We start from the raw sequence: 41,702 nt of genomic DNA, 5'->3' as shown, positions 1-41,702 counted from the left end.
GTTGATCGGTCTTACCGTGGGCGTAGCGGCGCGGCAGATCGGGGGTGTTGACCTCGATCACTCGCACCCCTTCGGCGGTGAGCATCCGGGTCAACCCGGCCCCGTAGGAGGCGCTCGATTCCACTGCGGCATCCTCGACGCGGCCGAAGCCACACGCCCACTGCCACAACTGGGTGTAGCCGGCGGTGGTGGTCGGGAACTCGCGATCGGCCAGCGGGCGGCCGTCGGTGGCGGCGATCGCGGCGTGGTGGGTCTGTTGATGGGTGTCGACTCCGAGTACGACCACTTGCGTGGTCACTGCTGTCTCCGACATTCTGGCGGGGTCTCCTTCGCTGCGGTGTGGGATGACCTCACCGGGGCGGGTGGACAGGACAGTGAAGAGTCACGGCCTACCAGCCAGACAGGGTCCTAATCAGGTCACACCCGCCCCGGTCCTCACAGGTCACTTGGTGCAGGTGATCGACCGGAGTTCCGGGCCGACACATCTCGCCCATGACAGCACCGTCAGCCACGAAGTAAGTCAGACCCAAACCCGGTCAACCACCCACACCCATTCTCACTGCCACGAAGGGCCTGGTGAGACACGTTGCGAAGCCCTTCGTGGCTCGCTTCGCTCGCACCTCAGGGAGCAGTGGCTCAGCACGTCTCTCGGGTTCTGCAGTTCTTTCGGATCAGGGAGCGGGGTCCGGCGTGCTTGCCGGTCATCAGATAGTCAGCCGTGCAACAGAATCCGCATCGCCAGTGCGTCGATCCGGTCGGGGGAGGGCGGTAGGGACTGACGCGACAGGTCGGTGACCACGTTCAGGGAAGCGTGTACGAGGAAGCGCGCCTGCGAGAGCGACAGCTCGTCGCGGACGCGGGTGAGCCMGGTGGCGAACTCGTCCACGGTGATCCGCTGCTGGTTGCGTAGTTCCTCGCGTGCCTGTGGAGTCGTGTGCCCGATCTCGGTTTCGTAGATCGCGATGAGATCGGTTGCGCTGGATGATAACCGGATGTACGAGGCGACCATCGCGGCGATCGCCTCGCGGGGCGTGGTCGACGCCGCCAGCGCGTCGGAGATGGCCGACGTGACCCGGTCGGTCGCGCGCCAGAACGAGGCCTCGAGAATGGCGACCTTGCTGGGGAAGTGGCGGTACACGCCTGATGCCGGCAGGTCGGCCGCGTGTGCGATGTCCTCGATCGTCACGTCCCGGAACCCGCGGGCGGCGAACAGCTCGATCGCCTCGGTCAGGATGACCTCGCGCTTGGCGGCCGGGGCGAGTCCGGTCACCGACGGCGGCTCGGGGTCGGTCGGCTCTGGCAGCTCGACTTCGAGCAGGCCGATCGCGGCGGCCGACATCAACGCTGTCGCCTCGCGGGCCGGCAACGAGGCGCGATGCGTCGTCGGACTCGCCGCGACGCTGATCATCGCCGCGGCAACGAGATTGGCGTCGAGATCGGTCAGCGACGGGCGCAGCCGGCGGGCGGCGGCACGCACACGACGATGCTGGTGGACGACGACATCGCGGACGATCGCGGCGTCGGCGGGCTCGAGGTAGCGCGACTCCCACCGGTACAGCCCACCGCGGCGACGATTGTCGAACGAGGTGGCGGTGATCGCCTCGAGGAGTGCGGGCAACTCCTCGGGCGACCCCTCCGGGACGGTGTCGAGAACGTCGCGCAGGCCGGTCGCGAGGTCGGCGGTGGTCTCGGCGAACAATGCGTACTTGTTCGGGAAATGCCGGTACAGCGCCGGGGTGGAGATGCCGACGGCGTCGGCAATGTCGTCGAGCCGCACCGCGTGGTACCCGCCGTCGCTGAAGGCCTTCGCCGCGGCGTCGACGATCATGCGTCGCCGGTCGGCGGGACGACGACGCCGGGCGCCGGTGTCCGGGCGCGACGTCTGCGGGCGGGCGGTCATGACGACAGAGCCTATCCGGAGACCACGTTCTCGTGACAAATTTCGGCATCGACCGGAAAAACTGCAGCAGAGACCGGCTTGCAGGTCTGATAAGTTAACCGAGATTCTCGTGATCTGCGTCGCATTGTGGTAATAATCTAGGCGATGGCACAGATGCGGGGGGCTGTGTCTACGAGAAGCCGGCCTGGAGTGGGGAGAGCAGTGAGCGAAGAGATCACGCGCGGCGGAGTCATCACATCGGTGGACGACTCCGGGATCGGGCGCCTGACGATTTCTCGTCCGGAACGGATGAACGCCCTCGACGGCGGGGCCCATCAGGCGATCGAGGACACGTTGGCGGAGTGGTCGACTCGCGACGACGTCCGCGTGATCGTGATCGACGGCGCGGGCGGCAGTTTCAGTGCGGGCGCCGATGTCCGGGGCTTCGCCGAACAGTCGACCGCGGGCGGCGCCTCCGGGTTCACTCCGACGCAGGCGCGTCAGATCATCTCCGGAGGTTCTGATCTCATCCGGGCCGTGCGTTCGGTCCCGGTCCCGGTGATCGCCTCCGTCGACGGTGCAGCCGCGGGGATCGGTGCGTCGCTCGCACTCGGTGCCGACCTCATCTATACGACGGCCAGGTCGTATTTCCTGCTCGCGTTCGTCAACATCGGTCTCATGCCCGACGGCGCCGCCTCGATGTCGTTCGCGACGGCCGTCGGTCGCGTGCGTGCCAACGAGCTGGCGCTGCTCGGTGAGAAGCTGCGTGCCGCAGAGGCTCTCGACGCCGGACTCGTCAACGGCGTCGTCGAGGATCGTGCCGCGCTCGACGAGGTGGTCGGCAAGGTCGCCGGCAAGCTCGCGGGTAAGAGCGCTGCCGCGCTCCGGCTCACGAAGGCCGCGCTCGACGCGCACACGATGTCCGGTTTCGAGGCCGCGATCGAACGAGAACTCGACGGCCAGACCGAACTGCTCCAGTCCCCGGAGTTCCAGGCGGCCATCACCGCGTTCGCCGGCGCCTCCAAGTGAGCGCCGCGACACGTCGGAATCGCTGTACCACAACCGTTCCCGACCCCATCACTACCAGAGAGACAACGAGGAGACCGATCGTATGACCGCGACCGTCGACACCTTCAGCGACCTGGCCACCGAGCCGCTGCGTTCGCGCCGCAACCACTGGAACAACCAGATCCGCCGCCACGCCTTCATGACCCCGGACAAGCCGGCGCTGAAGTTCCTGGGCAACATCACCACCTGGAAGGAACTCGACGAGCGCAGCCGCGCCTTCGCGGCCGCACTGAGCCGCCGCGGCGTGCAGTTCGGCGATCGTGTGCTGATCGTCCTGCTCAACCGCTCGGAGTACGTCGAAGCGGTTCTGGGTGCGAACCTGATCGGTGCCATCCCCGTGCCGGTGAACATCCGGATGAGCCCGGCCGAGGTCGCGTTTCTCGTCAACGACAGCGGCGCGAAGGTGATCGTCACCGAGACCCTGCTCGCCCCGCTGGCCGACGCCGCGGGCGCCTCCACCGGAGCGATCGAGCACACCATCGTGGTCGGCGGTTCGGACAAGGACAATCACCTCGACTACGAGGCGCTCGTCGCCGAGGATTCGTCGGATCTCGAGGAGATAGACGTTCCCGAGGAGACCGTCGCGCTGATCATGTACACCTCGGGCACGACCGGAAAGCCCAGGGGCGCCATGCTCACCCACACGAACATGCAGGCGCAGGCGGTCACCTGTCTGCAGGCCCTGCAGACCCGTTCCGACGACATCGGCTCGTGTGTTGCCCCGATGTTCCACATCGCCGGCCTCGGCGCCATGGCGCCGCTGTTCTACATGGGCGCTCTCTCGGTGATCCATCCGCTCGGCGCGTTCGACCCCGACGACATGCTGGACACCATCGAGCGCGAGGGCACCACCTCGATCTTCCTGGTGCCCGCACAGTGGCAGGCCGTCTGTGCCGCGCAGCAGGCCAAGCCGCGTGATCTCAAGCTGCGCGTGATCAGCTGGGGTGCGGCCCCGGCGTCGGACACCGTCCTGAACGCGATGAACGAGACTTTCCCGGAGGCGCTCAACGTCGCCGTTTTCGGACAGAGCGAGATGTCGCCGATCACCTGCGTACTCGAGGGCAAGGATGCCCTGCGCAAGATCGGCTCCATCGGAAAGGTCGTCCCGGCCGTGACCGCGCGCATCGTCGACCCCGAGGGCAACGACGTCGCGCAGGGTGAGGTCGGCGAGATCGTCTACCGCGGTCCGAACATGATGAAGGGGTACTGGCAGAACGAGCAGGGCACCGCCGACGCCTTCGCCGGCGGCTGGTTCCACTCCGGTGACTTGGTCCGGGCCGATGAGGAGGGCTTCCTCTACGTCGTCGACCGCGCCAAGGACATGATCATCTCCGGTGGCGAGAACATCTACTGCGCCGAGGTCGAGAACGTCCTCTTCGGTCATCCGAGCATCACCGAGGCGGCGATCATCGGTCGCGCACACGAGAAGTGGGGTGAGGTGCCGGTCGCGGTGATCGTGCTCGCCGAAGGCGTCGAGGACCTGACGCTCGCCGACCTCGAGCCGTACCTCAACGAGAACCTCGCGCGGTTCAAGCATCCGAAGGACATCGTCATCGTCGACGAGTTGCCGCGCAACGCCGGTGGCAAGGTCGTCAAGCCGACCCTGCGCCAGAGCTACGGCAGCAAGGACGCCGGCCTGGCCGACTGACGCCGTCGTATCCACCGTCGTCGGACACCTCGGCGACGTCGACACCCTCCGACCTGGGCGCGAGCACTCGCGCCCAGGTCGTCGTGGTCTCGTCCGTCCCGACCACCGCCGGCATCGACGCGCCAAGAAACACGCACTAGAACACGTTCCAATTTTGTGGTTGAGTGACTACTGTCACGTCATGGCGGCAACCGTCGGAGTGAGTAGATCCTCCCGGTGCGAGACGTCGCCGGGTTCGAACGGAGGAGTTCAGTGAAGACAAAGGGTGCATTGCTGCGGGAGCACAACAAGCCGTGGGCGATCGAGGACATCGAGATCGGCGATCCCAAGGCCCACGAGATCAAGATCAAGATGGAAGCCGCCGGCATGTGCCACTCCGATCATCACCTGATGACCGGTGGCATCCCGATGGCCGGGTTCCCGATCCTCGGTGGTCACGAGGGTGCGGGCGTCGTGGCCGAGGTCGGTGAGGGAGTCACCGACTTCGAGGTCGGCGACCACGTCGTGCTGTCGTTCATCCCGTCGTGCGGCAAGTGTCCGTCGTGTCAGTCGGGAATGGCCAACCTGTGCGACTTCGGCGCCATGCTGCTGCAGGGCGAGGCGGTGTCGGACAACACCTTCCGGATCCAGACCGCCGCCGGCGAGAACGTCTACCCGATGACGCTGCTGGGCACCTTCGCGCCGTACATGGTCGTGCACGAGGCCTCGGCGGTGAAGATCGACAAGGACATCCCGTTCGAGGTCGCGGCGCTCTGCGGCTGTGGCATCCCCACCGGTTACGGCTCGTCGACCCGCAGCGGCGACGTACGACCGGGGGAGGACGTCGCGATCGTGGGTGTCGGCGGCGTGGGTACCGCGGCCCTGCAGGGCGCGGTCATCTCCGGCGCCCGCAACCTGTTCGCCATCGACCCGGTGGAGTGGAAGCGGGAGCAGGCGCTCAAGTTCGGTGCCACCGCGGCCTTCGCCACGGTCGAAGAGGCGGCCATGGCGATCGCGGAGACCACTCACGGCGGCATGTGCCAGAAGGTGATCGTCACGGTCGGCGAGGTCCACGGCAAGGACGTCGACCTGTGGATGGGTATCACCGCCAAGGGTGGCACCTGCGTCCTGACCGGTATGGGCAACATGCTCGAGAGCGATGTCAACCTCAATCTCGCCATGCTGACCCTGCTCCAGAAGAATCTGCAGGGTTCGATCTTCGGCGGTGCCAACCCGAAGCTCGACATCCCACAGCTGCTGTCGATGTACAAGATCGGCAAGCTCAACATCGCCGACATGATCACCCGGCAGTACCGTCTGGACCAGATCAATGAGGGCTACCAGGACATGTTGGACGGCAAGAACATCCGCGGAGTCATCCGCTACACCGAAGAGGACTGGTGAGCACCCGGGTAACGTGACCCGATGTGTCTGTCCTTGATTCTCTGACGGAATGGCCCGTCGACCACGTGTCGGCGGCGATCATCACCCGCGACGGGGTCGCCGACCAGTTCGGCGACCCCGCTCGCGTCTACGAGCTCGCCTCGGTCACGAAGCCGCTGGTGGCCTACGCGGTGCTCGTCGCCGTCGAGGAGGGAGCCGTCGAGCTGGACGACCCGGCCGGGCCGTCGGGGTCGACCCTTGCCCACCTGCTTTCGCACGCGTCCGGCCTGGCCTACGACACCCGCGAGGTCGAGGCCCCGCCGGGGGAGCAGCGGATCTACTCGAGCGCGGGCTTCGAGGTGGCCTCGGAGGTCGTGGCCGAGGCGACCGGTATCGAGTTCGGCCGCTATCTCTCCGAAGCCGTGTGCGCGCCGCTGGAGATGTCGTCGACGACGCTCTACGGGCCGGCCGGGCATGCCGCCCGCTCGAGCGTGGCGGATTTGGCGGCCTTTGCCCGCGAGTTGCTGGATCCGCGCCTGCTGGCGCCGGAGACCTTCGGGACGCTGACGTCGGTGCGGTTCCCCGGACTCGACGGATTCGTCCCCGGGTACGGCAAGCACCGTCCCAACGACTGGGGGATCGGCTTCGAGATCAGGTCCGAGAAGTCGCCGCACTGGACCGGGACGAGGAACTCCCCGCGGACGTTCGGGCACTTCGGTCAGGCCGGCACGTTCCTCTGGGTGGATCCGGCGCTCGACGCGGCCTGCGTCGTGCTGACGGATCGGCTCTTCGGACCATGGGCGAAGCCGCTGTGGAGCGAGTTCAACGATCGTGTCGTTGATGAACTCTCGTCACAGAACTGAATTTTTCTCGCAGGAGAAACTAGCGCAACACGTGCATCATGGGGCACAATTGACCCTACGAATGTGATATTCGCTGTCGCGAGGTGTGTTGGGGAAGACGTTCCTCGTCGACAACGGAGGTGAACAAGGTGCGCAATCTGAATCAGTTTGCGGACATGACAACAGGAGTGGTCTACATCCACTCGGCGCCGGTGGCGCTGTGCCCGCATGTGGAGTGGGCTCTGTCGTCGACCCTGAATGCGCGCGCCAACCTGAAATGGTCGGCACAGGATGCCGAACCCGGCATGCAGCGTGCCACTGTCGACTGGGCGGGTCCGGTCGGTACCGCGGCTCGTCTGGTGACGGCGCTGCGGGAGTGGTCGGCGCTGCGTTTCGAGGTGACCGAGAACCCCAGCGAGGGTGTCGACGGTGAACGGTTCTGCTACGTCCCGGGACTCGGCCTCTGGCGCGGCTCCACGAGCGCCAACGGCGACGTCATCATCGGCGAGAACCAGTTGCGTTCGATGATCGAATCGCAGCCCGACAGCGCCGGTCTCGCCGGTGAACTCGAAGGCGCGCTCGGAACCGCGTGGGACAACGCGCTCGAGCAGTACCGCATGGGCGGTGCCGGCGCCGAGGTCACCTGGTTGCAGCAGCGGGTGGGTTAGCAGGGGGACGAACTACAACGAGACGTGCCCCGGTCCTCGTGGACCGGGGCACTTTCGTCGTCTGTGCGACGCGTCAGAGCGGGATGTTCTTGTGGCGACCGCGGCGCGCGGGTGCCGCGGCGAGCGCCTCGGCGATGATGCTGCGAGTGTGCGCCGGGTCGATGATCTCGTCGACCACGCCAATGGACTGTGCGCGGCCGACACCGCCGGCGATCGCCTCGTGCTCGGCGGCGAGACGGTCGTGCAGGGCCTCACGCTCGTCGTCGGGCGCTGCGGCGAGAGCTTTCTTGTGCAGGATGCCCACCGCGGCCTTCGCGCCCATCACGGCGACCTCGGAGCCCGGCCAGGCGAACACCGCGGTGGCGCCGAGCGCACGCGAGTTCATCGCGATGTAGGCGCCGCCGTAGATCTTCCGGGTCACCAGCGTGACCCGGGGGACCGAGGCCTCGGCGAACGCGTGCAAGAGCTTCGCGCCGCGGCGGACGACGCCGTTCCACTCCTGGCCGACGCCGGGCAAGTAACCCGGCACATCGGTGATGACGATGAGCGGGATGCCGAAGGCATCGCAGAGGCGGACGAAACGCGATGCCTTCTCCGCGCTCTCGGAGTTGAGGCAGCCGCCCATCCGCAGCGGGTTGTTCGCGATGATCCCCACGCTGCGTCCGGACAACCGGCCGAAGCCGACGACGATGTTCGGTGCCCATTTGGCTTGCAGCTCCTCGAAACTCGAGATCTGGGTCTCGCCGTCGGCCGCGACACCAGAGTCGAGCAACTGCTCGACGACCGGGTGGACGTCGTAGGCGCGCCGATTCGACTCCGGCAGCAGGGCCTTGAGGTCGGTGTCGCCGGCCCGCGCGTGTTCGCGGTCGAAATGTCCCTGCTGGGTGAACGTCGACACCAGACGCCGTGCACGCCACAGCGCGTCGGGCTCGGAGTCGGCGACGATGTGACAGACACCGGACTTCTTGCCGTGGGTGGTCGGGCCGCCCAGCGACTCCATGTCCACTTCTTCGCCGGTGACGCTCTTGACGACGTCCGGGCCGGTCACGAAGACCCGGCCGGCCGGCGCCATGATCACGACGTCGGTGAGCGCCGGGCCGTAGGCGGCGCCGCCGGCGGCGAAGCCGACGACCACCGAGATCTGCGGGATGTAGCCCGAGGCGCGCACCATCGCCTCGAAGACCTGTCCCACCGCGTGCAACGCCTCGACACCCTCGGCGAGGCGGGCGCCACCCGAGTGCCAGATGCCGATGACCGGCGCCTGTTCGGTGATGGCGGTGTCGATGGCGTTGACGATGTGCGCACACCCCACGACACCCATGGCGCCGCCCATGACGGTGCCGTCGGTGCAGTAGGAGACCGTACGGACCCCGTGCACCAGTCCGACGGCGGCCTGGACGCCCGACTTGTCGCGCGGATGGAGCAGCGACATCGTGCCTTCGTCGAAGAAGTTGGTGAGCCGCAACAGCGGGTCGCGGGGATCGGCGGCTTCTTCGCGGCCGGCAACGGGAGCCAAGGTCGTCATCGATGTCTCCTGGGTGTCGGGGGTGTGGCGGTGATGCTCAGTAGCGACCGAAGGCGAGCGCCACGTTGTGCCCACCGAAACCGAACGAGTTGTTGATCGCGTAATCGATCTGCCCGTACCGGGGTTCACCGTGCACGACGTCGATGTCGCATTCCGGGTCCAGGTTCTCGAGGTTGAGGGTCGGCGGGATGACGCCTTCCTCGACGCTCTTGATCGTCAGAACCGACTCGAGCGCCCCGACCGCACCGATGGAGTGTCCGAGCGCGGACTTCGGCGCGTACACCGCCGCGTGCTGTCCGATGGCGGCGAGGATGCCCGCGGCCTCGGCGGTGTCGCCGATGGGGGTCGACGTCGCGTGCGCGTTGATGTGGGTGATGTCGGAGCGCTGCAGACCAGCGGTCTGAAGTGCTCGGGTCATGGCCCGCGCGTTGCCCTGACCACTCGGGTCGGGGGCGACGAGGTGGAATCCGTCGGAGGTGATGCCGGTACCGAGCAGGCGGGCGTGGATATGTGCACCGCGTGCGCGGGCGTGTTCCTCGCGTTCGAGGATCAGCATCGCCGAACCCTCGCCGAACACGAAACCGTCGCGATCCTTGTCGAACGGTCGCGACGCCGCTGCGGGGTCCTCGTTACGGGTGCTCATCGCCCGCATCATCGAGAACGCGGCGATCGGCACCGCGTCGATGTGACCCTCGACGCCGCCGGTGACGACCATGTCGGCGTCACCCATGACGATGTGCCGCCAGGCGTGCGCGATGGCCTCGGCGCCCGACGAACAGGCCGAGACGGGAGTGATCACGCCGGCGCGTGCGCCGACGTTGAGTCCCGCGACGGCCGCCGGTCCGTTCGGCATCGCCATCGAGACGGCGAGCGGGGACACCTTGCGGTAGTTGCCGGTGCCCTCCATGGCCTGGACTGCGTCGACCATCGCGTCGGCGCCACCCTGACCGGTGCCGATGACGACCGCGAGGCGGTCCTTGTCGACGTCGGGTTCGCCGGCCTGCGCCCAGAGGCGCTTGCTCATCACGTGGGAGATGCGCTCGACGTAGGCCATCCGCCGGGATTCGATGCGCGTGACCTCCTCGGCGGGATCCTGGAGGAGACGACCACCGATGCGCACCGGGAGGTTGTACTTGGTGATGAAGTCGTCGGTCAGCTCACGGATGCCCGATTCGCCGGCCAGCAGGTTCTTCCAGGTCGAGTCGAGATCCCCACCCAACGAGGTGGTGGCCACCATGGAGGTGACCACCACACTCGGGAAGTTCCCACCCAGCGTGGAGTACTCGCGGAGGGAAGAGGGGGTCATCAGGCCTCGTCTGCCTCGACCTGCGCCTTGATGGCAGCTGCGGCCTCGGGGTTCTCGCTCTCGAGCTTCTGGATGTAGGCGACCGCGTCGCCGACAGTGCGCAGGCCGGCCAGATCCTCGTCGGGGATCTTGACGCCGTACTTGTCCTCGGTCTGGACCGCGATCTCGACCATGGACAGCGAGTCGATGTCGAGGTCGTCGACGAACGACTTCTCGAGGGTCACCTCGGACGGCTCGATGCCGGTGACTTCCTCGATGATCTCGGCGATGCCGGCAATGAGTTGTTCCTGGGTGGCAGCCACTGTGTGGTTCCCTTTCGTCTTCCTACGTGGATGTGAGATTTCCGGAGCGCAGCACGGACGGAGAAGTCCGCGCGCTTGGACACGCCGACATTGAGGCCGACGTTCCGGGGATCGCGGACTACCCGCGACCGCTATCCAAGTTCGGTGATCTTCGCGATGTCGCCGGGCTCCTTGAGCGCCAGCGCGGGGGTGCCCTTGAGCTCGCGCTTCGCGATGCCCACCAGCGTCCCCGCCGGGGGAAGTTCTACCAGGGCGTGGGCCGAGTGGTCGCGCAGGTACGCCGAGCACAGATCCCAGCGGACCGGCCTGGTCACCTGCCCCACCAGCTTGGCCAGCGCGTCGGCTCCGTTCGTCACCGGCTGTCCGTCGGAGTTCGACAGCAGGGTCCGGGTGGGATCGGCGGGCGTGATGCGGGCGGCGGCTGCGGCGACGGCGTCCTGCGCCGGGGCCATGAAGTGCGTGTGGAACGCGCCGGCGACCGCGAGCTCGCGGATCCGGGCCTTCTCCGGCGGCGAGGCGATGAGCTCGTCGATCTGCGCGACCGCGCCGGCGGCGACGATCTGCCCGGCGGCGTTGCGGTTGGCGGGGACGAGATCGAGTTCGTCGAGGCGTGCGAGGACGGCCGCCTCGTCGCCCCCGAGGACCGCGGCCATGGTCGTGGGCTGCAGGGCACACGCCTTCGCCATCTCCGAGCCGCGCAGCGCGGCCAGCGTGACGGCCTCGTCGGCCGAGATGACACCGGTGATCGCGGCGGCGGCGAGTTCGCCGACCGAGTGGCCGGCGACCACGGCGTCGGCGGGCAGTTCACCGTGCTTGCGCACCTCGTCGTAGGCCAGCAGTGCGGCGACGACGACGAGCGGCTGGGTCACGGCGGTGTCGGTGATCTCATCCGCCGTGGCGGTGGTGCCGAGGCGTTCGAGGTCCAGACGGGTCTGTTTGGACCAGGTGGCGATCTGGTCACGCGCGCCCGGCAATTCGAGCCATGGCGTGAGCATGCCGGGTGTCTGAGATCCCTGTCCGGGAGCAAGCATCGAAAGCACGTGACCAGAGAACACCCTTTACCCGGGGGATGTGGGTGTGGAGAAGCATGAAGCTTGTCGCGGGCTTTTGTGGGGTTCCCACAAAGGAGACCTAGAGGTCACCTGGTTCGTCATCAGTCTGAGATTTGTTACCGAACCGTGTTCTTAAGGCTCCTATCAGCACAAACGGTGAATCGGACATGAAACCCGTGTGACTCATGTGGCAGATGTTGGCGATTTGTGCCGGAAGTGTGTCAGTCGACCCACCGTCGACGCGACCCTCAGAACGTAGGCATCGCGCGGGTTAGTTGGGTCACGTCCTGTGATTTCCGAAATTTTCTTCAGTCGGTAGCGAACCGTATTTGGATGGATGTACAGAATTCGGGCGCAGGACTCGACCGAGCCGCCGGAGTCGAGGTAGGCCTCGAGAGTGGTGCTCAGCGTCGCACCGCCCTCGGCGAGCGGCTGGACGAGGGATTCGATCAAAGCGGTCATCGCTGACTCGTCGCCGTTGAGCGCGCGCTCGGGTAGCAGTTCGAGACTGTGGACCGGCCGCGGTGCGCTCGGCCAGCCGGCCACCGCCTCGATCCCGGCCATGGCCTCGGTGGCACTCGAGTGCGCGCTGCCGAGGTTCGGCATGGTCGGACCGATCACCACCGGACCGTCGGCGAAGTGGGAGAGCAGTGCGCCGACGAACTTCTCGGTCGGACGGGCGGGACCGCTCACGATGGCCACCAGCACCGAACCCTGCACCACCGACAGGGCCGACCGGTCGAAGGACTTGGCCGTGTTGTGGATCGCCAGTGGCACCGACACGTTCTGTTCCGGGGGCGGCGTCCCGACTATCACGGTGGCCGGCGCATCCGAGTCCCAGTTGAGCGCCGCTGCGCGAGAGAGCAATTGTGGCCCGGTGTCGCCGCGGACCACCGCGTCGACGACGAGGGCCTCGAGCCGGGAGTCCCACGCCCCGCGTGACTCCGCGGCCGACGCGTAGATCGCTGCCGCGGCGAAACCGATCTCGCGTCCGTAGCGCAGCACCGACTCGGTCAGCGCACGGAGCTGGGCATCGTTGCGGGCGAGGAGCGGCAGCCACTTCTCGAAGAACTCCATGGCCACGCGGACCATCTCGACGGTCTGCAACAGCGTGATGCGGCGGGCGAGATCCTGCGGGACCACCTGGAAGGCCTGGACCGTGAACTTCACATTGCCCTCGGGGTCCTGGATCCACTCGACGAAGTTGACCACCGCGGTCTGCACGACGAGTTGCACACTCGCGCGCTGCGCGGCGTCGAGGTCGGAGAAATAGGGTAGCTGGTCCTGCATCGAATGGACCGCCTCGGTGGCGAGTCGGCCGCTGTACTGCTTGACCCGCCGGAGAAGCGTGTCCGGCAGCGCGTCGTGCACGGTGGCGGGTGCCGGTACGTGCGCGCCCCGCTCACCGAACACGTCAGCCGGTGGCTGCTTCCTGTTCACGCGCGCATCGGACACGACCTCAATCTAGCCCCTCGGCCGGAGTGGGTTCCCCGACCGAGGACGAGTGGAGGCCGTGTCCGTCGGCGCGACCGGTCAGGCGACTCCCGGATCGCTGGTCTGCTCGGGTGCGGCCGAGACGTCGTCGATCCGGTACTTGTCGGCGGCCTGCTTGGCCACCGACATCTCGATGTTGCCGTCACGGGCGAGCGCGACGAGCACCGCGACGACGATGGACTCGGCATCGACGTTGAAGAACCGTCGCGCCGCCGGACGCGTGTCGGAGAACCCGAACCCGTCCGTCCCCAGCGTGAGGTAGGTGCCCGGGAGGTATGCCCGGATCTGCTCCTGCACTCCGCGCATGTAGTCGCTGACACCGACGAACGGGCCGGCGGCGTCGACGAGCAGCTCGGTCAGGTACGCCGGCGCCGGCTCGGCGGCCGGATCACGCAGTACCTCGCGGTCGGCGCGGATCCCGTCCCGGGCGAGCTCGCTCCACGACGTGACCGAGTAGACGTCGGCGCCTACGTTCCATTCCTCCGCGAGCATGTCGGCGGCGCGCAGTGCGTCGGGCATGGTCACACCGGACACGAGGATGTTGGCCGGGTGTTCGGTGCCCTCCGGCGCCCTCTGGAACCGGTACGCGCCCTTGACGATGCCGGTCGGGTCGAGTCCCTCGGGCTTCGCCGGCTGACTGATCGGCTCGTTGTAGACGGTCAGGTAGTAGAAGACGTTCTCCGGGTCCTCGCCGAACATGCGCTCCATACCGCTCTCGACGATGTGGCCGAGTTCATAGGCGAAGGCCGGATCGTAGGAGACGACGGCGGGGTTGGTCGCGGCCAGCAGCGGCGAATGCCCGTCGGCGTGCTGCAGGCCCTCACCGGTCAGCGTGGTGCGGCCCGCGGTCGCGCCGATGATGAAACCGCGCGCCATCTGGTCGGCGGCGGCCCAGAAGCTGTCACCGGTGCGCTGGAAGCCGAACATCGAATAGAAGATGTACAGCGGGATCATCGGCTCGTCGTGGGTCGAGTACGACGTGCCGACCGCGGCGAAGCTGGCTGCCGACCCGGCCTCGTTGATGCCCTCGTGCAGGATCTGACCCTCCGGGCTCTCCTTGTAGGCGAGCATCAGTTCGGCGTCGACCGAGGTGTAGAGCTGTCCGTTGCGGTTGTAGATCTTGAGGGTCGGGAACCAGGAGTCCATACCGAAGGTCCGCGCCTCGTCCGGGATGATCGGCACGATCCGCTTGCCGACCTCCTTGTCGCGCAACAGATCCTTGAAGACGCGCACGAGCGCCATGGTGGTCGCGACCTGCTGCTTGCCCGAGCCCTTCGCGGTGGCCTTCAGTGCCGAACTCATGTCGGCCTTCAGCACCTTCGCCTTGGTGCGCCGGCTCGGCAGGAAGCCGCCGAGGGTCTTGCGCCGGTCGAGCATGTACTGCAGCTCCGGCGAGTCCTTGCCGGGGTGGTAGTACGGCGGCAGGTACGGGTCCTTCTCGAGCTGCTCGTCGGAGATCGGGATGCGAGTGCTGTCGCGGAAGGCCTTCAGATCGTCGAGCGTCAGCTTCTTCATCTGGTGCGTCGCGTTGCGGCCCTCGAAGTGCTTGCCCAGCGTGTAGCCCTTGATGGTGTGGGCCAGGATCACCGTCGGCTGGCCCTTGTGGGTCATCGCCGACGCGTAGGCGGCGTGGATCTTGCGGTAGTCGTGACCGCCGCGCTTGAGGTTCCAGATGTCGGCGTCGGAGAGGTCCTTGACGAGTTCCTTCGTGCGCGGGTCGCGGTTGAAGAAGTGCTCGCGGACGAACGCGCCGTCGTTGGCCTTGTAGGTCTGGAAGTCGCCGTCGGGGGCGGTGTTCATCAGGTTGACCAGCGCGCCGTCACGGTCGGCGTGCAGCAACGAGTCCCACTCGCGGCCCCAGATGACCTTGATGACGTTCCAGCCCGCACCGCGGAAGAACGACTCGAGCTCCTGGATGATCTTGCCGTTGCCGCGCACGGGGCCGTCGAGACGCTGCAGGTTGCAGTTGATGACGAAGGTCAGGTTGTCGAGGCCCTCGGTGGCCGCGAAGCTGGCGAAGCCGCGCGATTCCGGCTCGTCCATCTCGCCGTCGCCGAGGAAGGCCCACACGTGCTGGTCGGAGGTGTCCTTGATGCCGCGGTCGTGCAGGTAGTGGTTGAACCGCGCCTGGTAGACGGCATTCATGGGGCCGATGCCCATCGACACCGTCGGGAACTCCCAGAAGTCCGGCATCAGTCGCGGGTGCGGGTACGACGGCAGACCGCCGCCCTCGCCGGCGTGGCTGTGCTCCTGCCGGAACCCGTCCATGCGGGCCTCGTCGATGCGGCCCTCGAGGTAGGCGCGGGCATAGATGCCCGGGGAGGCGTGGCCCTGGATGAAGATGTGGTCGCCGCCGCCGGAATGGTCCTTGCCGCGGAAGAAGTGGTTGAAGCCGACCTCGTACAGCGACGCCGACGAGGCGTAGGTGGAGATGTGGCCGCCCACGCCGACGCCCGGGCGCTGTGCGCGGTGCACCATGATCGCGGCGTTCCACCGGATCATCTGGCGGAATCGGCGTTCGACGTCCTCGTCACCGGGGAACCAGGGTTCGGCCTCGGTGGGGATGGTGTTGACGTAGTCGGTGGAGGTGAGCGCGGGAATCGACACCCGCTTCTCGCCGGCGCGTTCGAGCAGACGCAACATCAGGTACCGGGCGCGACCAGGGCCCGCGGCGTCGAGGAGGGCGTCGAACGAGTCGAGCCACTCGTCGGTCTCGTCGGGGTCGATGTCGGGCAGATAGGACGCGACTCCTTCACGGATGACCCGGACTCGTTGTCCGGCGGCACGTCCGTTCGAGCTGGGGCCGGTGTTCCCGGCGGCGCTCGGCGAGACGTCCTGTGTCGCTTGGTCCATCTGGTTGGTCACGGTGATGCCTACTCCCTCTGACAGGCCGAACTCGGGGTGGTGGTCCGACCGCATGGCGTCGGCACCGCACTCCGATGTGGTGCGGCGCCTACCCTCATCGTGCCCCATGTGGGGTGGCTTGGCACCGGGTGGATCCGTGTCGCGTGTCCCGATCGGCGTGATGCGGTAGCGTCCAGAAACGGTTACTGACCAGTAGGGGGAGTGGATGCCGGATCGAGGAGGCGCGGCCGACGGGCGGCGCCGGGGTCGTGCCGTCCGGTCGGCGACCGCGGCCACGATCGCACTCGGCGCGGCCCTGTCGGGGGCGTGCGCGTCGACCGTCGATGGCGCGGGGGCGCCGGCGCCCGGCGAGGTGGCGGTGTACCGCTCCGAACTGTCCGCCTCGGCGGCCGCGGAGGTGCGTGCCGAGGGTGTCGAGCTCTGCCGCGAGTCGATGGCGTCGATGGTCGTGATGGTCCGCGGGTTCAACGCCTTCGTCGCCCGGCTGAACGCGGCGCAGACCTACGCCGGGGTCGGGGATCTCGACGAGAAGGCACGTGCCAGTCTCATCGCCGGTGCCGACGGGATCCGCCCCAAGATCACCGAGACGTCGCCAGCGGCCGTCTCCACGCCGGCGCGGGCGTTCCTCGCGTCGACCGCGCGCCTCGAGAACGCGATCAGTCGCGAACTGCGTGCCGGCCTGAACCCGGTGTCGAGCGAGTGGTCTCGCACCAAACAGCGCCTGCTCGATGTGTGCGGTACCTACACGCCGCTCCCGGCCACGTCCTCGGCCACACCTCGACCGTCGGTTCCCGCCACGACGTCGGCCGAGCGACCCGGGGGTTGACGCCGCCGTCCGCCTCGCGCCGCTGGGTACGGTTTGTTCCGCCCCGCTGTGGGTAACGATCGGGCGGGTCGGTCACGGAACCGGTGCGAAACGCCCGAAATCCCTGACGGCGTTCGGCTTGCAATGTGAGGCTCTAGGCTGTTGCCTATGCTGACAGGCGAACGGCGTGCGGGAGCGCACGCGGATTCGCCACAGACGACGCACAGAACGATCCACGAATCTTCAGGAGGTCACGCGCGGTGGTAGCCGCCACAGACGGTAGCAACGCCCAGAAACTGGGCTTGACCGCAGGCTTGGTCGTGCAGGAACTCGGCTGGGACGAGGACACCGACGACGAACTGCGCGCTGACATCGAGGACGCGATCGACGCCGAGATGGTCGACGAGGATGCCGATGACGTCGTCGACGTCGTGGTCCTCTGGTGGCGCGACGGCGACGGCGACCTCGTCGACGCCCTCATGGATGCGATCGGCCCGCTCGCCGAAGACGGTTTCGTGTGGGTGTTGTCGCCGAAGACCGGCAAGTCCGGCTACGTCGATCCGAGTGAGATCGCCGAGGCGGCCCCGACCGCGGGACTCACCCAGACGTCGGCCATCAGCCTCGGTGACTGGTCGGCGGCCCGACTGGTCCAGCCCAAGGCCCGCGCGGGCAAGAAAGCATGAGCGGTGCTCTGCCTTCTGCGCCCCTGACCGTCGGTGACCGGGCCCCGGATTTCGCCCTGCGCGACCAGAACAACCAGCTCGTGTCGCTGTCGACCCTGCGAGCCGACCGCAACGTGCTCGTCGTGTTCTTCCCGCTCGCGTTCACCGGTACCTGCCAGGGCGAGCTCGGTTACATCCGTGACCAGCAGCCCCGCTTCGACAACGACGACGTGACCACGGTGACCATCTCGGTCGGACCCTCTCCCACGCACAAGGTGTGGTCCGCCGCGCAGGGTTTCCTGTTCCCGCTGCTGTCCGACTTCTGGCCGCACGGCGACACCGCGCGCGCCTACGGGGTGTTCAACGAGGACCGCGGCTACGCGAACCGCGGGACCTTTCTCGTCGATCGCGACGGCGCGATCGTCTTCGCCGACATGGTCGGTCCCGGCGAGGTGCGCGAGAACGCCGTCTGGGACAAGGCACTCGGCGTCATCGGCTGACCATCTGCTGTCGACTCGGGTCGGTACATGACGGGTCGCCTGGTGTGTCTCGTGTCGCCCGTGAGTCAGTGCTGCGCGCCGTCGTGTCGCCGCGACGGGTGGCGGCGGGAGTTCCGGGTGGCATCGGGAAGAAGAAATACGGTTGCCGCACCGGGGATTCGACGGTGTGATGTGTGGGCCCGCTGACCCGGGCGCACACGAGAGGAAGAACTCCATGCCGACCAAGGTGTCGCCCAAGGTGCTGAACTATGCATCGCACGTGGACGACAACACCCTGACCCAAGCGGCCGAGACCGCCCGGTTGCCGTTCGTGCACCCGCACATCGCCCTCATGCCCGACGCACACTTCGGAAAGGGCTCCGCGGTGGGCACCGTCATCCCGACGACCGGCGCGGTGATTCCCGCGGCCGTCGGCGTCGACATCGGCTGCGGCATGATCGCGGTGCAGACGCGCCTGCGCGCCGCGGACATCGACGGAATGGACCTCGGGCGACTGCGGAGGACGATCGAGGACGCGATCCCGCTGTCGCCCGGCAACTACAACCGCGGTCTGGACCGGTTCGAGTTCACCCGGCCACGCATTGATGCCCTCGCCGAACAGGCGACGAAAGATGGTGTCGACCTGTCACATTCGCCGAAGTGGCGGGAGCAGCTGGGCTCGCTCGGCGGTGGCAACCACTTCATCGAGCTGTGCCTCGACGAGGGCGACGTGGTGTGGCTGTTCCTGCACTCGGGTTCGCGGGGCGTCGGCAACAAGATCGCGCAGAAGCACATCAAGATCGCTCAGCGGTTGTGCCGCCAGTGGTGGATCAAGCTGCCGAACGCCGATCTCGCGTACCTGCCGCAGGGGACCCCGGAGCTGACCGCCTATCTGCGRGATCTGTCTTGGGCGCAGAAGTTCGCGTTCGAGAACCGCGCGGAGATGATGGACCGTTTCGTCGAGGTGTTCGGGAAGTGGTTCGCAGACAACGCCTCCGGCGTCGTCGAGGAAACGGAATCCCTGGAGGTGGACCGGATCAACTGCCACCACAACTACACCGTGCGGGAGACGCACGCGGGCCAGGACGTCTGGCTCACCCGGAAGGGTGCGATCGACGCCCATGAGGGCGTACGGGGCGTCATCCCGGGTTCGATGGGTACACGGTCGTATGTGGTGCGTGGCAAGGGGAATCCCGCGGGCCTGTGCTCGGCGCCGCACGGTGCCGGCCGGCGGTTCTCGCGGAGCGAGGCGCGGAGGCGGTTCACCGCCGACGATCTCGCCGCCCGGATGGCGGGGATCGAGTACCGTCACGGCGAGCAGTGGGTCGATGAGATCCCGGACGCGTACAAGGACATCGATCAGGTCATGGCCGACGCCGTCGATTTGGTGGACATCGAGTACACCCTGCGACAGATCCTCAACGTCAAGGGGACGTGACGGGCCGTTCCTGGCCCCCAACAGGACGAATCCCGAAGGTGCTGAGCACCTTCGGGGTTCGCCCTGTCATCGCCGGCGGGGAGGTTCGGCTGCCGGCGACGATGATCACTTGCCGGTCAGCTTGTCCTTGATGTTCGACGCGGCGTCCTTCACGTTCTCCACGCCGTCTTTGACGGCGGCGGAGAGCTGATCGCCCTTGCCCTCGCTCTTGAGCTGGTCGTCACCGGTCACATCGCCGGCGGCCTCCTTGGCCTTACCCGAGAGGTCCTCGGCCTTGTTGCCGACCTTGTCGCTGAATCCCATCGTGTCTTTCCTTTCATTCTTCATCGGACGACTGCCCCGGACGAGGCGGTCTGTCGGTCTGTGTCGAGCCACCGGTCGAGGTCACCGGTCGAGGTGGATCAGAGCCTGGACGTGGACTCCGGACTCTCCGAGCGCGGTACGGATGGCGGCGACGGTCTCCGCGACGGGCGCGGTGACCTCGTCGAAGCTCCGATTCGGCGTCGCCGACACCTCGAGTCGGATGATGCTGCGCGACCGGTCGTCGATCGCCTTCGCGGTCACCTTCTGGAACAGCGGGTTCCCGGCCAGTTCCGTCGCTGCCGCGTTCGCGATCAGTTTCGGTGCGACGGTGAGCGCTCCGGTTTGATCGGAACCGTCGAGCAGGGCGTCGTCCACTGCGCGGGGCCGTACGTTGGTGGCCAGCAACAACAGGCCCCAGCCGATCGCGATCACGGTGACGCCGGCCAATACCCAGACCCACCAGGACGCCTGGGCGGCGTCGAGTGCGGCACGCTCGTCGAGACGGTCGACCCACCCGGCCACCGGCTGGGCGTCGACCCGCGAGGCCACGGCCGCGGCGCCGACCGGGATGAGCAGCAGTGCCACGAGTCCGACCGACAGCCGATGTGCGGTTGCGGGGAGACGATTCATCGGACGCTCCTCGGTCCTCGATCGCGCACGCGCACCACAACCCGCGGAGATGAGGCGAGATCGGCCGCCACGGCGGCGACCGTGCTGTCGATGAGGGCGCGGTCGGCGACCTGTCTCCGCACCCCGACGGTGCATGTGACCTTCCGTCGCGTCACCACGGTGTCGGCGTCGAGTACGCCGGGCAGGTCGGACACGGCGGCGCTGCAGCGTCGGGCGACGTCTCCGGGGCGGGTCCACATCCCCTCGCCAGCGGCGAGTTCGAGGTGGGTCCGGCGACGGGGCTTGATCGCGATCCACAGCAGGACGAGGCCTACGAAGATCAACCCGATCGCGGCGGGCCACATCCAGTTCTGCCACTGCAGTTCTGCGACCCACTCGGCGGCGGTGACCGACCACGGACGACCATCCAGCCAGCTCGCGTCAACGGCGATGTCGCGTACGGCTGCCGCGCCGAGCGCGAGGAGGATGAGCCCCAACGCTGCGCCGGCGATCGCGGCGCCCGGGAGGGCTGCGGGTGGGAAGACGTTCTGGGCGTCGGTGTTCCGTAGGGTCGCGGCAGGAGCGGTACCCGATTCGGGTGCGGTCTGCGTCATCGTCGTACCCCCGTGTCGATGCTGATGGTCGGAGTGAATGCGTCGGTGTTGTCCGAGTCCGAGGCCGAGTCCGGGTCGTCGGGGAGCGAATCGTTGTCGCGAACGTCGTCGTATTCGGGCTCGTCGGAGACCGGCGGCAGGTCCACGTAACCCTTCTGCAGGCGCCGGATCGCCTGTCGTGGCTCGAACTTGGACACCGTCACGTCGACGCGAAGCGGAACGATCCCGGCGAGTCGCTCGACCTCGGCGGCGACGTGATCGCGTGTGGTGCGGGACACCTCGGCGACCGCGCACGGCCATTCGAGGGCGAGGGACAGGGTGATCCTGGCGCCGCCCGCATGAACGGCCGCGTCGGGAAAGTTCCGCTCACCGACTCCCAGTACCGACCCGACGCCACCGCGATGGCGGACGACCCCCGGGATGTCGAGAGCCGCTCGGGCCGCGATCTTCTCGATCACGCGATCGGCGACGGTGAGCGTGCCGGGCGGCGAGTCACCCGCGGTCGGGTGAGCATCCCGGGCGGGCCCGCCGGATTCGTGCTCAGCCACGACCCCGGCTCCGCAGGAGTGCGCCCAGATCGATGGTGCCGTCCCGGTTGAGTCCCAACACGAGTCCCGCGGCGCCGAGCACGATGGCCAGCAGGAAACCGGCCAGCCCGCCGGCGACGGCGGCCAGAGCGAGGAGCAGGCCGGCGAACAGGCCCACGATCGCGTTGTTCATTGCGCTTCACCTTCTTTCGGAGTCGGCTTCGAGCTGACGCTGATGTCTGCCACGGTCACCGTGACGGGTCTCGCGGCGAGCTCCTCGGTGACATCGCGTACCCGCGCGGCAGTGCCGTGGAGGTCGTACGCGGCGTCGACGACGATGTGGACCTCGCCGTGGTCGTCGGCGAGGGACACGCCCGGGACCCGACGCCCGGGGAGGTACGTGGCGATCTCCCCGAACAGGCCGCTGTGCAGGTCACGGACGCCCGGTACGGCGAGGACGGCGGTGGCGAGGCGTTCCGCCAGTGGGCCCCCGTCGTCGGTCCGCGCCGCCGGGAGGTCCGACGTCATCACTGGACCCGCGGGGTGGTGTTCGACTCCTGCTCGTCGTCGCCGAACGCGATGTCGTGCACGGTGATGTTGACCTCAGTGACCTCGAGACCCGTCATCTGCTCGATCGCCGAGACCACATTCCGTCGAATGGCCGCTGCGAGTTGATGAATCGCGACGCCGTACTCGGCCACGATCGAGACGTCCACGGCGGCCTGACGCTCGCCGACCTCGACCTCGATGCCCTGGGTGGTGCTCACCGTCGTGCCCGGCAGGACGTCGCGGACCCGGCCGACCACGCGCTCGGTGGTGCCGCCCAGGTCGTGGACACCGTCGATCTCGCGCGCGGCGATCCCGGCGACCTTGGCGACCACGATGTCGGCGATGGAGGTGCGTCCCCGGTCGCCCGACGGATCACGGCGGGCGAGGGCACGGCCCGCGGCGCCGTCGGTGCGCGTCGCGTCGACGGTGGTGGCGTCGTCCTTGGTGGCGTCCTTGGTGGTGGTGGCGCTTGCGGACATGTCGAACTCCTTCGGTCGTCGTGTCTTCTTCGTAGACGGACCGCGTTCGGATGATGCGCGATCGCAAAGGCTGTTCACGATCCGTCTGTAAGGTCAGTCGGGACGGACGGGGGGAGTTGCACGCATGAATATCGGTGATTCAGCTCACAGGGAGCCGCTCGACCTGTCTGCGCTGGACCTTTCGGGGCTCGGTGACGACGAACTCGCCGGCGCGGCCGCCGTCGGCGACACCGAGGCGTTCGACGTGCTCGTCCGGCGCGTGACCCCGGGTCTGCTGCGATACATGCTGCGGATGGTCGACGGTCAGCAGACCGCCGAGGACCTCACGCAGGAGACTTTGCTCGACGCGTGGAAGGGGCTGCCCGACTTCGCTTTCCGGAGCAGCTTCCGCACCTGGATGTTCGCCATCGCGCACCGCAAGGCGGTGGACTACCACCGCCGCCGACGCGACGTCCCGTTCGACGACGAGCGGTTCGCCGAACTCGAGGCCGCCGGACCGCTGCCCTCCGACATGGCCGAACGGAGTCTGCTCATGGATGCCCTGCGCGCCGAACTGGACAATCTCCCCGCCAATTCGCGCGCCGCGTGGTGGCTGAAGGAAGTCGAGGGGCTTACGCTCGAGGAAATCGGACAGGTGTTGCGCATCACCACGGGGTCGGTGCGCGGTCATCTCCAACGGAGCCGGAAGTTCCTGTTGACCCGTTTGGCGCCGTGGAACCCTGGTAAACCGAGAATCACACCGACGGAGACCGTCGACGACGCGGAGGGAGGCGAGGTCGGTGCCTGACAAGCACGGACGCGACTTCGAGGCCACCGATGTCGCCGACGCCTGGCTCGTCGAGGCGACACAGCAGATCGCCGCCGACGAACCCATCGGTGACGTCGATCGGCTGATCACCTCGATCTCGGGCAGCCTGCAACGGATTCGGCGGCCGGCTCGGACCCTGGCGACCGACGAACTGCGCGTCAACACGAGCGATCGCGTCGTCAAACAACTCATCGCCGTGCGTACCCGCCGCAAACTCGGCCGCCTGACGGTCTTCGTGTCGGTCGACGGCGCCGGTGACACCGTCGACGGTGTGCGCGTCGGCCTGATCGCCCGTTACGCCGACGACCTGCCCGCGCTCTCCGACGAGGTGCGCGACATCGTCGACGACGTGCTGCTCGACACCCTTGGGTCCGAGAGCAGCGCTGCCGCCCGGCATAACATTTCCGTGCGGTGGCAGGATGTGTACACGCGGGAGTGGTTGAGCCGGTAGCGGTTTCACGGCTAGTAGCGGCGCTGGGCGCGGGTCTGAGCTACGAAATCGGGGGAGTGCGCGCAAAGGGATTCGAACCCCTGACCGCTGGTGTGTAAGACCAGAGCTCTACCGCTGAGCTATACGCGCGTGCCGCGCTGACGAACGTGGCGCTGCGCACACGAATTTAGTCGCTCCGATGCCGGTCGCTCAAACCGGGTCTGGGTGGTCGGGTCGCCAGCCCTTCGAGGCTCGTCGCTTTCGCTCCTCGCACCTCAGGGAGCAATGGCGGTCGCTTCTCGCGGATCGGGGAGCGGAGGGTCAGGCGAAGACGGACGGGAGGGCCAGGACCATGACCGCGCCCCAGATCACGTGGGTGATCGCGGGTGCGAGGACGCCGGCGGTGCTGCGCCGCAGGATGGCGCAGACGGTGCCGAGGACCGCGCCGGCGAAGCCGAGCATCACGTTGCCGCTGGCCATGGTGACCAGCACGTAGATCACGGTCGATACGAGGATCGGATTGTGCGGGCGGGCCGCCGAGTAGACCGAGCCGCGGAAGAACAGCTCCTCGGCGAGGCCGTTGAGCATCGTGATCGCGGTGACCACGGCGAGGCTGCCAAAGTCGGCGAAGGCCAGCACCTGGTTGGCGAGGTCGCTGACGCCGGGGATCATCCGTGCCACCAGGCCGCCGACCACGAACGCGCCGCCCACGGCCAGGCCGACGACGACGCCGAGTCCGATCGCTCCGATCCGGTCGGGCGGGCGGGAGGGGGTGGGGCTGAAGGCGCCGAGCCGCAGCGGTCCGGAGACGAACGCACCGACGATCCACACCGCCGCCAGACCGATGGTCAACGGGTAGAACGCGGCGTCACCCGGCTCCACCCGTAGGGAGATGCCGAGAACCACCGCACCGATGACGAGGAAGACGCCGACCAGCCAGCGTCGTCGGATGTAGTGGGCGCCGGGATCGGGGTCGCGGTCCGCGGCGACGGAGTCGTACAGGTCGCGCGCCAGTGAGGTCACCAGCACATCACCACCTAGTTCGATCGGTCAGGAAATCGGTCGATCAATGGTCACCGGTCACGACGCTACATCGGCGCGACCCGGTCGGAGGACTCCGACGACCTTCGTCGCCACCCCGAGGGACGTGCCGATCGTCTCGACGACGCTGCGCTTGACCCGCAACCAGTCGCCGCCGGCCCAGGCCGGGTCGGTGTCGGCGAGGTGGTGGAGGTCGTCGAGGTCGCACACCGAGCGGGGATACGGCGACCGCACGGATGCGTGGACGGCCTCGCGCATCGGTGTCAGTCCGCCCGCCGGCGGCGGGACGAGATCGCGGATGCGGTGCTCGGACGCCGTCATCGGATGGTCGAGCGAGGTGACGAGCTCCTCGGTGAGCGACGCCGGGACCGGCACGAGCATGCCGCCGACCCGGCCCGCGAGCCGGGTCGAGATCCCGAAGACCGGCAACCGCAACCTCGGCATCCGGATCGCCGACACGTACTCGTGCAGGATCGAGATGTAGCGTGCGCTGTCGGGGCCGGAGATGTCGTAGTTCCCGGCGGGTAGGACCGACGAGTCGCACGCCGCGGCCAGGTAGTGGACCGCGTCGCGGATGGAGATGGGATCCATCTCGTTGGTGATCCATTCGGGTTCGGGGATCACCGGCAGTCGGTCGGCCATGTAGCGAATGATCTCGAACGACGTCGAACCCGCGCCGATGACCACTGCGGCGCGCAGCCACACCAGTTCGGGCCCGCCGTCGACCACCAGTCCGTCGGCGACGTCGGCGCGGCTCTGCAGATGGGTGGACAGTTTGTCGTCCGACGGCACGAAACCGCCGAGATAGATGATCCGTCCCACTCCGGCGTCACGCGCGGCTTCGGCGACGTTGCGTGCGGCGTCGCGGTCGCCGTTCGCGAAGTCGGCCTGGCCGATGGCGTGGACGAGGTAGTAGATCGCGTCGATCTGCCCGGCGTCCGACATCGCGCTCCTGACCGACGCCGGGTCGTCGGCGTCCATGGTCACCATGCTGACTTGGTCCGACCAACCGAACTTGGCCAGCTTCCGGGTGTCCCGTGACGTGACGACCACGTCGTGTCCCTGCTTGAGCAGTGCGCACACCAAGCGGGAACCGACGTACCCCGTGGCGCCAGTGATGAGAAGTCGCATGACACCGACGGTAGAGAAAATCGGCGGAGTCGGTCGGCTCGGGAGCGTCCATGTGACAGACACGGTGCCGATGTCACGGTCGGGTAACGGCGTCGGTGACGGTCACGGTTGCGCGACGACTGCCCGTCGGTACCGTTCGGCGACCCGGTCGTGGTACTCCGCGGCGGCCACCAACTCGGCCCGGAGTTCAACCGGTTCGATCACGGTGAAATCCGCGCCGAAGGCGTACAGCCAGCGAGCGATCTCCGCGAGCGACGTGCTGTACAGCGTGATCTCGCAACTGTGCTCGTCGCCGGACTCGAGTGCACCCCACGATTCGTGGACCATCGCCGACACCGCGTCGAGCGAGGCGTGGATACGCACCCGCGCCGTGACGCGTCGGTAGACGGACCCGAGACCGCGCAGTACGAACGCCGCCGCGCCGCCCTCGGGTGGTTCGCGCGGGGTGAAACGCGGTCCGGTCGGCACCTTCGGTTCCATCCGGTCGACCCGGAACGACCGCCAGGCGCCGCGTTGGATGTCGAAACCGACCAGATACCAACGGTTCCCGTTGCGGACGAGTCGATAGGGTTCGATCTCGCGTCGGCTCTCCTCCCCGTCGTTGCGCCGATAGTCGAACCGCAGCCGCTCGTTCCGATGGCATGCGGTCGCGATCTCGGTGAGCCGGTCGGCGGACACCGCGCTCGCCGGCGCGGTACGGGGCACGGCCTCGATCCGCAGGGCGTCGAGTCGGTGGCGCAGCCTCGACGGCATGACCTGACGCAGCTTCGCGAGCGCGCCCGCCGAGGCCTCCGCCATGTCGGCGACCGCACCGGTCGTCACCGCGTCGAGCCCCAGAGCGACCGCGAGGACCTCCTGGTCGTCGAGCAGCAGCGGCGGCATCTCCGCGCCGGCGCCCAGCCGATAGCCACCGCGCGAGCCGACGTTGGCGTCCACCGGGTAGCCCAGCTCGCGCAGTTTGTCGATGTCGCGCCGCACGGTGCGGGTGGTGATGTCGAGGCGCTCGGCGAGTTCGGGGCCCGACCACTCGCGTCGTGTCTGCAGTAGCGACAGCAACGCGAGCAACCGCGCGGAGGTTTCCAACATGTGCCCATCCTGCCCGACGATGCGGACAGGTCCGGTCCTTGTTCGTCGCGTCGTCCCTGTAGGGGCGCGGTCAGCAGGTGATCTGCGATTCCGGGTCGGTGGTGTAGTCGAGCCAGCGGCCGTATGCAAGGCCGCCGATCTGATTGCGCATCGTGCAGATGTCCTCGAGAGTGCGGCCCGCGACGTAGTAGACCGCATAGATCGGAGTGCCGTCATCGCTCACCTGCTTCAGCGACGGACACGACTGATCTGTGCGCAAGTAGCTCGCACCCGGGTACTGGTTCAAATAGGACTGCACCTCGCCGGGGTAGTTCCCGGGTGCGGTCGCGTTGGCGACCACGACGATCCCCGTGCCGTCGCACGCCGGCCGGGTCATCGGCACGGTGAGACCGAGATCGCCGGGGACGATCGCGGGTTGAGGACTCGCCGACGGCCGGGGTGCCGGACCCGGCTGCGACGCGGGGCCCGGTTGCAAAGTCGGTCCGGGAAGGGGCGTCGGTTCGGCCGGCGTCGGCGTCGTCGGCTGGGGCGCCGCCTCGGTGGTCGTGGACACTGCGGATGCGTCGGCGGCTGTGGTCGCCGGGTTGTCCCGCTCGGTCGTGACGATCGCCCAGGCGACGACGCCGGCGCAGATCAGCAGCACGACGGACGTCGCCACGACGATGGGAACGAGAGGTGACCGGCGGCGGGGCGGTGTGGTCCAGACCGCGGCCCGGGTGGCGTCCCACGGCCCGGCTGGAGCGGCGGGTGTCGATGCCGACGGGGTGGCGGGCACGACGGTGGGGGTTCCGGCCGGGACGATCGTCGGCGCGCCACCGAGAGGCTCCGACCGCAGGGCACCGCCGGCGTCGGCGACCAGCGCCGCCGCCGAGAGCTGGCGCTGCGACGGATCTTTCGCCATCCCGCGGGCGATGACGTGATCGATCGCGGCACCGAGGCGCGGCGGCGGGGCGGTGAGGTGGGCGGCGATCAACCGCTCGATGGTGGTCGCCGAGGCGAACGGGTGCACTCCGGCGAGACATTCGAACAGCACGCACGCCAGCGCGTAGATGTCGGCGGGCGGCCCCACGGCATCGTCGCCGAACCGCTCCGGCGCCATGTAGCCGAAGGAACCGACTGCGGTGCCGGTGCTCGTGAACCGTGTGTCGGTGTCCGCCTGTGCGAGACCGAAATCCACGAGGTACGCGAAGTCGCGATCGTCGACGAGAATGTTGTCGGGTTTGACGTCGCGGTGGACTAGGCCGGATCGATGCGCAGCATCGAGGGCGTCACCGATCTGACCGACGATCCGCAGCGCGCGTTCAGCCGGCAGGGGTCCGTCCTGCAGGAGCAGGGTGCGTAGGTCGCGGCCGTCGACCAGGCGCATGTCGATGAACAGGCGCCCCTCGATCTCTCCCCAGTCGTGGATCGGGATGACGTGTGGATCGTTGAGGCGGGCGGCAACGCGCGACTCACGGTGGAACCGGTCACGGAAAGCCGGGTCGTCGGCGACCTGAGGGCTGAGCAGCTTCAGGGCGACGACCCGGTCCTTGCGGGTGTCGGTCGCGCGGTACACCTCGCCCATTCCGCCCCGGCCGATCAACCCGTCGATGAGGTACGGACCGAGCCGGTCGCCGGCGCGCACGGATGCAGACACGCGGACAAGCGTAGGGTGCCCGGGTCGTTCGCCGGGGCCGACACCACGCATTGTCCTCCGTTCGGCGGGTCCCGGGATCCGCAGATCGGTCCCCGATACGGTTGAACCGAGTGACCCGCCGGCGACCCTGATCGCCGATCCAGACCCGAGGAGAAACGATGGCGACGACGATCCTGCCGATCGACGAGGTGACCGAGGCTCTGATCGCGCAGTGGGGCGTGATCGGCGAACTGGCCCGCGCGCTCGACGACGATGCGTGGTCGGCGCCGTCGGTTCTGCCCGGCTGGACCAATGCCGACATCGTCGCCCACATCGTCGGGACCGAAAGCATGCTCGACGGCCGCGACGTCGAGGCCACCCGTACGGTCAGCGCCCTCCACCACGTCCGTAACCCGATCGGCGAACTCAACGAGAAGTGGGTCGACCATTACCGCCCGAAGCCGCGTGCCGAGGTGGTTGCCGCCCTCGACGAGATCATCGGCGTCCGGACCGAGGCGCTGAAATCCATGTCGCAGAACGACTTCGATGCCGAGGCGATGACGCCCGGCGGGCCGGACACGTACGGGCGATTCATGCGGATTCGGATCTTCGACTGTTGGGTGCACGAGATCGACCTGCGTGACGGCACCGATCGTTCCGCCGTGGCAGAGCCGGGCCCGGCGTCGTTCGCACTCGACGAGATCGGCGCGTCGTTGCCCTTCGTCGTCGGGAAGCGAGCCGATGCACCGAAGGGCAGCACCGTCCTCTTCGACATCACCGGGGTGTCTCCGCGAACCGTACGAATCGCCGTCGGGGACCGGGCAGGTGTCGTCGACGAGTTCGACGGCGGCGACGACGCCGCCGACGTGCGTATCCGGCTGGATGCGACGAATCTCGCGCGGTACGCCGGTGGCCGACGGGATGCCGATCCGTCCGCGGTGGAGTTGCACGGCGATCAGGCTCTCGGACAAGCGATCCTGAGCCGGATGAACTACGTGATCTAGTCGGGTGGCCCTTTGCGGCTCAGGCGGCCGAACGGCTCAACGCATTTCTCACCGTGGTCACCACCTGATCGCCGCGTTCGACGATGTCGGCCCAGGTGAAGTTCAGGACGGTCCAGCCCGCGGCGATGAGCGCATTGCGCTTTGTCCGGTCTGGCTGAAACGTCGTGACATCGCGGTGGTAGGCGAATCCGTCGATTTCGACAGCCAGCTTCTCCCGGGTGAAGGCCATGTCGATGACGTATCCCTCGGCGCTCACGTTCGGTGTCCAGCCCACTATGCCCGACTCGCGAAACAACGTGGCCACGATTCGCTCCGCCTCCTATCGCGTGCCGTCGCCGAGGAGTCGCAAGTACTGAGTGATGGCCGGAGAACCATGCCGCCCGGGGTGGCGCGAGTGTGCGGCCTATAGGTCGGCGTGCGTGGTGACGTCGGCGTCGGTCAAGCGGCGGTGCCGGACCACCGCGGTCGCCGACGAGCGCGTATGCGCTCCGTGAGAACCGGTGAACACCAGGTATTTTCGAGGTTCTTTCGGGTGGAGGCCCAGCCACCAAGCGGCGGCAACTCCACCCAACGCGGCGTTCGAGCTCACGGAGAGCACCGCGATCCGTGCCTGTGCGCGCGTCGATCGGTGATGGCCCAGAATTCTGGTTGCGGTTTGTCCCGGTTGCCGGGACAAACCGCAACCGGATCCACACGGACTCCGCGGGTCACCCGCCGACGGTCGCCTTCTGGATCAGCAGGTTCTGCTTCGGCGGGCCCGACGCCGCACCCGGGGCATTAGGGGTGTAGCCGCCGGCCAGGACCTTGTCGAGGACGGCGAGTCCGGACGGGTCGATGGTGCCGACGGTCGAGTAGGTCAAGGGGAGGTCGGTGTCGTCGGCGAGCAGGAAGAACGTCGTGGATCCGGTGGCACCCTCGTCATCGGGCAGATCGAGGATGCCGACGGTGCCGCGTGGGTAGGTGACCTGCGGTACGCCGTCGTCGTCGGTGCCGGCCGACGGCAAATTCTCGGGCAGCTCGTCCGGGCTGGTCCAGCCCGGGTTGGTGCCCTCCCGGCCGCCGGACGAGCCGCAGATGAGGTACTGCCGCGACGCGCGGTGACACTTGCTGTTGTCGTAGAAACCGGACTCGATCAACGACACCATCGCCCCCACGTTGCAGGGCGCCTCGGCACGGTCGAGCGTCAGGTCGATCGTGCCCTGGCCGGCAATGGGGATCTGCGCGTCGACCGTTCCGGTGTTCGGCTGGCTCGGGGCGGGAGCGGGCTGGGTGATGCCGCCGACCGCCGTCCGGGTCGGGTAGTCGCACGCGACGGTGCCCGCCGGGATCGCACTGGTCGACGTGCTCGGCGGGGCCGGGTCCTCATCGCCCGAACCGGCCAGGACCACGATGATGCCGGTGACCGCCAGCGCGATCACGACCAGCCCGGCTCCCACCGCGATGGCCACATTCCGTCCGGTGTTCGATTTCCGCGGCGGGGCGGTCGGGGTACCCCACTGGCCCGGGCCCGCGAACTGTTGCGGGCCGGAGAACTGTTGCGGGCCGGAGTGCTGGGGGCCCGAATAGGACTGGGGACCCGAGCGCTGGGGACCCGGGTAGGACGGCGCGCCCGAATAGGACTGGGGTCCCGAATAGGACTGGGGCCCCGAATGTCGTTGCGGGCCGGACTGTCCCGGCGGTGGCCCGAAACCGGGGATGCCGCCGGGCTGTCCGGGCGCGGGAGTGCCGGGCGAGATGATCGTGCGATCCGAGGGGACCGGACTCCCTGGCTTGCGAGATGCGTCCGAGCCGGGCCCTCCGGGCGCGTAGGTGGGCGGGGCCATCGGGGGTGGTGTCACGATGCGCGGTGTCACCGTCGGCGGTGCCGACGACGCGGGCGGTTCGGTCAGCGCCGACGCCGCGGCCCGGATCAGTTCGCGCGCCGTCGGATAGCGCTGCGCCGGATCCTTGGCGAGTCCGCGCGCGATGACCGGGTCGAGCGGACCGCCCATCGTCGGCGGTTCCTTGGTGATGTGCGCGGCCATCAGACCCTGATCTGTCTTCACCGGATACGGGGTCTGACCGGTGACACATTCGTACAACACGCAGGCCAACGCGTAGTTGTCCGAACTCGGCCCGGCGGGGTCGTCGCCGAACCGCTCCGGCGCCATGTAGGCGAGTGTCCCGAGCGCGGTCCCGATCTGGGTGAGGCGGCTGTCGCTCACGCCCTGCGCGATGCCGAAGTCGACGAGGTAGGCGAAGTCGTCGGCGTCGACGAGGATGTTGTCCGGCTTGATGTCTCGGTGGACGAGGCCGTTGCGGTGCGCGGCGTCGAGAGCCGACGCCACCTGGCCGAGGATCGCAACCGCCCGGGCGGCGGGCAGCGGACCGGCGGCGAGCAGCTTGCGCAGGTCCTGCCCGTCGACGAGCCGCATGTCGATGAAGAGGACGCCGTCCTTCTCGCCCCAGTCGTGGATCGGGATGACGTGCGGGTCGGAGAGCTTCGCCGCGGTCTTCGACTCCCGCTCGAAGCGCTCGCGGAAGTCCTTGTCGTGCACCAGGTGTGGGGGCAGGAGTTTCAGGGCGACACGGCGTTCCCGGACGGTGTCGTAGGCCTCGTAGACCTCACCCATCCCGCCACGACCCAGGCGTCTGTCGATGCGGTACGGACCCAGCGTCGTACCCGCACGCGACGATGGATCACTCACGTCATCCTCGGTTCCTCGGCGTCGGGATCGAACCCAACCCTATCCATTGGCGACAACGGGTGTGCAGCGTGTGCCGGCAGCCGGGTCACGACACCGCGTCCGGCGGGCGGCCGCGCGACCACCCCGGTGCTTCACGGCTCGTCGGTCAGGGCCTCGCCGCGGGCGAACTCGCGGGCCCGGTCACCGAAGAGGATTTGCGCCGGTAGCGGATCGCTGAGCAGGGTGCGGACGAGGGAGGCCGACGGATCGAGCGGGGTGTCGCTGCCCGCGATCACGATGTTGCCGGTGCGTCGACCTTTGAACATCGCGGCGTCGGCGATGAGCGCGAGATGGTCGAACACCGATCCGACGGTCGCGGCTTCGGCGCGGGCGCCGGCGAGGTCCCGGCTGTCGCCGCAGTTGGCGAGATACAGGCCGCCGGGGACGAGGACGTCGCGGACGCGTTCGGTGAATTCGCGCGTCGTGAGGTGCCGTGGGGTGCGATCGCCGGCGAACGCGTCCCGTACGACGACCTCGCGGGTGCCCGGTTGCAGCGACTCGACGACCTGCCGCGCATCGCCGACCCGGATCCGGAGTTTCGGCGCCCGCGGGAGGTCGAACCACTCCCGTACGAGGCGTGCGAGTTCGGCGTCGATCTCGACGGCCACCTGGCGGGCGTCCGGGTAGCGGTGGTCGAGGTGGCGCGCCAATGCGCAGGCCGCCCCACCGAGATGCAGGACCCGGAGTCGATCGGTCGTCGGGTGCCGTTCGTCGATGACGGCCGCCATCTGCCGCAGGTACTCGAAGTCGAGCGCGGTCGGGTCGTCGGGGTGGATGTGCGAGCTGTGCGCCCCGTTGATGGTCAGCAGCCACCCGCCCGCGATGGTGTCGGGGCTCAACTCGGCGACGCCGGTGTCGATGTCGTACCGACCGGGTGTCGGGTGTGCGGTTGTCCGGGCCACGGGGGCCAAGTGTGGCACGGGCCCGGCGCCGGGAGCGAAGCGAGCGGGCCGTACGGGTGCCGGCGCCGGGAGCGAAGCGAGCGGGCCGAATGGGTGCCGGCGCCGGGAGCGAAGCGAGCGGGCCGGAGGCACACGAGCCCGGGTGGATACCATCGCGCGGTGCCCAGACCGTCGCGTTTCCGTAGTCCGCACCCCGATCGCCGTCGTGGTGACGTCACCGCGGCGGGGTTGGTGGCCGGGTTCGTGCTCGACGAGCTGTTCGGTGATCCGTCGCGCGGTCACCCGGTGGCCGGATTCGGACGGCTGACGGGTGCGGTCGAGCGGCGTATGTACCGGGACTCGCGGGCGGCGGGCGTCGGGCTGGTCGGGGTGATGGTCGGTTCGACGGTGGCGCTCGCGGCGTTGCCCGGTCGGCGATCTGCAGGCGTTGTCGGCGTCGCGGTGACCGCGGCGTCGACGTGGGTGGCGCTGGGCGGCACGTCGCTGTGTCGGGTCGGCGATGCGGTCGCGCAAGCGTTGGAGGCCGAGGACCTCGAGGGTGCGCGAGCGCTCATTCCCAGCCTGTGCGGCCGGGACCCGGAGTCACTCGACGAGGCGGGGCTCTGCCGTGCAGCTCTCGAGTCGATCGCCGAGAACACCTCCGATGCGACCGTCGGTCCGCTGGTGTGGGGTGCATTGGCGGGTGTCCCCGGAGTGCTGGGGTATCGGGCGGTCAACACGCTCGATGCGATGGTCGGCTATCGGAGTGAGCGCTACCGGAACTTCGGCTGGGCGGCCGCGCGCCTCGACGATCTCGTGAACCTGCTGCCCGCGCGGCTGGCGGGTTCGCTGCTGGTGGTGATCGGCGGCGCCCCGCGGCGGACGATCGCGGCGTGGCGCCGGGACAGCAGTGCCCACCCGAGTCCGAACGCGGGGGTCGTCGAAGCCGGGTTCGCCGGGGCGCTGGGGGTGCAGCTGGGCGGTCGGACCGTCTACCCGTACGGCGTCGAGATGCGTCCGACGCTCGGTTCCGGACCGGCGCCGGGGCCGGCCGATCTCCGGGCTGCGGTCGCCTTGTCGCGGCGCGTGCAACGCGCGACGGTGCTCACCTGCGCGGTCGTCGCCGTGGTACGACCGGGCGTCGGAGCCGCGGCGAGGCGGCTCAGCCGCCGTATCGCCGGGTGAGCTTGTCGCGGACGTCGCCGGATTCGTCACCGGCGCGCGGGCCATGGCCGATGTCGCCGACCTGCTGGGTCACCGTCGTCCCGGCGGCGGCCCGCAATTCCTCTCGACGGTGCTGCCGGCGCTGGGAGCGGGACTCGACGGTCGTGGTGGCGGCGACCGGGTCGGACGGCTGGTCGACGGCGGTGCCGGCGGCCGCGGTCGCCGAAGTCTCGGTCGCGGCAGCGGCAGCCCGGCGACGGGCGCGGATCTCGGAGTAGAGGAAGTAGCCGACGCCGAGGGGGGCCATCACGCCGAAGGCGAGCCACTGCAGGCCGTACGACAGGTAGGGGCCGGTGTCGAGCTGGGGCAGCGGGATCTCGCCGAGCGAGCCCGGCTGGTCGGGGGAGAGCTGCAGGTAGAAGTCGTCCATCGGGGTGGACGTCGCCGCGGACACCAGCCCCGGGTTGATGGTCGCGACGGTCAGTGCGCCGTTCTCGACGCGTGTGCCGCGGTCGGTGCTCACGCTCTCGGCGGCCCGGATGCGGCCGTCGACGGTTTGCTCGCCGACGGGCGGGGCCGGGATGTCGGGGACCGCTCCCTCGACCGGGCGGACGAAACCGCGGTTGACGAGGATGACCCGGTCGGACCCGCTGACCGCGAACGGGGTGAGCACCTCCACCGCGGGGCGCTGATCGACGTTGCGGAGCCGGACGAGAGCCTGCCGGTCCGTCAGGTACCGCCCGGTCACCGCGACCGAACGCCACTCCGAGGACGGCACGAAGGTCGACGACGGCGCCACCTCCGCCAACGGTGCCGTCTCGATCGACGTGGCAGTGCGGATCAGGTCGTTGCGGCGTTCGGTGTCGGAGTTCTTGCCCAGCTGCCAGGGCGCGAGCAGGGTGAAGCAGGCCACCGCGAACGCCGCGACCACGAGACCGAGGGCAATCCACCCGGGCCGGAGGATCGTTCGCAGTACGTGCACACCGCCCAGGCTACCGAGCGGGGGTAGCCTGATCGAAATGCGAGACTTCCTCTGCTTGAAGTGCGGTCAGCGTCTCTCCTTCGAGAACAGTCTGTGTCTGAACTGCCGGAGCCCGCTCGGCTTCTGGCTGAAGACCAGGACCATCCACGTCCTCGACGACCAGGCGCGCGTGGAGGTGGACGGCGTGCTGCTCGAACGCTGTGCCAATACCAAGGTCGCGCAATGCAATTGGCTGGTGAAGTGGAGCGGCAAGCCGACCATGTGTGAGTCGTGCCGCCTCACCCGTACCCGTCCCGGCGACGACGATCCCGAGGCGCTGGTCATCTTCGGCCAGACCGAGACCGCCAAGCGTCGCCTCATCCTGGAACTCGACGAACTCGGGCTCCCCATCGAGACCCGGGAGGAGAACCCGGAGTCCGGGCTGGCCTTCGACCTGCTCTCCAGTGCGAAGCAGTCGGTCATCACCGGTCATGCGAACGGCGTCATCACCCTCGACCTCGCCGAGGGGGACGACGTCCACCGCGAACAGATGCGCGTCGAACTCGCCGAACCGTACCGGACCGTCCTCGGGCACTTCCGGCATGAGATCGGCCACTACTACCAACTCGTCCTCATCACCGACGAGCGACGAGCGGGCTTCGAGGAGCTGTTCGGAAACCCCGACGACGACTATCAGGCGGCTCTCGACCGCCACTACAGCGAGGGCGCTCCCGAGGGCTGGCGGCAGGACTTCGTGTCCTCATACGCGACGATGCACCCGGCGGAGGATTTCGCGGAGACGTTCGCGCACTACCTGCACATCCGCGACACGCTCGACACCGCAGCGGCGTTCGCCATGGCGCCCGCGGGCACGACCTTCGACGGGGTGCCGCCCGGGGACGTGGGATTCGACCGGGTCATCGACGAGTGGCTACCGCTGACCTGGGCGCTCAATCAGATCAACCGGTCGATGGGCCATCCCGACCTCTACCCGTTCGTGCTGCCCGAGACGGTTCTGACCAAGATCCGCTTCGTGCACAATCTCATCGCGCCGGCGGCCTGAGGAGACGCGGACCGGAGTCAGGACACCCCGAGTTCGGCCCGCACCCAGTCGATCAGGCCCGGCATCGAACCCTCGATCTGTTCGCGTGTCACCACGAAGTCGTCGGGGGTGCCGTAGTACGGGTCGGCGAGATCGAGGTCGTCGGCGGGCGCGGACGGATCGAACGAGCGCAGCAGTCGTGTGCGGTCGCCGAGACGTTTGCGTTCGAGTTCGCGCACGTGGCCCTCGTCCATCGCGAGCAGAAGGTCGGCCTCGAAATGTTCAGGTCCGATCAACGCGGCGACATGTGCGTCGGAGTAGCCGTGCGCGACCAATTCGGTTCGCGCGCGATTGTCGGCCGGCTCACCGATGTGATAGCCGCTCGTCCCGCAACTGGACACACGCACCTTGCCGCCGAGTCCGGCGTCGTCGAGTGCCGTTCGGAAGATGTTCTGCGCCATCGGTGACCGGCAGATGTTGCCCGTACACACGAAGCAGATGTGAAGTTCGTCAGACACTGCTACCTCAACAAGTCGATGTGCGCCTCAGCCGGTCGTCGGGTACGAGGTCACGCACCCAGGACGTCGCGGAGTTCGGCCACGGACCCGACCACCCAGGTCGCACCCTGGTCCTCCCCGCCCAGAGCGTAACCCCACCGCACGAGAATCGCTGAGATGCCGAATTCGGCCGCGCCCAGCACGTCATGGCTGCGGTCGCCGATCATCACGACCGGAGTGGTGACGTGCCCGGTCTGCGGGTCGGTGGGCAGTCCGAGTTCGGCGAGGGCAGCGGCGATCACGTCGGCTTTCTCGCGGCGGGTGCCGTCGTCGCTGGCCCCGGCGATGTAGCGGAAGTGTCCGGCCAGACCGAAGTGCTCGAGGATCCGACGCGCGGTTGTCTGGTTCTTCGACGTCGCGATCGCCAGGGTCCGGCCGCCGGCGGCCAGATCGGCGAGCAGCTCGGCCATCCCGTCGAACACCGAGTTCTCCAGCCAGCCGACCTCGGTGTATCGCTCTCGGTACGCGCGCATCGCCTTGTCGGCCGTCTCGGGGGAGAGGCCCAGGGCATTCAGCGTGTCGATCATCGGCGGCCCGGCGATGCCGGCCACGATGCGCGGGTCGGGCTCGGGCGCCCCGACCACGGCGAGAGCATGCCGAAAGCTGTTCTCGATACCTGCGAAACTGTCGGTGACCGTGCCGTCGAGGTCGACGAGTAGGACGGTTTCGGGATGGCGGGGATCCGGCGTCGTCGTCACGTCTCCATCGTGCACGTAAGGTCTGAACACATGACAGTTGGGTACGACGCGCTCGACGTCGGGACCGGTCCGGCCGGGACACCGCCGCCGCGCGCCGATCTGACCGACCCGGAACGTCACGGCGACCAGGACGCCGCGCCGGGGCTCGTCGACTTCGCCGTGAACGTCCGCGGTACACCTCCGGCGTTCGTCCTCGACGCCATCCGGTCGGGACTCGACGATCTTGCGCGATATCCGACCGGAGCGCAGGAGCGACGAGCCGTCGACGCGATCGCCGCGGCACACGGCCGTCGCCCCGAGGAAGTGCTGCTGCTCTCCGGAGCCGCCGACGGGTTCGAGATGCTCCCGCGGCTGGGGGTTCGTCACGCGGCCCTGATCCAACCGTCGTTCACCGAGCCGGAGGTCGTGCTCCGCGCCGCGGGCATCCCGATCACGCAGGTCGCGCTGGCCGCACCCTGGGAGCTGCCCGGTCCGGGAGACAGCGGGACCGCCGTGCCGGACGACGCCGATCTCGTCATCCTGGGCAATCCCACGAACCCGACGTCGGTGCTGCACCCGGTCGAGGCCATCGCCGCATTGCGCAGGCCGGGACGGATCCTCGTCGTCGACGAGGCCTTCGCCGACCTCACCCTGGGCGCCGACGGGTCACTCGAACCCCAGTCCCTCGCCTCGGTCGACTGGCCCGACCTTCTCGTGATCCGCAGTGTGACAAAGACTTTCGGTCTCGCTGGACTCCGCGCGGGTTATCTGCTCGGGCCGGTCGACCTGCTCGACCGACTCCGCGCCGGCCGACGACCGTGGGCCGTGTCGACCCCCGCGCTGGCCGCGCTGACCGCCTGTGTCGAGCAACAGGGGCAGCGATACTGCGCCGCGGTCGCGCGGCGGGTCGCCGACGAGCGCAGCGAGATGGTCGCCGAGCTGACGCGGATCGGGCTCCGAGTGGCGGCCGAGCCCGCGGCGCCCTTCCTGCTCGTCGAGATGGCCCACGCCACCGAGGTGAAGCAGCGGATGATCCGCCACGGATTCGCGGTGCGCAGCTGCGCCAATTTCGTCGGCCTCGGCGACTCGCATCTTCGTCTTGCCGTCCGGGCACTTCCGCAGGTCCGCGCGCTCACGCGGGCGATCGAGTTGGTACGAGAGGAGATCGACAGTGGAACCGGCGAACGCGTCTGACGCGACTGTGACGGTGGGCGACGTGGTCGACGTCGTGGAGCGGGCTTATCCGCCCGCCCTCGCCGAATCGTGGGATGCGGTCGGTCTGGTGTGTGGCGACCGGGCCGACCCGGCGCGCGGCGTGCTGGTGTGCGTGGACGTCACCGATGCGGTGGTCGACGCCGCGGTCGCGGCCGGCGCAGGGATCGTCGTCGCCCATCACCCGCTCCTCCTGCGCGGTGTCACCACTGTGGCCGCCGACACCCCCAAGGGCCGGATCGTCCATCGGCTCATCCGCAACGGGATCGCGCTGCTGTGCGCACACACCAACGCCGACAGTGCGCGCCCCGGCGTCTCCGACGCGCTGGCCGACCGGCTGGGGTTGCGCGGCACCGTTCCCATCGACCCGAAACCGGTTGCGGCGATGGACAAGTGGGTCGTGATGGTGCCGGAGGGCAACGTCGAGCAGGTCAGCGAGGCGATGTTCGCCGCGGGTGCGGGGGCGATCGGCGACTACCGGGACTGCTCGTGGACGGTCGTCGGAACCGGGCAGTTCGAGGCCGGCGAGGACGCCTCGCCGACCATCGGCGAGATCGGGATGCGCACCCACGTCGACGAGGCGCGGGTCGAGATGGTCGCCTCGCGCGGACTGCGGGCCGGCGTCCTGCGCGCCTTGCGCGACGCGCATCCGTACGAGGAGCCGGCCTTCGACGTGTTCGAACTGGCCGACCTGGGCAGCGATGTCGGGCTGGGCCGCGTCGGGTCGCTCACCGAGTCGATGACGTTGCGCGACTTCGTCGCCGAGGCCGCCCGGGTGTTGCGCACCCCGGCGGGTGTCCGCGCCGCGGGAGACCCGGACGCGCTGGTGCGGACCGTCGCGGTGTGCGGCGGGGCCGGCGACTCCTTGCTCGGACGTGTCCGCGGTCTCGGCGTCGACGTCTACCTGACCGGTGATCTCCGTCATCATCCGGTCGACGAGAGTCTGCGCGACGGCGGGCCGGCGCTGGTCGACGCCGGACACTGGGCGACCGAGTTCCCGTGGTGTGCGCAGGTCGAGGCGCTGCTCGAGGCCGAATTGGGCACGCCGGTGAGCGTCTTCGAGGCGCCGACCGATCCGTTCGCGCTGCACAGTGCGGGCTGACTCGGGAGAAACCGAGCCGCCGCCGGCTCTCGCGCGCCCCCCGCGTACGGTGGGGGGACTTTCGCCGAAGAGGAGACCGCAATGAAAGTCGACGCCGCCGTGCAGCGACTGCTGCTCGATCTCGCGGACTCCGATGCCGAGATCAATCGTCTCGTTCATCGCCGCAAGACCCTGCCGGAGGACGCCGAGATCGCCGAACACAATTCCGCGATCGATGCCGCCCGTGACGATCTGGTGCGCGCGGAGATCGCCGCCGAGGACCTCGGACGCGAGTACCGCCGGATCGACTCCGAGGTGACCGGTATGGCCAACCGTGAGGCCAAGGACTCGGCCCTGTTGACCGCCGGTGGCCTGGCGCCGAAAGCGTTGTCGGAGTTGCAACACGAGCTCGCGGGCCTGGGTCGTCGGCGAGCGGTGCTCGAGGACGAGATGCTGTCGCTGATGGAGCAGCAGGAGGCCGTCGAGTCCGAACGCACCCGGGCCGCGGCGACCATCAGCCACCTCGAAGAGAAGGTCGCCGAAGCGCAGGTCCGGCGCGACAAGTCGCTCGAGACCATCGACGAGGACCTGTCGCGCGCGCGGGAGCGCCGCGAGACCCTCGAAGCCGAGATCGATGCGCCGCTGCTCGCGATGTACGACAAGCAACGCGCCGGCGGCCGCATCGGCGCCGGCCTGCTGCGGGCACGCCGATGCGGTGCCTGCCGGATGGAACTCGACCGCGGGACCATCGCCACCATCGCCGCGGCACAGTCCGACGAGGTGATCCGGTGCGAAGAGTGCGGCGCGATCCTCGTGCGCACCGCCGAGTCCGGGATCTAGATTCGTGACCGCGACCGCCGAAGAGTCTGTCCCCGAGGGAGATTCGGCGACCAAGGCGCCGTCGTGGCAGGGTCGGCGCAGCGATCCGACCCGGTTGATCCTGCTCCGGCACGGCCAGACGCCGCTGTCGGTGGAGCGGCGCTACTCCGGGCGGGGCAATCCCGACCTCACCGACGAGGGCCGACGCCAGGCCCGCGCCGCCGCCGCACGCGTGGTGCGCGAGGAGGGGATCGCCGCGATCGTGACCTCGCCGCTGCGGCGTGCACGGTCGACGGCCGAGGAGGTCGCCGCCCTGACCGGGATCGACGTCGTCGAACATCCCGGGCTGATCGAGAACGACTTCGGTGACTGGGAGGGTCTGACGTTCACCGAGGCGTCGCAGCGTGACCCGGATCTGCACCGCGCGTGGCTGTCCGACATCACCGTGCCCGCGCCCGGCGGGGAGAGCTTCGCGCAGGTCGCCGAACGCATTTCGCGGACGAAAGCCGAACTGCTGGAGAGGTATCCGGGTCAGACCGTGGTGCTGGTCTCGCATGTCACGCCCATCAAGACGCTGCTGCAGGACGCGCTCGGCGTCGGACCCGAACTGCTGTTCCGGCTGCACCTCGACCTCGCGTCGGTGTCGATCGCCGAGTACTTCGACGACGGCGGCTCCGTTGTGCGGCTCGTCAACGACGCCGCGCACTGGCGCGTCTGACCGCGGATGTTTTGTGCCGTCGCCCCGGGCGTATCCTGAGTGCGCGAACGAGTCGGCCGGGCGGCCGCGGTGCGCGGAACGGGCGGTCTCCCGCCACGCCGCGCATCGAGGAAAGTCCGGACTCCGCAGAGCAGGGTGGTTGTCAACGGCAACCCGGGGTGACCCGCGGGACAGTGCCACAGAGAACAGACCGCCGGCCGCGAGGTCGGTAAGGGTGAAACGGTGCGGTAAGAGCGCACCAGCGGCACGGGTGACCGTGCCGGCTCGGTAAAC

At 68.5% G+C, this 41,702-nt stretch carries 42 protein-coding genes, 1 tRNA gene, 1 other RNA gene and 1 pseudogene (1 of these 45 only partly in view); 19 read left to right on the top strand and 26 right to left on the bottom strand.

The window, feature by feature from the left end; translation table 11 throughout:
* Both A9310_RS07870 and A9310_RS07865 read right to left on the bottom strand, forming a co-directional pair.
* Positions 1-313 (bottom strand): transposase (locus tag A9310_RS07870; protein WP_139104560.1); only part of this gene is annotated, 313 nt, incomplete at its 3' end.
* A gap of 399 nt (positions 314-712) precedes the next feature.
* Positions 713-1,900 (bottom strand): TetR/AcrR family transcriptional regulator, encoded by a 1,188-nt coding sequence (locus A9310_RS07865; RefSeq protein WP_065630093.1) that lies wholly within the window; start codon positions 1,898-1,900, stop codon positions 713-715.
* A 201-nt stretch (positions 1,901-2,101) separates the two neighbouring features.
* On the opposite strand from A9310_RS07865, the gene A9310_RS07860 reads away from it, so the two are divergent.
* The 5 genes from A9310_RS07860 (at position 2,102) to A9310_RS07840 (ending at position 7,467) form a co-directional block, all read left to right on the top strand.
* Positions 2,102-2,908, top strand: a complete 807-nt coding sequence (locus A9310_RS07860) for an enoyl-CoA hydratase-related protein (RefSeq protein WP_065630092.1) — start codon at positions 2,102-2,104, stop codon at positions 2,906-2,908.
* An 82-nt stretch (positions 2,909-2,990) separates the two neighbouring features.
* On the top strand, positions 2,991-4,595 hold the full coding sequence (gene fadD5 / locus A9310_RS07855; protein WP_065630091.1) for a fatty-acid--CoA ligase FadD5: 1,605 nt from the start codon (positions 2,991-2,993) through the stop codon (positions 4,593-4,595).
* Positions 4,596-4,847: 252 nt separating this feature from the next.
* Positions 4,848-5,978 carry an NDMA-dependent alcohol dehydrogenase gene (locus A9310_RS07850; protein WP_065630090.1) on the top strand — a complete coding sequence of 377 codons (1,131 nt, stop codon included), beginning with the start codon at positions 4,848-4,850 and terminating at the stop codon, positions 5,976-5,978.
* A 23-nt stretch (positions 5,979-6,001) separates the two neighbouring features.
* Entirely contained in the window at positions 6,002-6,820 is an 819-nt protein-coding gene (locus A9310_RS07845) for a serine hydrolase (RefSeq protein WP_065630089.1), read from the top strand.
* A 128-nt stretch (positions 6,821-6,948) separates the two neighbouring features.
* Positions 6,949-7,467 carry a DUF3145 domain-containing protein gene (locus A9310_RS07840; RefSeq protein WP_010841193.1) on the top strand — a complete coding sequence of 173 codons (519 nt, stop codon included), beginning with the start codon at positions 6,949-6,951 and terminating at the stop codon, positions 7,465-7,467.
* 73 nt (positions 7,468-7,540) lie between these two features.
* On the opposite strand, the gene A9310_RS07835 is transcribed toward A9310_RS07840, so the two are convergent.
* The 6 genes from A9310_RS07835 to aceE all read right to left on the bottom strand — a co-directional run bounded on the left by A9310_RS07835 (position 7,541) and on the right by aceE (position 16,065).
* Positions 7,541-8,992 carry an acyl-CoA carboxylase subunit beta gene (locus A9310_RS07835; protein ID WP_058252055.1) on the bottom strand — a complete coding sequence of 484 codons (1,452 nt, stop codon included), beginning with the start codon at positions 8,990-8,992 and terminating at the stop codon, positions 7,541-7,543.
* A 37-nt stretch (positions 8,993-9,029) separates the two neighbouring features.
* Positions 9,030-10,298 carry a KasA/KasB family beta-ketoacyl-ACP synthase gene (locus A9310_RS07830; RefSeq protein WP_065630088.1) on the bottom strand — a complete coding sequence of 423 codons (1,269 nt, stop codon included), beginning with the start codon at positions 10,296-10,298 and terminating at the stop codon, positions 9,030-9,032.
* Positions 10,298-10,600 (bottom strand): meromycolate extension acyl carrier protein AcpM, encoded by a 303-nt coding sequence (acpM, locus tag A9310_RS07825; protein ID WP_058252053.1) that lies wholly within the window; start codon positions 10,598-10,600, stop codon positions 10,298-10,300. Before acpM ends, A9310_RS07830 begins: the two co-directional genes overlap by 1 nt.
* A 131-nt stretch (positions 10,601-10,731) precedes the next feature.
* Entirely contained in the window at positions 10,732-11,640 is a 909-nt protein-coding gene (locus tag A9310_RS07820) for an ACP S-malonyltransferase (protein ID WP_065630087.1), read from the bottom strand.
* Between the two features lie 195 nt (positions 11,641-11,835).
* Positions 11,836-13,107: a CdaR family transcriptional regulator gene (locus A9310_RS07815; RefSeq protein ID WP_065630086.1), complete on the bottom strand. Its 1,272-nt coding sequence runs from the start codon at positions 13,105-13,107 to the stop codon at positions 11,836-11,838.
* A gap of 78 nt (positions 13,108-13,185) precedes the next feature.
* Positions 13,186-16,065 carry a pyruvate dehydrogenase (acetyl-transferring), homodimeric type gene (gene aceE, locus A9310_RS07810; protein WP_065630085.1) on the bottom strand — a complete coding sequence of 960 codons (2,880 nt, stop codon included), beginning with the start codon at positions 16,063-16,065 and terminating at the stop codon, positions 13,186-13,188.
* 151 nt (positions 16,066-16,216) lie between these two features.
* Here aceE and A9310_RS07805 point away from each other — a divergent pair, with 151 nt between their 5' ends.
* The 4 genes from A9310_RS07805 (at position 16,217) to A9310_RS07790 (ending at position 19,395) form a co-directional block, all read left to right on the top strand.
* Entirely contained in the window at positions 16,217-16,837 is a 621-nt protein-coding gene (locus tag A9310_RS07805) for a hypothetical protein (RefSeq protein ID WP_058252049.1), read from the top strand.
* 239 nt (positions 16,838-17,076) lie between these two features.
* On the top strand, positions 17,077-17,499 hold the full coding sequence (locus tag A9310_RS07800) for a DUF3052 domain-containing protein (RefSeq protein WP_058252048.1): 423 nt from the start codon (positions 17,077-17,079) through the stop codon (positions 17,497-17,499).
* A complete protein-coding gene (locus A9310_RS07795) occupies positions 17,496-17,978 on the top strand; it encodes a peroxiredoxin (RefSeq protein ID WP_058252047.1) in 483 nt (160 codons plus the stop codon). The genes A9310_RS07800 and A9310_RS07795 overlap by 4 nt, the downstream gene beginning before the upstream one ends.
* Before the next feature lie 214 nt (positions 17,979-18,192).
* The gene (locus tag A9310_RS07790; protein WP_065630084.1) at positions 18,193-19,395 is read left to right on the top strand and encodes an RtcB family protein; all 1,203 of its coding nucleotides are present in this window, start codon (positions 18,193-18,195) and stop codon (positions 19,393-19,395) included.
* A 105-nt stretch (positions 19,396-19,500) separates the two neighbouring features.
* Here A9310_RS07790 and A9310_RS07785 read toward each other — a convergent pair whose 3' ends face one another.
* The 7 genes from A9310_RS07785 to A9310_RS07755 all read right to left on the bottom strand — a co-directional run bounded on the left by A9310_RS07785 (position 19,501) and on the right by A9310_RS07755 (position 22,476).
* Complete coding sequence (locus tag A9310_RS07785; RefSeq protein ID WP_058252045.1) at positions 19,501-19,698, bottom strand: CsbD family protein; 198 nt, start codon at positions 19,696-19,698, stop codon at positions 19,501-19,503.
* Between the two features lie 81 nt (positions 19,699-19,779).
* The gene (locus A9310_RS07780) at positions 19,780-20,328 is read right to left on the bottom strand and encodes a hypothetical protein (protein WP_065630083.1); all 549 of its coding nucleotides are present in this window, start codon (positions 20,326-20,328) and stop codon (positions 19,780-19,782) included.
* Positions 20,325-20,921 carry a DUF6286 domain-containing protein gene (locus tag A9310_RS07775; RefSeq protein WP_065630082.1) on the bottom strand — a complete coding sequence of 199 codons (597 nt, stop codon included), beginning with the start codon at positions 20,919-20,921 and terminating at the stop codon, positions 20,325-20,327. The genes A9310_RS07780 and A9310_RS07775 overlap by 4 nt, the downstream gene beginning before the upstream one ends.
* Positions 20,918-21,469: an Asp23/Gls24 family envelope stress response protein gene (locus tag A9310_RS07770; protein WP_065630081.1), complete on the bottom strand. Its 552-nt coding sequence runs from the start codon at positions 21,467-21,469 to the stop codon at positions 20,918-20,920. The genes A9310_RS07775 and A9310_RS07770 overlap by 4 nt, the downstream gene beginning before the upstream one ends.
* Positions 21,462-21,641, bottom strand: coding sequence for a DUF2273 domain-containing protein (locus A9310_RS07765; RefSeq protein ID WP_065630080.1), 180 nt, complete (start codon positions 21,639-21,641; stop codon positions 21,462-21,464). Before A9310_RS07765 ends, A9310_RS07770 begins: the two co-directional genes overlap by 8 nt.
* Complete coding sequence (locus tag A9310_RS07760) at positions 21,638-21,976, bottom strand: hypothetical protein (RefSeq protein WP_065630079.1); 339 nt, start codon at positions 21,974-21,976, stop codon at positions 21,638-21,640. The genes A9310_RS07765 and A9310_RS07760 overlap by 4 nt, the downstream gene beginning before the upstream one ends.
* On the bottom strand, positions 21,976-22,476 hold the full coding sequence (locus A9310_RS07755; RefSeq protein WP_058252039.1) for an Asp23/Gls24 family envelope stress response protein: 501 nt from the start codon (positions 22,474-22,476) through the stop codon (positions 21,976-21,978). The genes A9310_RS07760 and A9310_RS07755 overlap by 1 nt, the downstream gene beginning before the upstream one ends.
* Before the next feature lie 124 nt (positions 22,477-22,600).
* Between A9310_RS07755 and A9310_RS07750 the strand changes: the two genes are divergently transcribed.
* Entirely contained in the window at positions 22,601-23,263 is a 663-nt protein-coding gene (locus A9310_RS07750; RefSeq protein WP_065630078.1) for an RNA polymerase sigma factor, read from the top strand.
* A complete protein-coding gene (locus tag A9310_RS07745) occupies positions 23,256-23,735 on the top strand; it encodes a hypothetical protein (protein WP_065630077.1) in 480 nt (159 codons plus the stop codon). The genes A9310_RS07750 and A9310_RS07745 overlap by 8 nt, the downstream gene beginning before the upstream one ends.
* Positions 23,736-23,792: 57 nt before the next feature.
* Here A9310_RS07745 and A9310_RS07740 read toward each other — a convergent pair.
* From A9310_RS07740 to A9310_RS07720, 5 genes are all read right to left on the bottom strand, one after another.
* Positions 23,793-23,864: transfer RNA gene (locus A9310_RS07740), tRNA-Val, on the bottom strand.
* Between the two features lie 171 nt (positions 23,865-24,035).
* Positions 24,036-24,743, bottom strand: a complete 708-nt coding sequence (locus A9310_RS07735; protein WP_058253137.1) for a CPBP family intramembrane glutamic endopeptidase — start codon at positions 24,741-24,743, stop codon at positions 24,036-24,038.
* A 51-nt stretch (positions 24,744-24,794) separates the two neighbouring features.
* On the bottom strand, positions 24,795-25,886 hold the full coding sequence (locus A9310_RS07730; RefSeq protein WP_065630076.1) for an NAD(P)H-binding protein: 1,092 nt from the start codon (positions 25,884-25,886) through the stop codon (positions 24,795-24,797).
* A gap of 102 nt (positions 25,887-25,988) precedes the next feature.
* The gene (locus A9310_RS07725) at positions 25,989-26,972 is read right to left on the bottom strand and encodes a YafY family protein (RefSeq protein WP_065630075.1); all 984 of its coding nucleotides are present in this window, start codon (positions 26,970-26,972) and stop codon (positions 25,989-25,991) included.
* Positions 26,973-27,042: 70 nt separating this feature from the next.
* Positions 27,043-28,608 carry a serine/threonine-protein kinase gene (locus tag A9310_RS07720; protein WP_058253134.1) on the bottom strand — a complete coding sequence of 522 codons (1,566 nt, stop codon included), beginning with the start codon at positions 28,606-28,608 and terminating at the stop codon, positions 27,043-27,045.
* Between the two features lie 158 nt (positions 28,609-28,766).
* Here A9310_RS07720 and A9310_RS07715 point away from each other — a divergent pair, with 158 nt between their 5' ends.
* Positions 28,767-29,591 (top strand): maleylpyruvate isomerase family mycothiol-dependent enzyme, encoded by an 825-nt coding sequence (locus A9310_RS07715; RefSeq protein WP_065630074.1) that lies wholly within the window; start codon positions 28,767-28,769, stop codon positions 29,589-29,591.
* Between the two features lie 19 nt (positions 29,592-29,610).
* Here the strand turns inward: A9310_RS07715 and A9310_RS07710 are convergent.
* The 3 genes and pseudogenes from A9310_RS07710 to A9310_RS07700 all read right to left on the bottom strand — a co-directional run.
* Positions 29,611-30,234, bottom strand: a pseudogene (locus A9310_RS07710) (endonuclease domain-containing protein); the annotation flags it as partial.
* 64 nt (positions 30,235-30,298) lie between these two features.
* Positions 30,299-32,278 carry a protein kinase gene (locus A9310_RS07705; RefSeq protein ID WP_065630073.1) on the bottom strand — a complete coding sequence of 660 codons (1,980 nt, stop codon included), beginning with the start codon at positions 32,276-32,278 and terminating at the stop codon, positions 30,299-30,301.
* A gap of 131 nt (positions 32,279-32,409) precedes the next feature.
* On the bottom strand, positions 32,410-33,219 hold the full coding sequence (locus A9310_RS07700) for a spermidine synthase (RefSeq protein ID WP_065630072.1): 810 nt from the start codon (positions 33,217-33,219) through the stop codon (positions 32,410-32,412).
* 159 nt (positions 33,220-33,378) lie between these two features.
* On the opposite strand from A9310_RS07700, the gene A9310_RS07695 reads away from it, so the two are divergent.
* Positions 33,379-34,383, top strand: coding sequence for a cobalamin biosynthesis protein (locus tag A9310_RS07695; RefSeq protein ID WP_058253130.1), 1,005 nt, complete (start codon positions 33,379-33,381; stop codon positions 34,381-34,383).
* On the opposite strand, the gene A9310_RS07690 is transcribed toward A9310_RS07695, so the two are convergent.
* A complete protein-coding gene (locus A9310_RS07690; RefSeq protein WP_175401096.1) occupies positions 34,361-35,344 on the bottom strand; it encodes an SURF1 family protein in 984 nt (327 codons plus the stop codon). The genes A9310_RS07695 and A9310_RS07690 overlap by 23 nt on opposite strands.
* A gap of 37 nt (positions 35,345-35,381) precedes the next feature.
* Between A9310_RS07690 and A9310_RS07685 the strand changes: the two genes are divergently transcribed.
* Positions 35,382-36,386, top strand: coding sequence for a putative zinc-binding metallopeptidase (locus A9310_RS07685; RefSeq protein ID WP_058253129.1), 1,005 nt, complete (start codon positions 35,382-35,384; stop codon positions 36,384-36,386).
* A 17-nt stretch (positions 36,387-36,403) separates the two neighbouring features.
* Here A9310_RS07685 and A9310_RS07680 read toward each other — a convergent pair whose 3' ends face one another.
* Both A9310_RS07680 and A9310_RS07675 read right to left on the bottom strand, forming a co-directional pair.
* A complete protein-coding gene (locus A9310_RS07680) occupies positions 36,404-36,883 on the bottom strand; it encodes a low molecular weight protein-tyrosine-phosphatase (RefSeq protein WP_058253128.1) in 480 nt (159 codons plus the stop codon).
* A gap of 50 nt (positions 36,884-36,933) precedes the next feature.
* The gene (locus A9310_RS07675; RefSeq protein ID WP_065630101.1) at positions 36,934-37,620 is read right to left on the bottom strand and encodes an HAD hydrolase-like protein; all 687 of its coding nucleotides are present in this window, start codon (positions 37,618-37,620) and stop codon (positions 36,934-36,936) included.
* Between the two features lie 30 nt (positions 37,621-37,650).
* Between A9310_RS07675 and cobC the strand changes: the two genes are divergently transcribed.
* The 5 genes from cobC to rnpB form a co-directional block, all read left to right on the top strand.
* Positions 37,651-38,793 (top strand): Rv2231c family pyridoxal phosphate-dependent protein CobC, encoded by a 1,143-nt coding sequence (cobC, locus tag A9310_RS07670; protein WP_065630071.1) that lies wholly within the window; start codon positions 37,651-37,653, stop codon positions 38,791-38,793.
* Positions 38,771-39,913: a Nif3-like dinuclear metal center hexameric protein gene (locus A9310_RS07665; protein ID WP_058253126.1), complete on the top strand. Its 1,143-nt coding sequence runs from the start codon at positions 38,771-38,773 to the stop codon at positions 39,911-39,913. The genes cobC and A9310_RS07665 overlap by 23 nt, the downstream gene beginning before the upstream one ends.
* Before the next feature lie 81 nt (positions 39,914-39,994).
* The gene (locus A9310_RS07660) at positions 39,995-40,732 is read left to right on the top strand and encodes a zinc ribbon domain-containing protein (protein WP_058253125.1); all 738 of its coding nucleotides are present in this window, start codon (positions 39,995-39,997) and stop codon (positions 40,730-40,732) included.
* A gap of 4 nt (positions 40,733-40,736) precedes the next feature.
* Entirely contained in the window at positions 40,737-41,429 is a 693-nt protein-coding gene (locus A9310_RS07655) for a histidine phosphatase family protein (protein WP_065630070.1), read from the top strand.
* Positions 41,430-41,477: 48 nt separating this feature from the next.
* Positions 41,478-41,702, top strand: an RNA gene (rnpB, locus tag A9310_RS07650) — RNase P RNA component class A; it runs 190 nt beyond the window's last position.

Origin of the sequence: Gordonia sp. UCD-TK1, from assembly GCF_001691435.1 — a bacterium.
Taxonomy (GTDB): Bacteria; Actinomycetota; Actinomycetes; order Mycobacteriales; family Mycobacteriaceae; genus Gordonia; species Gordonia hongkongensis.
This window is presented reverse-complemented; position numbering and strand designations above follow the sequence as displayed.

Bases quoted from the DNA above. Each gene is read 5' to 3' on its own strand.
- fadD5 (WP_065630091.1), top strand. From the start codon at position 2,991: ATGACCGCGACCGTCGACACCTTCAGCGACCTGGCCACCGAGCCGCTG.
- A9310_RS07835 (WP_058252055.1), bottom strand. From the start codon at position 8,992: ATGACGACCTTGGCTCCCGTTGCCGGCCGCGAAGAAGCCGCCGATCCC.
- A9310_RS07830 (WP_065630088.1), bottom strand. From the start codon at position 10,298: ATGACCCCCTCTTCCCTCCGCGAGTACTCCACGCTGGGTGGGAACTTC.
- aceE (WP_065630085.1), bottom strand. From the start codon at position 16,065: ATGCGGTCGGACCACCACCCCGAGTTCGGCCTGTCAGAGGGAGTAGGC.
- A9310_RS07805 (WP_058252049.1), top strand. From the start codon at position 16,217: ATGCCGGATCGAGGAGGCGCGGCCGACGGGCGGCGCCGGGGTCGTGCC.
- A9310_RS07795 (WP_058252047.1), top strand. From the start codon at position 17,496: ATGAGCGGTGCTCTGCCTTCTGCGCCCCTGACCGTCGGTGACCGGGCC.
- A9310_RS07785 (WP_058252045.1), bottom strand. From the start codon at position 19,698: ATGGGATTCAGCGACAAGGTCGGCAACAAGGCCGAGGACCTCTCGGGT.
- A9310_RS07780 (WP_065630083.1), bottom strand. From the start codon at position 20,328: ATGAATCGTCTCCCCGCAACCGCACATCGGCTGTCGGTCGGACTCGTG.
- A9310_RS07775 (WP_065630082.1), bottom strand. From the start codon at position 20,921: ATGACGCAGACCGCACCCGAATCGGGTACCGCTCCTGCCGCGACCCTA.
- A9310_RS07765 (WP_065630080.1), bottom strand. From the start codon at position 21,641: ATGAACAACGCGATCGTGGGCCTGTTCGCCGGCCTGCTCCTCGCTCTG.
- A9310_RS07760 (WP_065630079.1), bottom strand. From the start codon at position 21,976: ATGACGTCGGACCTCCCGGCGGCGCGGACCGACGACGGGGGCCCACTG.
- A9310_RS07755 (WP_058252039.1), bottom strand. From the start codon at position 22,476: ATGTCCGCAAGCGCCACCACCACCAAGGACGCCACCAAGGACGACGCC.
- A9310_RS07750 (WP_065630078.1), top strand. From the start codon at position 22,601: ATGAATATCGGTGATTCAGCTCACAGGGAGCCGCTCGACCTGTCTGCG.
- A9310_RS07730 (WP_065630076.1), bottom strand. From the start codon at position 25,886: ATGCGACTTCTCATCACTGGCGCCACGGGGTACGTCGGTTCCCGCTTG.
- A9310_RS07725 (WP_065630075.1), bottom strand. From the start codon at position 26,972: ATGTTGGAAACCTCCGCGCGGTTGCTCGCGTTGCTGTCGCTACTGCAG.
- A9310_RS07715 (WP_065630074.1), top strand. From the start codon at position 28,767: ATGGCGACGACGATCCTGCCGATCGACGAGGTGACCGAGGCTCTGATC.
- A9310_RS07685 (WP_058253129.1), top strand. From the start codon at position 35,382: ATGCGAGACTTCCTCTGCTTGAAGTGCGGTCAGCGTCTCTCCTTCGAG.
- cobC (WP_065630071.1), top strand. From the start codon at position 37,651: ATGACAGTTGGGTACGACGCGCTCGACGTCGGGACCGGTCCGGCCGGG.
- A9310_RS07660 (WP_058253125.1), top strand. From the start codon at position 39,995: ATGAAAGTCGACGCCGCCGTGCAGCGACTGCTGCTCGATCTCGCGGAC.